Source organism: Dactylosporangium sp. NPDC051541 (genome assembly GCF_044454505.1).
Classification (GTDB): domain Bacteria; phylum Actinomycetota; class Actinomycetes; order Mycobacteriales; family Micromonosporaceae; genus Dactylosporangium.
Window position 1 is genome coordinate 226,686 of record NZ_JBITDU010000001.1, and the last position, 57,093, is coordinate 283,778.

51 protein-coding genes and 1 pseudogene (2 of these 52 running past the window's edge) are annotated in these 57,093 nt (G+C 71.2%); 31 read left to right on the forward strand and 21 right to left on the reverse strand.

What is annotated here, in order from left to right; translation table 11 throughout:
• The 5 genes from ACIA8L_RS01060 to ACIA8L_RS01080 all read right to left on the reverse strand — a co-directional run.
• A protein-coding gene (locus ACIA8L_RS01060; RefSeq protein WP_395899101.1) for a DUF2334 domain-containing protein crosses the window boundary here: on the reverse strand, window positions 1–658 show its beginning. It extends 1,802 nt beyond the left edge of the window; 658 of the gene's 2,460 nt are visible here — the first part of the coding sequence; it begins with the start codon at window positions 656–658; its stop codon lies off the left edge, out of view.
• Between the two features lie 119 nt (window positions 659–777).
• Window positions 778–2,553, reverse strand: a complete 1,776-nt coding sequence (locus ACIA8L_RS01065; protein ID WP_395899103.1) for a spore surface glycoprotein BclB — start codon at window positions 2,551–2,553, stop codon at window positions 778–780.
• A gap of 36 nt (window positions 2,554–2,589) precedes the next feature.
• Window positions 2,590–2,796 carry a hypothetical protein gene (locus ACIA8L_RS01070; protein ID WP_395899105.1) on the reverse strand — a complete coding sequence of 69 codons (207 nt, stop codon included), beginning with the start codon at window positions 2,794–2,796 and terminating at the stop codon, window positions 2,590–2,592.
• 328 nt (window positions 2,797–3,124) lie between these two features.
• On the reverse strand, window positions 3,125–3,484 hold the full coding sequence (locus ACIA8L_RS01075; RefSeq protein WP_395899107.1) for a VOC family protein: 360 nt from the start codon (window positions 3,482–3,484) through the stop codon (window positions 3,125–3,127).
• Window positions 3,485–3,488: 4 nt separating this feature from the next.
• On the reverse strand, window positions 3,489–3,920 hold the full coding sequence (locus ACIA8L_RS01080; RefSeq protein ID WP_395899109.1) for a MarR family winged helix-turn-helix transcriptional regulator: 432 nt from the start codon (window positions 3,918–3,920) through the stop codon (window positions 3,489–3,491).
• 46 nt (window positions 3,921–3,966) lie between these two features.
• Here ACIA8L_RS01080 and ACIA8L_RS01085 point away from each other — a divergent pair, with 46 nt between their 5' ends.
• The 8 genes from ACIA8L_RS01085 to ACIA8L_RS01120 all read left to right on the forward strand — a co-directional run bounded on the left by ACIA8L_RS01085 (window position 3,967) and on the right by ACIA8L_RS01120 (window position 11,008).
• Window positions 3,967–5,067, forward strand: coding sequence for a substrate-binding domain-containing protein (locus tag ACIA8L_RS01085; RefSeq protein ID WP_395899111.1), 1,101 nt, complete (start codon window positions 3,967–3,969; stop codon window positions 5,065–5,067).
• Between the two features lie 119 nt (window positions 5,068–5,186).
• Complete coding sequence (locus ACIA8L_RS01090) at window positions 5,187–5,912, forward strand: rhomboid family intramembrane serine protease (protein ID WP_395899113.1); 726 nt, start codon at window positions 5,187–5,189, stop codon at window positions 5,910–5,912.
• A gap of 45 nt (window positions 5,913–5,957) precedes the next feature.
• On the forward strand, window positions 5,958–7,337 hold the full coding sequence (locus tag ACIA8L_RS01095; protein ID WP_395899115.1) for an APC family permease: 1,380 nt from the start codon (window positions 5,958–5,960) through the stop codon (window positions 7,335–7,337).
• On the forward strand, window positions 7,330–8,331 hold the full coding sequence (locus tag ACIA8L_RS01100) for an acetamidase/formamidase family protein (RefSeq protein WP_395899117.1): 1,002 nt from the start codon (window positions 7,330–7,332) through the stop codon (window positions 8,329–8,331). Before ACIA8L_RS01095 ends, ACIA8L_RS01100 begins: the two co-directional genes overlap by 8 nt.
• Window positions 8,328–9,194 carry an LLM class F420-dependent oxidoreductase gene (locus ACIA8L_RS01105; protein ID WP_395899119.1) on the forward strand — a complete coding sequence of 289 codons (867 nt, stop codon included), beginning with the start codon at window positions 8,328–8,330 and terminating at the stop codon, window positions 9,192–9,194. Before ACIA8L_RS01100 ends, ACIA8L_RS01105 begins: the two co-directional genes overlap by 4 nt.
• Before the next feature lie 21 nt (window positions 9,195–9,215).
• Window positions 9,216–9,689 (forward strand): MarR family winged helix-turn-helix transcriptional regulator, encoded by a 474-nt coding sequence (locus ACIA8L_RS01110; protein ID WP_395899121.1) that lies wholly within the window; start codon window positions 9,216–9,218, stop codon window positions 9,687–9,689.
• A gap of 102 nt (window positions 9,690–9,791) precedes the next feature.
• Window positions 9,792–10,394 (forward strand): malonic semialdehyde reductase, encoded by a 603-nt coding sequence (locus tag ACIA8L_RS01115; protein ID WP_395899123.1) that lies wholly within the window; start codon window positions 9,792–9,794, stop codon window positions 10,392–10,394.
• Complete coding sequence (locus ACIA8L_RS01120) at window positions 10,394–11,008, forward strand: NADPH-dependent F420 reductase (RefSeq protein ID WP_395899125.1); 615 nt, start codon at window positions 10,394–10,396, stop codon at window positions 11,006–11,008. The genes ACIA8L_RS01115 and ACIA8L_RS01120 overlap by 1 nt, the downstream gene beginning before the upstream one ends.
• A gap of 6 nt (window positions 11,009–11,014) precedes the next feature.
• Here the strand turns inward: ACIA8L_RS01120 and ACIA8L_RS01125 are convergent, their stop codons facing one another.
• A complete protein-coding gene (locus ACIA8L_RS01125; protein WP_395899127.1) occupies window positions 11,015–11,917 on the reverse strand; it encodes a helix-turn-helix transcriptional regulator in 903 nt (300 codons plus the stop codon).
• Window positions 11,918–12,018: 101 nt separating this feature from the next.
• Between ACIA8L_RS01125 and ACIA8L_RS01130 the strand changes: the two genes are divergently transcribed.
• Together ACIA8L_RS01130 and ACIA8L_RS01135 are read left to right on the forward strand one after the other, a co-directional pair.
• Window positions 12,019–13,083 carry an NAD(P)-dependent alcohol dehydrogenase gene (locus ACIA8L_RS01130; protein WP_395899129.1) on the forward strand — a complete coding sequence of 355 codons (1,065 nt, stop codon included), beginning with the start codon at window positions 12,019–12,021 and terminating at the stop codon, window positions 13,081–13,083.
• A gap of 72 nt (window positions 13,084–13,155) precedes the next feature.
• Complete coding sequence (locus ACIA8L_RS01135) at window positions 13,156–14,100, forward strand: NAD-dependent epimerase/dehydratase family protein (protein WP_395899131.1); 945 nt, start codon at window positions 13,156–13,158, stop codon at window positions 14,098–14,100.
• Here the strand turns inward: ACIA8L_RS01135 and ACIA8L_RS01140 are convergent.
• Entirely contained in the window at window positions 14,060–15,814 is a 1,755-nt protein-coding gene (locus ACIA8L_RS01140; RefSeq protein ID WP_395899133.1) for a polysaccharide biosynthesis protein, read from the reverse strand. The genes ACIA8L_RS01135 and ACIA8L_RS01140 overlap by 41 nt on opposite strands.
• A gap of 116 nt (window positions 15,815–15,930) precedes the next feature.
• On the opposite strand from ACIA8L_RS01140, the gene ACIA8L_RS01145 reads away from it, so the two are divergent.
• Entirely contained in the window at window positions 15,931–17,367 is a 1,437-nt protein-coding gene (locus ACIA8L_RS01145) for a polysaccharide biosynthesis tyrosine autokinase (RefSeq protein ID WP_395899135.1), read from the forward strand.
• On the opposite strand, the gene ACIA8L_RS01150 is transcribed toward ACIA8L_RS01145, so the two are convergent.
• Window positions 17,342–17,836 (reverse strand): low molecular weight phosphatase family protein, encoded by a 495-nt coding sequence (locus ACIA8L_RS01150; RefSeq protein ID WP_395899137.1) that lies wholly within the window; start codon window positions 17,834–17,836, stop codon window positions 17,342–17,344. The two genes, ACIA8L_RS01145 and ACIA8L_RS01150, sit on opposite strands and share 26 nt — an antisense overlap.
• Window positions 17,837–17,863: 27 nt before the next feature.
• On the opposite strand from ACIA8L_RS01150, the gene ACIA8L_RS01155 reads away from it, so the two are divergent.
• The 13 genes from ACIA8L_RS01155 to ACIA8L_RS01215 all read left to right on the forward strand — a co-directional run bounded on the left by ACIA8L_RS01155 (window position 17,864) and on the right by ACIA8L_RS01215 (window position 32,657).
• Window positions 17,864–18,979 carry a DegT/DnrJ/EryC1/StrS family aminotransferase gene (locus ACIA8L_RS01155; protein ID WP_395899139.1) on the forward strand — a complete coding sequence of 372 codons (1,116 nt, stop codon included), beginning with the start codon at window positions 17,864–17,866 and terminating at the stop codon, window positions 18,977–18,979.
• Window positions 18,976–19,551, forward strand: a complete 576-nt coding sequence (locus ACIA8L_RS01160; RefSeq protein ID WP_395899141.1) for a sugar transferase — start codon at window positions 18,976–18,978, stop codon at window positions 19,549–19,551. Before ACIA8L_RS01155 ends, ACIA8L_RS01160 begins: the two co-directional genes overlap by 4 nt.
• On the forward strand, window positions 19,548–20,171 hold the full coding sequence (locus ACIA8L_RS01165) for an acetyltransferase (protein ID WP_395899143.1): 624 nt from the start codon (window positions 19,548–19,550) through the stop codon (window positions 20,169–20,171). Before ACIA8L_RS01160 ends, ACIA8L_RS01165 begins: the two co-directional genes overlap by 4 nt.
• A complete protein-coding gene (locus ACIA8L_RS01170; RefSeq protein ID WP_395899145.1) occupies window positions 20,168–21,322 on the forward strand; it encodes a glycosyltransferase in 1,155 nt (384 codons plus the stop codon). Before ACIA8L_RS01165 ends, ACIA8L_RS01170 begins: the two co-directional genes overlap by 4 nt.
• On the forward strand, window positions 21,319–22,623 hold the full coding sequence (locus ACIA8L_RS01175; RefSeq protein ID WP_395899147.1) for a lipopolysaccharide biosynthesis protein: 1,305 nt from the start codon (window positions 21,319–21,321) through the stop codon (window positions 22,621–22,623). Before ACIA8L_RS01170 ends, ACIA8L_RS01175 begins: the two co-directional genes overlap by 4 nt.
• Window positions 22,613–23,830, forward strand: a complete 1,218-nt coding sequence (locus ACIA8L_RS01180) for an O-antigen polymerase (RefSeq protein WP_395899149.1) — start codon at window positions 22,613–22,615, stop codon at window positions 23,828–23,830. Before ACIA8L_RS01175 ends, ACIA8L_RS01180 begins: the two co-directional genes overlap by 11 nt.
• Window positions 23,827–25,008, forward strand: coding sequence for a glycosyltransferase (locus tag ACIA8L_RS01185; protein WP_395899151.1), 1,182 nt, complete (start codon window positions 23,827–23,829; stop codon window positions 25,006–25,008). Before ACIA8L_RS01180 ends, ACIA8L_RS01185 begins: the two co-directional genes overlap by 4 nt.
• Window positions 24,998–26,803 (forward strand): DUF4012 domain-containing protein, encoded by a 1,806-nt coding sequence (locus ACIA8L_RS01190; RefSeq protein WP_395899153.1) that lies wholly within the window; start codon window positions 24,998–25,000, stop codon window positions 26,801–26,803. The genes ACIA8L_RS01185 and ACIA8L_RS01190 overlap by 11 nt, the downstream gene beginning before the upstream one ends.
• 67 nt (window positions 26,804–26,870) lie before the next feature.
• A complete protein-coding gene (locus ACIA8L_RS01195) occupies window positions 26,871–27,569 on the forward strand; it encodes a hypothetical protein (RefSeq protein ID WP_395899155.1) in 699 nt (232 codons plus the stop codon).
• 156 nt (window positions 27,570–27,725) lie between these two features.
• Window positions 27,726–28,988 carry a nucleotide sugar dehydrogenase gene (locus ACIA8L_RS01200; protein ID WP_395899157.1) on the forward strand — a complete coding sequence of 421 codons (1,263 nt, stop codon included), beginning with the start codon at window positions 27,726–27,728 and terminating at the stop codon, window positions 28,986–28,988.
• A 261-nt stretch (window positions 28,989–29,249) separates the two neighbouring features.
• Entirely contained in the window at window positions 29,250–31,004 is a 1,755-nt protein-coding gene (locus ACIA8L_RS01205) for an ArnT family glycosyltransferase (RefSeq protein WP_395899159.1), read from the forward strand.
• A 43-nt stretch (window positions 31,005–31,047) separates the two neighbouring features.
• Entirely contained in the window at window positions 31,048–31,566 is a 519-nt protein-coding gene (locus tag ACIA8L_RS01210) for a SigE family RNA polymerase sigma factor (protein WP_395899161.1), read from the forward strand.
• Entirely contained in the window at window positions 31,566–32,657 is a 1,092-nt protein-coding gene (locus ACIA8L_RS01215; RefSeq protein WP_395899163.1) for a hypothetical protein, read from the forward strand. The genes ACIA8L_RS01210 and ACIA8L_RS01215 overlap by 1 nt, the downstream gene beginning before the upstream one ends.
• On the opposite strand, the gene ACIA8L_RS01220 is transcribed toward ACIA8L_RS01215, so the two are convergent.
• The 3 genes from ACIA8L_RS01220 to ACIA8L_RS01230 are packed head-to-tail and all read right to left on the reverse strand — an operon-like array spanning window position 32,654 to window position 37,070.
• On the reverse strand, window positions 32,654–34,105 hold the full coding sequence (locus tag ACIA8L_RS01220; protein ID WP_395899165.1) for a hypothetical protein: 1,452 nt from the start codon (window positions 34,103–34,105) through the stop codon (window positions 32,654–32,656). The genes ACIA8L_RS01215 and ACIA8L_RS01220 overlap by 4 nt on opposite strands.
• Complete coding sequence (locus ACIA8L_RS01225) at window positions 34,102–35,052, reverse strand: glycosyltransferase family 2 protein (protein WP_395899167.1); 951 nt, start codon at window positions 35,050–35,052, stop codon at window positions 34,102–34,104. The genes ACIA8L_RS01220 and ACIA8L_RS01225 overlap by 4 nt, the downstream gene beginning before the upstream one ends.
• A 47-nt stretch (window positions 35,053–35,099) precedes the next feature.
• Complete coding sequence (locus tag ACIA8L_RS01230) at window positions 35,100–37,070, reverse strand: hypothetical protein (protein ID WP_395899169.1); 1,971 nt, start codon at window positions 37,068–37,070, stop codon at window positions 35,100–35,102.
• A gap of 235 nt (window positions 37,071–37,305) precedes the next feature.
• On the opposite strand from ACIA8L_RS01230, the gene ACIA8L_RS01235 reads away from it, so the two are divergent.
• A complete protein-coding gene (locus tag ACIA8L_RS01235; RefSeq protein ID WP_395899171.1) occupies window positions 37,306–38,379 on the forward strand; it encodes an LCP family protein in 1,074 nt (357 codons plus the stop codon).
• Window positions 38,380–38,473: 94 nt separating this feature from the next.
• On the opposite strand, the gene ACIA8L_RS01240 is transcribed toward ACIA8L_RS01235, so the two are convergent.
• Entirely contained in the window at window positions 38,474–39,334 is an 861-nt protein-coding gene (locus ACIA8L_RS01240) for a SigB/SigF/SigG family RNA polymerase sigma factor (protein WP_395899173.1), read from the reverse strand.
• Between the two features lie 502 nt (window positions 39,335–39,836).
• On the opposite strand from ACIA8L_RS01240, the gene ACIA8L_RS01245 reads away from it, so the two are divergent.
• Window positions 39,837–40,040, forward strand: a complete 204-nt coding sequence (locus ACIA8L_RS01245; RefSeq protein ID WP_350609970.1) for a cold-shock protein — start codon at window positions 39,837–39,839, stop codon at window positions 40,038–40,040.
• A gap of 375 nt (window positions 40,041–40,415) precedes the next feature.
• On the opposite strand, the gene ACIA8L_RS01250 is transcribed toward ACIA8L_RS01245, so the two are convergent.
• The 4 genes from ACIA8L_RS01250 to ACIA8L_RS01265 all read right to left on the reverse strand — a co-directional run bounded on the left by ACIA8L_RS01250 (window position 40,416) and on the right by ACIA8L_RS01265 (window position 41,908).
• Window positions 40,416–40,694: a hypothetical protein gene (locus ACIA8L_RS01250; protein ID WP_395899175.1), complete on the reverse strand. Its 279-nt coding sequence runs from the start codon at window positions 40,692–40,694 to the stop codon at window positions 40,416–40,418.
• A 122-nt stretch (window positions 40,695–40,816) separates the two neighbouring features.
• A complete protein-coding gene (locus tag ACIA8L_RS01255) occupies window positions 40,817–41,131 on the reverse strand; it encodes an STAS domain-containing protein (RefSeq protein WP_395899177.1) in 315 nt (104 codons plus the stop codon).
• Entirely contained in the window at window positions 41,128–41,496 is a 369-nt protein-coding gene (locus ACIA8L_RS01260; RefSeq protein WP_395899179.1) for an ATP-binding protein, read from the reverse strand. Before ACIA8L_RS01260 ends, ACIA8L_RS01255 begins: the two co-directional genes overlap by 4 nt.
• 148 nt (window positions 41,497–41,644) lie before the next feature.
• Entirely contained in the window at window positions 41,645–41,908 is a 264-nt protein-coding gene (locus tag ACIA8L_RS01265) for a hypothetical protein (protein WP_395899181.1), read from the reverse strand.
• A 488-nt stretch (window positions 41,909–42,396) separates the two neighbouring features.
• On the opposite strand from ACIA8L_RS01265, the pseudogene rho reads away from it, so the two are divergent.
• Window positions 42,397–43,575: pseudogene (gene rho, locus ACIA8L_RS01270) on the forward strand (transcription termination factor Rho); the annotation flags it as partial.
• Window positions 43,576–44,179: 604 nt separating this feature from the next.
• Here the strand turns inward: rho and ACIA8L_RS01275 are convergent.
• Both ACIA8L_RS01275 and ACIA8L_RS01280 read right to left on the reverse strand, forming a co-directional pair.
• Window positions 44,180–45,040 (reverse strand): DUF2207 family protein, encoded by an 861-nt coding sequence (locus tag ACIA8L_RS01275; protein WP_395899183.1) that lies wholly within the window; start codon window positions 45,038–45,040, stop codon window positions 44,180–44,182.
• Between the two features lie 68 nt (window positions 45,041–45,108).
• Window positions 45,109–46,074, reverse strand: coding sequence for a zinc-binding alcohol dehydrogenase family protein (locus ACIA8L_RS01280; protein ID WP_395899185.1), 966 nt, complete (start codon window positions 46,072–46,074; stop codon window positions 45,109–45,111).
• Window positions 46,075–46,334: 260 nt separating this feature from the next.
• Here ACIA8L_RS01280 and ACIA8L_RS01285 point away from each other — a divergent pair, with 260 nt between their 5' ends.
• The 3 genes from ACIA8L_RS01285 to ACIA8L_RS01295 are packed head-to-tail and all read left to right on the forward strand — an operon-like array spanning window position 46,335 to window position 49,245.
• On the forward strand, window positions 46,335–46,511 hold the full coding sequence (locus ACIA8L_RS01285) for a hypothetical protein (RefSeq protein ID WP_395899187.1): 177 nt from the start codon (window positions 46,335–46,337) through the stop codon (window positions 46,509–46,511).
• An 11-nt stretch (window positions 46,512–46,522) separates the two neighbouring features.
• Entirely contained in the window at window positions 46,523–47,674 is a 1,152-nt protein-coding gene (locus ACIA8L_RS01290; RefSeq protein ID WP_395899189.1) for an FxsB family cyclophane-forming radical SAM/SPASM peptide maturase, read from the forward strand.
• Window positions 47,671–49,245, forward strand: coding sequence for an aKG-HExxH-type peptide beta-hydroxylase (locus ACIA8L_RS01295; protein ID WP_395899191.1), 1,575 nt, complete (start codon window positions 47,671–47,673; stop codon window positions 49,243–49,245). The genes ACIA8L_RS01290 and ACIA8L_RS01295 overlap by 4 nt, the downstream gene beginning before the upstream one ends.
• On the opposite strand, the gene fxsT is transcribed toward ACIA8L_RS01295, so the two are convergent.
• On the reverse strand, window positions 49,214–53,218 hold the full coding sequence (fxsT, locus tag ACIA8L_RS01300) for an FxSxx-COOH system tetratricopeptide repeat protein (protein WP_395899193.1): 4,005 nt from the start codon (window positions 53,216–53,218) through the stop codon (window positions 49,214–49,216). The two genes, ACIA8L_RS01295 and fxsT, sit on opposite strands and share 32 nt — an antisense overlap.
• Before the next feature lie 30 nt (window positions 53,219–53,248).
• The gene (gene fsxC, locus ACIA8L_RS01305; RefSeq protein ID WP_395899195.1) at window positions 53,249–54,553 is read right to left on the reverse strand and encodes an FxsC protein; all 1,305 of its coding nucleotides are present in this window, start codon (window positions 54,551–54,553) and stop codon (window positions 53,249–53,251) included.
• Window positions 54,554–54,727: 174 nt separating this feature from the next.
• Here fsxC and ACIA8L_RS01310 point away from each other — a divergent pair, with 174 nt between their 5' ends.
• Window positions 54,728–55,324: a class I SAM-dependent methyltransferase gene (locus ACIA8L_RS01310; RefSeq protein WP_395899197.1), complete on the forward strand. Its 597-nt coding sequence runs from the start codon at window positions 54,728–54,730 to the stop codon at window positions 55,322–55,324.
• Here ACIA8L_RS01310 and ACIA8L_RS01315 read toward each other — a convergent pair.
• On the reverse strand, window positions 55,293–57,093 hold the 3' portion of the coding sequence (locus ACIA8L_RS01315) for a Tex family protein (RefSeq protein WP_395899199.1). It continues 602 nt past the right edge of the window; 1,801 of the gene's 2,403 nt are visible here — the last part of the coding sequence; the start codon falls outside the window, past its right edge; it ends in the stop codon at window positions 55,293–55,295. The two genes, ACIA8L_RS01310 and ACIA8L_RS01315, sit on opposite strands and share 32 nt — an antisense overlap.

Consider the following 57,093-nt stretch of genomic DNA (forward strand, 5'->3'; position numbering starts at 1 on the left):
TCGTGAACTCGGCGGCCGAGCTGGCGGCCGAGACGTTGCCGGCGGCGTCGACAGCCTTCACGGTGAGCGAATGCGCAGTCGTCGGCGTCAGACCGGACAACGTGGTGGTCGTCGCCGGCGGGGCGCCGGTCAGGGTGGCGATCGGCGTCTGCGCAGTACCGTCGAAAATGCGGTATTCCGAAACGCCGGTGTCGTCGCTGGAAGCGCCCCAGCTCACCGTGGCACCGGTGGTGGTCACGTCGCTCACGTTGAGCGCGGACGGCGCCGACGGGGCGGTGCGGTCGGTGACACCGGTGGTGAAGGCCCAGATGTACTGGTCGCTCAGCACGCCGGAGGCGCCCTTGACCTTGACGGTGATCGTGTACCGCGTCGAGTCGGCCAGCGCCGCCCGCGGGCTGAACGTGAACGTGTGCGTGGGCGCGTCATACGTGTAGTAGGACGGGACGGACGCGCCGCCGGCGGTCTTGACGAACGAGTACCGCAGCGAGGCCGGGTCGGTCGGGTCGTTGAACGTGATCGTCGGACGGGCCGTGGCCGCGACCCCCGTCGCCCCGTTCTTCGGGGTGACCGCGGTGACGGCCGGGGCCGCGGCGTGTGCCACCGTGCCCAGTCCGCTCGCGGCGATGGCGCCGACGACGGCCGACCCCACCAGCTTCACCGAGATGCGCACTCTGGTTCGCCTTTCTGGCTGTGTTGCGCGGGCTTGTTGAAGAGGTTTTTGTTACGAGGGCCCCGGCTCCGAGGTGTCGAGCCGGGGCCCTCGCAAGGGGTGTCGCGTCAGCTGGCGCAGTAGAGGGTCGGGGTGAAGGACGCCGAGCCGACACCGCTGCGGGTGATCGTGAAGACCCAGGCCTTGCCGGCCTCGTCGGTCACGTCCCGGGCCGAGCCGCTCTGCGACAGGCTGCCGGAGTTGATCGCGATGGAGCCGCCCAGGACGACGCCGGTGGCGCAGCTGAACGTGTAGGTCCGCGAGCCGCTGACGTTGCTGGCGATCGTCGTCGCGGTCGCCGCCGTGACCTTCGTGTAGCCCGCGCCGGCCGCACCCGTCGCGCCCGTGGCCCCGGTGGCGCCCGTCGCGCCGGCCGCCCCGGCCGCGCCCTTGATGCTGCCGATGGCGGCCCAGGTGGTGGCGTCGGTCTTCTTGTACATCGAGAAGTCCGTCGTGTTCAGGTACACGTCACCGACCGAGCCGACCGTCCCCGCCGGCACACCGGCACCGGTCAGGATCGACGAGCCGTTGGCCCCGTCCTTGCCGGCCGAGCCGTCCTTGCCGGCGAGCCCGTCGGTGCCCTTCGCGCCGGCGGCACCGGTCGCGCCCACGGCACCCTGCTCACCCTGGGCCCCGGCGGCACCGACAACACCCTTCAGCGACGCCAGCCACGCCTCGGGCGTGCCGGTGAAGAGTCCATAGTCGAGCGCCATCTGATAAGCATCTTTTCCATCGGTACCGTGCCCGACGAGCGACTGCAGCCACTCGTCGACCGTCCCGACCGTCGGGTCCGCGGCCTTCGCGACGTCATACGCGCTCGCGCCCGGCATGCCCGGCAGCCCCTGCGCCCCGGTCGCGCCGGTCTCGCCCTTCTCACCCTGAGCACCGACGGCCCCGGCCGCGCCGGTGTCGCCCTTCTCACCTTGCACACCCTGCGGCCCGGTGGCGCCGTCCTTGCCGTCAGCGCCGGGGATGCCCTGCAGCCCCTGCGCGCCGGTGGCTCCGGTCTCGCCCTTCTCACCCTGGACGCCCTGGGCCCCGGTCGCGCCGGTGTCGCCCTTCTCGCCCTGAGCCCCGGTCGCGCCGGTCGCACCAGCAGCGCCGGTCTCGCCCTGGACGCCCTGGGCGCCGGTGTCGCCCTTGACGCCCTGCTCGCCCTGCGCCCCGGTCGCACCGGTGGCACCGGTCTCGCCCTTTTCGCCCTGAGCGCCAGTAGCACCCTGAGCTCCGGTGGCACCCGTGTCGCCCTTTTCGCCCTGAGCGCCAGTGGCACCCTGAGCGCCGGTCGCGCCGGTGTCGCCCTTCTCGCCCTGAGCACCAGCGGCGCCGGTGGCACCCTGAGCGCCGGTCGCACCCTGAGCGCCCGTGGCACCCTGAGCGCCGGTGTCACCCTTGTCGCCCTTGGCCCCGGCGGCACCGGCGGCGCCGGTTGCACCCGTAGCGCCGGTCGCGCCGGTGGCACCCTTCGCGCCGGCAGCACCCGTGGCGCCGGTCGCGCCCGTCGCGCCAGTGGCACCGGTGGCGCCGGTCGCGCCCTTGGCTCCGGGCGGGCCGACCGGGCCGGCCGGGCCCTGGGCGCCGGTGTTACCCGTCGCGCCGGTGGCGCCGGTGGCACCCTTCACGCCCTGGCTGTTCCACTGGATCTGCTTCTCGCCGGTCTTGCAGCGCGCGCCGCCCTGGTAGTCGATGACCCGCAGCGCGCCGGTGCTGGTGTTGCGGCAGCCGGTGATCATGCCGGTGCCGGAGTCCGGCACGGCACCGTAGGCGGTGGCGCCGACGCCGACGAGGACGGCCGCAGCGGTCGCACCGATCGCGGCGATCTTCTGCTTCTTGGACTGGAACACGAGCTCTCCCGAATCTCAGGTGGCGGTTCTGGTGCGCTACTTGCCGTTGACGACGACCCGCTCGGACGGCCGGAGCTGCTTCGGCGCGGGCGGCGGCGGCATCTCCCCGTCTTTCGCGGGCCGGCTCTCCGCCGTCGGCGCGTGCTGCGCAGCGGTGCCATGGTGTGCCAGGTCGATGCCGATCCCGAGCGCCACCACGCCGGCGGCGACCGCGGTGGCGATGCCGATGACGAGCTTCTGCATGACGACTCCCTCAGGATTTGGGCACGACGCAGCGACCGCGGGACACGCGGCGAGCGAACGCTGGAGCGGATGGAACGGAGAATTCGGAAGCGAACGTCAGAACGAGCGCACCGGATTGCCCCATGGAACACGTAAAACGTTGTCCGGGGCCGGTTTCGCCACTGGCTCCCCGCCGGGCCGATTCGGCGACCAAAATGTCGCCCGGCGGATCACTGCCTTCCCGTCAGCCCGTCGCCGGGCTGGTCCACTTAAGGTAGCCGCCCGGGTGCAGACGCGTTGTCGTCAGCGCGGGATGCACTCCGCCGCCAACCGGATGACAAAGACCTGCTCAGGGCACGTACAGGCAGAACGGGTGGCCGTCCGGGTCGAGGCACACGCGGACGTCGTCCTGGGGCTGCCACTCGGCGACCGTGGCCCCGAGCTCGACGGCCCGGGCGACCGCGGCCGTGAGGTCGTCGCAGGCGATGTCGAGGTGCATCATCATCTGCTGGGTGTGCTCGGCGGCGGGCCAGACGGGCGGGCGGTACAACTCCTCGGTCTGCAACGACAACGCCGCCCCGCCGGCCGGATCGCGCAGGGTGACCCAGCCGTCTTCCTGCTTGTCGATCGGCCACTCGAGCAGCGCGGAGTAGAAGCGGGCGAGCCGCCCCGCGTCGGACGCGTTGAGAACCGTCGCCTTGAGCCGCACGCCGCTACCGCACCGAGTCGATCAGGTCGGTCAGCTCGCGCATGAGGCGCTCGGCCCGTTCGCTGCCGAACACGTTCTCCACGGCGCGGTGGTGCCCGGTGGCGGCGTGGTCGAGGCGGGCGAGGAGGGCGGTGCCGGACTCGGAGAGGTACACGGCGACGCGGCGGCGGTCGTTGGGGTCCTGCCGGCGGTAGACGAGCGCGCCGTCGACGAGCCGGTCGACGGCCTTCGTCAGCGTCGGGTGGGGCATGAGCGCGGCCTCGGCCAGGTCGCCCATCGAATGTCCGCGCCCGTCGGAGAGGGCCTGCAGGATGCGCCACTGCTCGACGGTGACCCCCTCGGACTGCAGCGCCGCCGCCAGCCCGCGGTTGACCGCCCGCTCGGCTTCGCTCAGCACGTATCCGAGGTGTGCGCGCAGCCCGATCGCATCCACCATGGTCGCCCCCTACCCTTCGCCCGCCATTGGAAAGATACTCGGCGACGTGGATGAGGTCCGGTTGGTCTCCGACCCGCTCGAGGCGCGCCTGCTGCCGCCCGAGCCGGGCGGTGCGCTCCGCGTGGCGCTGGCCGTGCCGACGTCGGGCACGCTGGGCATGATGGCACCGGCCGTGCTCAACTGCGCCCGCCTGGCCGTGGCCGAGCTCAACGCGGCCGGCGGCCTCCTGGGCCGCCCGCTGGAGCTGGTGCTCGTGGACGCCGGCCGCCACCCGCGGACGGTCGCCGCCGAGCTGTCGGACCTGACGCAGTCGGGCGCGATAGCCGCGGTGGTGGGCACCCACGCCAGCGACGTCCGCGTGGCCACGGTCAAAGCGCTGCACGGCCGCATCCCGTACGTTTTCACACCCCCGTACGAGGGCGGCGAACACTCCCCGGGCGTCTACCTCCTGGGCGAAACCCCGGCCCGCCAGCTACGCCCGGCCTTGGACTGGCTGGTGAGCAACCGCCGGGCCCGCCGCTGGGCGCTGATCGGCAACGACTACGTATGGCCGAGGATGCTCCACCACGCCGCCGTCGCCTACCTACGAGCCGCGCAGGCCCAGGTGGTGGCGTCCCACTACGTCCCCTTCGGCGAACTCGAACCGTCCCGCGTGCTCGACCTGATCGCGCGACGCCGGGCCGACGCCGTCCTGCTCACCCTGGTCGGCAGCGATCTGGCCGAGTTCAACCGCGCGTACGCCGACTCCCACCTGCGGGCCCCGAGACTGTGCGCCGCGCTGGAAGAGAACGGTCTGCTGGCCACCGGCGGCGACGCCACGGGCGAGCTGTACGCCACGATGGGCTACTTCGGCAACGTGGCAACCGACGCGGGCCTGGCCTTCGTGGAGCGCTACACCCACCGCTACGGCTGGCAGGCCCCGGTTCTCAACGGCCACGCCGAAGCCTGCTACGACGGCGTCCGCCTGCTACACGCGCTGGCCACCAGAGCCGGCACCCTCAACCCAACCGCCATCGACCAAACCGCCGACGGCACCACGATCACCGGCGGCCGCGGCCCGGTCACCGTGCGATCCCGCCACGTGGACCAGCCGGTCTACCTGGCCCGCGCCGACGGCCTCGACTTCGACGTCATCGACGCCTTCTGACACCCACTCAGCCGAGCCACCGGCTCGGCCATGGACGGGTCGTTCGGGGTTGATCTGACCTGCGATTCCAGTGACATTTGTCGGTACCGCGGCGATCTCGGGCTTCCTACGCTGAGCCCATGAGAGATCGCCGGTTTCCGATCGTCACGACCATCGTCTTCGTCGTGACCGGGGTTGCGGAGCTGCTGCAGTGGGCGATACCGGCCTGGGGCGCGGCGCTGGAGCGGGACCCCGGCGGCCTCAGCTGGGGGCACTGGTGGCGGCTGTTCTCGCCGCTGCTCACGCAGATGGCGTCGCCCGGCGTCTCCGGGACCGCGCAGTTCGTCAGCAACATGCTGTTCCTCGCGGTCATCGGCGTCGGCGCCGAGCGCGTGCTCGGCCCGCGGTGGTGGCTGGCCGGCTACGTCGTGGGCGGCGTGGTCGGGCAGGCCACCGGCTACTGGCTGGAGCCGCCCGGCGGTGGCACGTCGGTCGCGGTGCTCGGGGTCGCGGCCCTGCTCGCGGCGGCCGTCGTGCTGGGCGAACAGGCGCCGTCGGTGTCCCTGATGTTCGTCGGCTACTTCCTGCTCGCGATCACCCTGACCAGCCTCACGAACTGGATCGCGGCCATGGCGGTCATCGTGGTCGGCGCCTGGTGCTACCAGTTCGCCCGGCCCCGCTGGCCGCGCCGGGCCGACCTCGCGGTGGTCGGCATCGCGGTGCTCGCCGCGGCGGTCCTGATCGCGGCCGGCGACCACCACGGCTGGGCATTCACGGCCGGCCTGGCCCTCACCCCGCTGTACCGCCGGTCCCGCCAACACCGCACCACGTCGCCGAACGAAGGGGCCACCGCGCCCGCCACCTGAACGAGATCTTTCCGTTTTCAAGTATTAGGTCTACCGTTGGCCAGCATGGCGGGACCTCCGGAGATCGAGCGGTTCGGATACACGCAGGAGCTGCAGCGCTCCCTCTCGTTCACTGATCTGCTGGTGTACGGGCTGATTTTCATGGTGCCCATCGCGCCGTTCGGGATCTTCGGGGGTGTGTTTCAAGGGTCCGGCGGGATGGTGGCCCTGGCCTATGCGATCGGCATGGTGGCCATGGTGTTCACGGCGCTCTCGTATGCGCAGATGGTCAAGGCGTTCCCCATGGCCGGATCGGTCTACAGCTACGCCGGGCGGGGGATCGCGGCGCCCGTCGGGTTCCTGGCCGGGTGGGTGATTCTGCTCGACTACGTGCTGGTGCCGAGCCTGCTGTACCTCGTCGCCAGTGTCGCCATGAACTCGGTCGTCAGCGCGGTGCCGATCTGGGCCTGGCTGGTCGCGTTCGTGGTGCTCAACACCGTGGTCAACCTGCTCGGCATTCAGCTCACCGCGATCGTCAACAAGTTCATGCTGATCGGCGAGCTCGTCGTGCTCCTCATCTTCCTCGTGATCGGCGTCGTCGCCCTCGCGCAAGGCAAGGGGCGGGGATTCGACACCTCACCGCTGTACAACAGCGAGACCTTTTCTTGGCCCTTGGTCTTCGGCGCGGTCTCGATCGCGGTCCTGTCGTTCCTCGGGTTCGACGGTATCTCGATGCTGGCCGAGGAGCACCGGGGCGAGGCCCGGCAGATCGGGCGGTCGATGGTGGCCGCGCTCGCGCTCGCCGGGGTGCTGTTCATCGTGCAGACGTGGGTCGCCGCGCTGCTCGTGCCCGACCCGCAGAAGCTGCTCGACGAGGGCGATCCGGGCGGGACCGCGTTCTACGACGCCGCGCGGGTCGGTGGCGGGGCCTGGCTGGCCACGCTGACGGCCGTCGCCACCGCGGTCGCCTGGGGGTTCGCCAACGCCCTGGTCGCGCAGGTGGCCACGTCCCGGCTGCTGTACGCGATGGCCCGCGACCGGCAGCTGCCGTCGTTCCTGGCCCGCATCTCGCGGCGGCACCGGGTGCCGGTCAACGCCACCTTCGTGGTCGCCGTGGTGTCGCTCGGGCTGGGGCTGTACATGTGGTCCCGCGACGACGGGATCACGCTGCTGTCGACGCTTGTCAACTTCGGCGCGATGACCGCGTTCCTGGCCCTGCACGTGTCGGTGTTCTGGCACCATGTGGTGCGCCGGGGGAGCCGGGACTGGCTGCGGCACCTGGTGTTCCCGCTGATCGGGTTCGCGATCCTGCTGTACGTCGTGATCAACGCCAAGGTCGCGGCCCAGATGCTCGGCTTCACCTGGCTGGGCATCGGCGTGATCATCCTCGCGGTGCTCTACGCCACCGGCCGCCGCCCTCAACTCTCGGGACAGGCGAATGACTGAACTGCACGTCTACGAACCGTCGGCCGACGAACTGGCGTACACGTTCGGCGGCCGCGCGCCGGTGCGCCGCGTGCGGCCGGGCGACGCCCTGCGGGTGTACACGGAGGACTGCTTCGGCGCCCGCGTGACCGGCCCGGACACGCTGCCCACCGACGTCGTGCGGTTTCCGTTCCTGAACCCGGTGAGCGGACCGTTCCACGTCGAGGGCGCGGAGCCGGGCGACACGCTGGCATTGCACTTCGTGCGGTTGCAGCCCGCGCGGGACTGGGCCGTCTCGAGCACGTTCCCGCACTTCGGCGCGCTCACATCGACATCACACACCGCCACGCTGCAGCCGCCGTTGGAGGAACGTGTCTGGGTGTACGAGCTGTCCGACGACATCGCTCGCTTCAGCGCGCGCAACAGCGACTTCGTGGTGGACCTGCCGCTCGATCCGATGCACGGAACGGTCGGCGTGGCACCCGCGGCGTTCGAAGCGCGCATGACGATCACACCGGACGCGCACGGCGGCAACATGGACACACCCGAACTGCGCGCCGGCGTGACCGCCTACTTCGGCGTGAACGTCGACGGTGCACTGTTCGCGCTCGGCGACGGACATGCGCGCCAGGGACACGGCGAGGTGAGCGGGGTGGCCGTCGAGTGCGCGATGCGGACAACGCTCATCGTCGAGCTGCTCAAGGGCGTGCCGACACCGTGGCCGCGCCTCGAGTCCGACGAGTGCATCATGAGCACCGGCTCGGCCCGGCCGCTCGAGGACGCCTACCGGATCAGCCAGCACGACCTCGTCACCTGGGTCAGCGGCCTCACCGGCCTCGACGAGCTCGACTCCCTGCAGCTCGTCAGCCAGGCCGGCGAGGCGCCGGTCGGCAACGTGTGCGACACCAACTACACGATGGTCGCCAAGGTGGCCAAGCGCTACCTGCGCGGCGCCCGCGCGTACGACGGTGTTCACGCGCGGCTGCGGGAGAGCGCGGCAACAATGGGGCTATGAAGCTAGGTCTGCACTACTGGAACTTCTCCAACCCCGCCGAGCCCACCGCGATCGGCCCCACGCTGCGCGAGACCGTGACCATCGCCGAGCAGGCGGGCGTCGACTCGTTCACGGTCATGGACCACTACTTCCAGATGGATCAGATGGCCCCGGCCGAGGAGCCGATGCTGGAGGGCTACACGACGCTGGGCTACGTGGCCGGGTTGACGCAGAAGATGACGCTGGGGCTGCTGGTCACCGGTGTGATGTACCGCCACCCGGGTCTCCTGGCGAAGATCGTCACCACGCTCGACGTCCTCTCCGGCGGCCGCGCCCGCCTGGGCATCGGGGCCAGCTGGTACGAGCGCGAGCAGCGTGGCCTGGGCGTGCCCGTGGTGCCGATGGCCGAGCGCTTCGAGCGCCTGGAGGAGACGCTGCAGATCGCCCTGCAGATGTGGAGCGGCCAGGGCGGCGAGTTCAACGGCAAGCACTACCAGCTGGCCGAGATCATCAACTCGCCGGCCGCGATCAGCACCCCCCACCCGATGATCATGATCGGTGGCGGCGGCGAGAAGAAGACGCTGCGCCTGGTCGCCAAGTACGCCGACGCCTGCAACCTCTTCGGCACCTCCGCCGACGACCTGGCCCACAAGCTCGACGTCCTGCGCGAACACTGCCGGGCCGAAGGCCGCGACTACGACTCGATCGTGAAGACCGCCCTGGTCACCCGGCCGGCCCTGGTCGACCCGGACGCCTGGCTGGCCGACGTGGAAGCGTTCAAGGCCCTCGGCATCACCGAGGTCATGACCATGCCCGACCGCAACCCGGTCGAGTTCGCCAACGGCCTGGCCGAAAAGATCCTGCCGCGGGTGGCCTCCATCTGAGGTCGCCCTACTGTGGGCGGTGTGACGGAGCCGCGGTGGTTGAACGAGCAGGAGGAGCGCGCCTGGCGCGGCCTCATGGCGATGGGGGACGGCCTGTCGGCCTTCATCGACCGCCGGCTCCGCACCCGCTGCGGCCTGTCACACGCCGACTATCAGGTGCTGGCCCACCTGTCGGAGGCGGTCGGCGGGCGGCTGCGCTCGTTCGAGCTCGGTGACCGGCTGCAGTGGGAGAAGAGCCGGCTCTCCCAGCACCTGACCCGCATGCAGGGCCGCGGCCTGGTGACCCGCGAACGGTCCCAGGCCGACCAGCGGGGCGCGGTCGTCACCGTCACCGCCGCGGGCCGGGAGCTGATCTCCGCCGCGGCCCGCCGGCACGTCGCCGACGCCCGCGAGGCGGTGATCGACCAGCTCACCGCGGCCGAGCTGCGGACCCTGGCCACGATCGCCGACAAGGTCCGCCGGCGCCTGGCCGCCCTCGACGCCGCCGACGACTGAGCGACGCCGCCGGCGTTTGAGCGACGCCGCTCACACTTTGGTTGATGCATTAACCAAATCGGCCTAGGCTTTGGTTAACACATCAACCAAAGGGAGGCAGTCATGACCTGTGCGCTGCAGCGCTTGGACGACACCGCCAAGGACCTGCTCTTCACCGGCGCCCGCACGGCCAACACCTTCACCGCCACTCCGGTGACCGACGCCGAGCTGACGCAGATCTGGGAGCTGACCCGGTGGGCGCCGACCTCGGCCAACTCGCAGCCCCTGCGCGTGCTCTACGTGCGCCCGGGCGCCGGCCGCGACCGGCTCGTCACGCACATGAACGAGGGCAACCGGGCCAAGACGGCGGCCGCCCCCGCGGTCGCCGTGCTGGCCATGGACACCGATTTTCACGAGCACATCCCGGCGGTACTGCCTTTCCGCCCCCAACTGCGCGACGTCTACGCCGGCGACGACACCCTGCGCGCGCGGACGGCCTCGTTCAACGCGACCCTGCAGGCGGGCTACTTCATCCTCGCCGTGCGCGCCCAGGGCCTGGCCGCCGGCCCGATGGGCGGCTTCGACACCGCCGGCGTGGATGCCGAGTTCTTCCCGGACGGCCGGCTGCGCTCGATCCTGGTCGTCAACATCGGCCACCCCGGCCCGGACGCCTGGCTCCCCCGCCTGCCGCGCCTGGCCCACGACGACGTGGTGCGGTGGGCCTGATGGACGCGACTGACACTGACCGCTACGCCATCGTCGGCAGCGGCAAGATTGGAGCCGCCCTGGCCGAACTGTTCACGCGGGCCGGCATCGAGGTCGGCATCGCCAATACGCGCGGCCCGGACTCCCTGCGCGAGCTGGCGGCCTCGCGTGGGCCCGCCCTCCGGCCCTTGTCGCTGACCGAGGCGCTGGAGCGCGAGATCATCTTCCTGGCCGTCCCGTTCCCGGCGATCCCTCAGGTTGGTGCCGCCCGGCCGGACTGGACCGGCAAGCTCGTCGTCGACACCACCAACGCCCACTACAGTCCCGGCTCCGAGGATGTCCTCCAGGGCCGGGCGTCCGCCCACTACACGGCCGGCATGCTGCCCGGCGCGACCGTCGTCAAAGCCTTCAACCAGCTCCCCGCGGCCACCCTGACCGCCGAGCTCGACGCCGGGGCCGGCCGGCGCGTGGTCTTCATCGCGGCCGACGAGCCGGCGGCCGGCGACCGCATCGCCGCCCTCGCCGGTGCGCTCGGGCTGGCCGCTGTGCAGCTGGGCCGCATCGACGAGGGCGGCCGCCTGATCCAGGTGCCCGGCCCGCTCGTCCTGCGCCACCTCGTCGAACGACCACTCTGACGGGTGTCAGCGGCGGGTCGAGTGGTCCTCGGGCTGTTCGGAGGCGGCCCAGCTGGACAGCAGCCGGAGGGCGTCGGCGCTTGGGGTGTCCGGCTCGGCGGTGTACATGAGCAGGGTCTGGCCCGGGTCGGCGGCCAGCGGGGTGGCCTCGTAGGGCAGCTCGAGGTCGCCGACGACCGGGTGGTGGATGCGCTTCACGCCGGTGGTGTGGAGGTGGACGTCGTGGCGGGCCCAGCGGGTGCGGAAGTCTTCGCTGCGGGTGGACAGGTCGCCGATCAGGGCGGTCAGGTCGGTGTCGCACTCGCACGGGTTGCGGCCGACCTCGACGCGCAGCGCGTTGGCGTTGTCGTCGGCGATGGTGGGCCAGTCGCGCCAGAAGGTGCGGGCGGCCGGGTCGAGGAAGGCGAACCGCGCCATGTTGACCGGGCGGAGCGGGTCGGCGTAGAGCGGGGCGAACAGGGCCCGGCCCAACGCGTTGGCGCCCAGGATGTCGAGGCGGCCGCTGTAGACCAGCGCCGGTGTCGTGGTCATCGAGTCGAGGATGCGCTGGATCGGCGGGCGCAGGCCGGGGCGGGTGGCGACGACGCGGAGCGGGCGGGTGCCGCCGCTGGCGCGGACCAGGTCGAGCAGGTGGGCGCGTTCGACCTCGTCGAGCTGCAGGGCGTGGTTGATGCCGTCCAGGACCGACTCGGAGACGCCGGCCGCCTCGCCGCGTTCCAGGCGGATGTAGTACTCCACGCTGATGCCGGCCAGCGTGGCGACCTCCTCCCGGCGCAGGCCCTTGACCCGGCGGTTGCCGCCGTACACGGGCAGGCCGGCCTGCTCCGGTGTCAGCCGCGCGCGGCGGGTGGCCAGGAACTCACGGATCTGCCGGCGCGCGGCCGCGGCCGTCTCCTTCGGTTCTCCCACGTCATCAACCGTACGAGGCCGGTACCGAACGAAGGAGCCACTGGCAGTACCCCCTTCGCAGAATCTGCCCGGAGCCCGGGAAGCGGCCAACCATGGAGCACATGTCCAACACTGTCGCCGCCTACGCCGCGCTGTCCGCCGGCGAGCCGCTCGTCCCGCACACCATCGAGCTGCGTGAGGTCGGGCCGCATGATGTGCGGATCGACATCAAGTTCGCCGGGATCTGCCACTCCGACATCCACACCGTGCGCGACGAGTGGGGGCCGGCCAACTATCCGGTCGTGCCCGGCCACGAGATCGCCGGGATCGTCACCGCGGTCGGGTCCGCCGTGACCAAATTCGCGGTCGGGGACCGGGTCGGGGTCGGGTGCCTCGTCGACTCGTGCGGTGAGTGCGTCAACTGCCGGCGCGGTGAGGAGCAATACTGCGTCAACGGCAACGTCCAGACCTACAACGCCGTCGGTCGGGACGGCAAGATAACCCAGGGTGGGTACGCCCAGTCGGTGGTCGTCACGGAGCGGTTCGTCTGCCGCATCCCGGACGGCCTCGCCCTCGACGTCGCCGCGCCGCTGCTCTGCGCCGGGATCACCACCTACGCGCCGCTGCGCCGGTGGGGGGCCGGGCCCGGCAAGCGGGTCGCGGTCGTCGGCCTCGGTGGGCTCGGCCACATGGCGGTCAAGCTCGCACACGCGATGGGCGCCGACGTGACGGTATTGTCGCAAAGCCTGAAAAAGCGCGAGGACGGCCTGGCTCTGGGCGCCACCGCCTACTACGCCACCGAGGACCCGGACACGTTCACGGCCCTGGCGGGCTCGTTCGACCTGATCCTCAACACGGTCAGCGCCCCGCTCGACCTCGACGCCTACCTGGGGCTCCTGGCCGTCGACGGCGTCCTGTCGACCGTCGGCGCCCCGGCCGAGCCGATGTCGGTGCACGCCGGCTCCCTGCTGTTCCAGCGCCGCGTCCTGGCCGGTTCGATCATCGGCGGGCTGCGCGAAACCCAGGAGATGCTCGACTTCTGCGCGGAGCACAACCTCGGCGCGCAGATCGAGGTCATCGGCGTCGAGCGGATCAACGAGGCCTACGAGCGGGTCCTCGCCTCCGATGTGCGCTACCGGTTCGTGATAGACACGTCCGGTCTGAGCCAGGGTCGGTCTAACGGCTAAACAAAAAACCGATTGGTCCGATTTGGGGGAAAAGCGGTATCTGCTGGGAAAAAATGCCGTTGGACTTGAACGATGAGAGTCTTGGTCACCGGCGGGGCCGGGTTCATCGGGGGCAACCTGTGCCGGGAGCTCGCCGCGCACCCACGGGTGTCGGAGGTCGTCGCGTTCGACGACCTGAGCACCGGCAGTGAACACAACCTCGACGGCGTCGGCGCGCGGCTGGTCGTGGGCAGCATCCTCGACCGGCCCGCGATCGACGCGGCCGTCGGGGAGGCCGACGTCGTCATCCACCTGGCCGCCCGGCCCAGCGTGCCGCGCTCGGTGGCCGACCCGATGCGCAGCCACCTGGTCAACGCCAACGGGACCATGCACGTGCTCGAGGCCTGCCGGGTCGGCAATACGCCGATCATCGCGGCGTCCTCGTCGTCGGTGTACGGGCCGACCAAGACCCTGCCCAAACACGAGGAGCTGCCGACCCGGCCGCAGAGCCCGTATGCGGCCAGCAAGCTCGCGGCCGAGTCGGCGATCCTGGCCCACGGGGCGACCTACGGGCTGCCGGTGCTCGCGCTGCGGTTCTTCAACGTCTACGGGCCGCTGCAGTCGGTCGGGCACGCCTACGCGGCCGTCATCCCGACGTTCACCGACGCCGCCCTGCGCGGGCAGCCGGTCCACGTGCACGGCGACGGGCGGCAGACCCGCGACTTCACGTTCGTCGGGTCGGTGGCGAAGCTGCTCGCCGATGCCGCGGTGCGCCGGGTCACCAGCCCGACGCCGGTGAACCTGGCCTTCGGCACCCGGACCTCGCTGCTGGAGCTGGTCGACAAGATCCGGGTGCTGGTGGACCGGCCGGTCGAGGTGGTCTTCGACCCGGCCCGCCCCGGCGACGTGCGTGACTCCCAGGCCGAGTCGAGCCGGCTGCAGGAGCTGTTCCCCGGCCACGGCCCGGTGCCCCTCGACGAGGGGCTGGCCGAGACCGTCAGCTGGTACGCGCGGCAGACAGCGTCGGCACGTCAATGACGACGGCGGGCACCACGCACAGGTCGGCCATCGCACCGACGAGCGCGGTGGCGTCGTGAGACGAAGCGACGAGGGCCCGGGCCAGCACCGGGGCCAGCGGTGGCACCTGGACGTGTGAGATCAGCGGGTGCAGCGGCCGGACGTCGGCCTCGCCCCGGCCGAGGAGCTCCTCGTGCAGCTTCTCGCCGGGGCGCAGGCCGGTGTACACGATCTCGACCCGCGAGTCACCGATGAGCTGGCGGGCCAGGTCGGCGATCCGCACCGGCGTGCCCATGTCGAGCACCAGGGCCTCGCCGCCGGAGCCGATCGCGGCGGCCTGGATGACCAGCTGCACGGCCTCGGGGATGGTCATGAAGTAGCGCGTGACGTCCGGGTCGGTCACCGTCACCGGCCCGCCCTCGGCGATCTGCGCCTTGAACGCCATCACCACCGAGCCGCGGCTGCCCAGCACGTTGCCGAAGCGGACGTTGAGGAAGCCGTGGTGGGCGGTGAGCCGCTCGGTGATCCGCTTCGTGTAGCCCAGCACGCTGGTCGGGTCGGCCGCCTTGTCGGTGGAGATGTTGACCAGCCGCTGCACGCCGGTGGCGAGCGCCGACTCCAGGACGTTCAGCGTGCCCAGCACGTTGGTCTGCAGTGCCTCGGCCGGGTGCCGCTCCAGCAGCGTGAGGTGCTTGAGCGCGGCCGCGTGGAAGACCACCTCGGGCCGGCGGTCGGTGAAGATCTGCCGGATGGTGGCGGCGTCGCGCAGGTCGGCCAGGATCAGCGACGGGTCGTCGAGCAGGGCCCGGCCGTGGATGGAGAGCTGGACCGCGTGCAGGGCCGACTCGTCGCGGTCGAGCATCATGAGCTCGGCCGGGGCGAACAGGTGCAGCTGGCGGCACAGCTCCGAGCCGATCGACCCGCCGGCCCCGGTGACCAGGACCCGCTTGCCGGTCAGGTAGTCGCCGATCGCGGTCAGGTCGGTGTCGATCTGGCGCCGCCCGAGCAGGTCGGCCAGCTCCACATCCCGCACCTGCCCGACGTCGAGCGAGTCGTCGAGCGACGGCAAGACTTTCAAGAAATATCCTGAAATTTCGGACATCTCGGTCCGCAGGCTCCCCAGCAGCGCCCCGTCCTCGTTGCGCACCGCGAAGATCACGCCGCACGCGGCGGACGACGTCAACGCCCGCCGCAGCGAGGGCCGCCCGCCCAGGACCGGCACGCCGGAGATCCGCAGCCGATGCTTGCGCGGATCGTCGTCCAGGAAGCCCACCGCGCGATAGCGGCAGTGCCGGTCCTGCTGCATGGCCCGCAGCAGCCGATGCCCGGCCGCACCCGCCCCGTAGATCAGGACGGGCGCCTTCGCGGTCGAGTGGGCCCGCCGGGCCAGCCGCGTCCAGCGGATCGCGACCATCCCCACCAGCCCGGCCCCGCTGCCGAGCAGCACGATCAGCCCGGACGCCGGGGCCAGCACCAGCAGCAGCCCGCAGACGACGACCACGGTGCCCGCGAGGGCGCGGAAGAAGGCCATCGAGGCGTACTCGTAGCGCCGCCGGTACAGCTGCACCGGCCACGCCACCGCCGAGTGCAGCGCCGCGGCCAGCAGGATGGTGCCCGCGGCGGCGGCCAGCGGCGGCCGCGACGGTGCGATGGCGACGGCGAGCGCGAGCCCGCCGGTCCAGGCGTAGAGGTCGGCCGGCCAGTCCCCGGGCCCCGCGGGTCGGTGATCGTCCACGCGACGATTCTTCACGAACGAGAGTCCCATTTCGGCGTAAAAGCCCGTATCGCTCCCGAACCTGCGGTCGAGATGTCACGCTGGGTGGAGCAAGCGGCTACGGGAGGTCATGGCGCATGGAGCTGCGCGACTACGTCAGCGCGGTCCGCAAACGCTGGTGGCTGGTGGCCACGACGGCGTGCCTGGCGCTGGTCGCCGCGGTGGTGGTGACCGCACAGACGGCGCCCACCTATGCCGCGAGCGTCACCTTCTTCGTCAGCACCCCGAGCAGCGGTGTCACCGACGCCTATCAGGGCGGCCTGTTCTCGCAGCAGCGCGCCCGCTCATACGTCAACCTCGTCGGCAGCGACCGGCTGGCCCGCGCGGTCGCGGCCGACCCGGCCGTCGGGCTCGACGCGCCCGGGGTGCGCAAGCGGATCAGCGCCCGCACGGTGCCCGACACCGTGCTGCTCGAGGTCACCGTCATCGACACCGACAGCGACCGCGCCCTGCGGGTCACCCAGGCCGTGGCGACGAAGTTCGCCGAGCTGGTCGCGACCCTGGAGACCCCGCCGGGCGGCACCAGCCCGACCGTGCGCGTGGACGTCGTCACCGGGCCGTCGGTCAGCACCGACCCGATCAGCCCGCAGCCGGCCCGCAATTTCGCGATCGCGATCCTGCTCGGCCTGGTCGCCGGGGCCGCCGCCGCGGTGCTGCGGGAGCTGCTGGACAACAGCATCCGGTCGGTCGCGGCGCTGCGTCAGGCGACCAAAAAGGCGATCCTGGCGGCGGTACCGCACGACACGCACGCGATCGAATCCCCGCTGCTCGTGGAGGACGCGGCCTGGTCGCCGCGCGGCGAGGCCATGCGGCACCTGCGCACCAACCTGCAGTTCGTCGACCCGGACCGGCGGGCCCGCTGCGTCGTGGTGACCAGCGCGCTGCCCGACGAGGGCAAGTCCACGATCGCCTGCAACCTGGCGATCGTGCTCGCCGAGGCCGGGCACCGGGTGCTGCTGGTCGACGCCGACGTGCGCCGCCCGAAGCTGGCCGAGTACCTGGACCTGGAGGGCGCGGTCGGCCTGACCAACGTGCTCGTCGGGCAGGTCGACGTGGCCACGGCCGTGCAGCGCTGGGGCGAGCAGGAGCTGTTCGTGCTGTGCAGCGGCACGATCCCGCCCAACCCGAGCGAGCTGCTCGGCTCGCAGCAGATGACCCGCCTGCTGGCCGAGGTGAGCGAGGACTATGAGTACGTCGTCGTCGACACCTCGCCGCTGCTGGTCGTCACCGACGCGGCCGTGGTCGCCAGCCGGGCCGACGGGGCCGTGCTGGTGACCCGGGCCGGCCGGACGACGGTCACCCAGGCCCAGGCCGCGGTCGAGGCGATCGAGGCGGTCTCGGCCCGGCTGTTCGGCTGCGTGCTCAACGGGGCCAAGGGCGGCAACGGCGACGGCTACACCTACGCCTACTACGGCCCGGCCGAGGCCGACCGCCCCCAGCGCGCCTTACCGGCCGCGCCCGCGCAGCCCAAGGACGAGCCGGCGCCGATCAAAGCCGGGACGCGAGGGGCCTGAGGATGTCCGCGATCGTGTCAGCACAGACGCGGAAGCCCTCGATCGGGCCGCCGAAGGGGTCCTCGAGGTCGTCGTCGGCCGGCTTGCCGGGCTGCAGCCGGCCCCGCACGGCGCCGATCTCCCGCAGCGTCAGCGGGCCGTCGGGCACGGCGGCGGCGTATCGGGCGTACTGGCGCAGCGTGAACGTCCGTGCCGCCGTCACCGGGGCCAGGGTCACGCAGTGCGCCCGCTCGGCCCGGGTCGCGGTCAGGATCAGCGACGCGCCCAGCAGCAGCGACGGCACCACCCGGCGGCTGGTGAAGCCCTCCGGGTCGGCGCCGTGCTCGAGCAGGACGGTCCGGGCGTGCTCCGGCAGCTCGAGCCCGGGCACGGCGTGCGTGCCGGCGCTCGCGGCGTCCAGGCCGAGGGTGCGGGCCAGCCGCTCGGCCATGGCGGACCGGCACCGGTTGGCCCGGCAGACGAACAGCATCAGGGCCGACTCCAGCGGGGGTATGAGGTGAACACGCGGATCTTCCTTTCGGCACCCGACGTTTCCGGTGTCGAGGAGCGCTATCTGGTCAACGCGCTGAGGTCCGGGTGGGTCGCGCCCGTCGGGCCGGATCTCGACGCGTTCGAGGCCGAGATCGCCCGGCGGTGCGGCGCCGCGCACGCCGTCGGGCTCAGCTCCGGCACCGCGGCCCTGCACCTGGGGCTCATCGCGCTCGGCGTGCGGCCGGGCGACGCGGTGATCGTGCCGACGCTGACGTTCGCGGCGACGGCGAACGCGGTGGTGTACACCGGCGCCGAACCGGTCTTCGTCGACAGCCTCCCCGGCGACGGCAACCTCGACCCCGACCTGACCGCGGCCACGGTCGCCGAGCTGCGCCGGGAGGGCCGCACCGTCGCCGCGATCGTCCCGGTCGACCTGTTCGGGGCGGTCGCGGAGTACGCCTCGCTGGAGGATCTCGGCGTGCCCGTGCTCGAGGACGCCGCCGAGGCGCTCGGCTCGACCCGCGGCGGCCGTCCGGCCGGCTCGTTCGGCCGGGCCGCGGCGCTGTCGTTCAACGGCAACAAGATCCTCACCACGTCCGGCGGCGGCATGCTCGTCACCGACGACAAGGACCTGGCCGCCCGCTGCCGGCACCTCGCCACCCAGGCCCGCGAGCCGGTCGCGCACTACGAGCACCGCGACGTCGGCTACAACTACCGCCTCAGCAACCTCCTCGCGGCGGTCGGCCGGGCCCAGCTGACCCGGCTCGACGAGATGATCGCCCGGCGCCGGCAGCTGCGGGAGCGCTACCTGAAGCTCTTCGCCGCCACCGACGGCACCCGGCTGCTCGGCGACGACCCGGGCGCCAACGCGTGGCTGACCACGCTGATCGTGGAGCCGGAGCGGGCCGGCTGGGCCGCCGCCGACCTCGGCGCCTGGCTCGCCCGCCACGACATCGAGACCCGCCCGGTGTGGAAGCCGATGCACGCCCAGCCGGTCTTCCGCGGCCACCGGGCCGCGGTCACGGGCGTCGCCGACCGGCTCTTCGCCACCGGCCTCAACCTGCCGAGCGGCTCCAGCCTGCGCGAGGACGCCCAGCGCCGCATCTTCGACGCCATCGGCGAGTTCCTCGATGCCCGATGAGACGGCCGCTCGACCTGCTGGCCGCCTCCGCCGCCGCGGTCGTGCTGGCGCCCGTCATCGCGGCCACCGCGGTCTTCGTCCGGTTCGCGCTCGGCGGGCCGGTGCTGTTCCGCCAGGAGCGGGCCGGCCGCCACGGCAAACCGTTCACGCTCGTCAAGTTCCGTTCGATGCGCGAAGGCCCGGGCAGCGACGCCGAGCGGCTCACCCCGGCCGGGAAGTTCCTGCGCGCATCGAGCCTCGATGAGCTCCCGGCGCTCTGGAACGTGCTACGGGGAGACATGAGCCTCATCGGACCGCGGCCGCTGCCGCTGACCTACCTCGAGCGCTACACCGCCGAGCAGCGCCGCCGCCACGACGTGCGCCCCGGCATCACCGGCCTGGCCCAGGTGCGCGGGCGCAACGCGCTGAGCTGGGAGCAGAAGTTCGCCTACGACCTGGAGTACGTGCGCAACCGGTCGCTGGGGCTGGACCTGCGCATCCTGGCCGAGACGGTCCGCATCGTGCTGCGCCGCGACGGCATCAGTGCCGAAGGCTCGGCAACCGCCCACGAGTTCGAGGGTGTACCGCGATGAAGAACGGCTTGGTCATCGTCGGCTGCGGGGGCCACGGCCGGGAGCTGCTCATGATCGCGCGGGCGGCCGGGCTGCCGGTCCGGGGCTTCGTCGACGACGGCCCGAGCCAGCGCAACCTGGACCGGATCGCCGCGCTCGGCGTGCCGTTCCTGGGCCCCAGCGCGCGGCTGAGCGACGAGCGGCCCTCCATCGGCTACGTCATCGGCATCGGCGACCCCCGCATCCGCGCCCGCATCGACGACGACCTGCGCCTGCACGGCCTGGCCGCGGCGACCCTGGTGCACCCGGCGGCCACCATCGGCCCGGACGTGGTCACCGGCGAGGGGTTCGTGGCGTTCCCCGGGGCCCGGGTCACCACCAACGTCACCATCGGCCGGCACGTGCACCTCAACCAGAACTGCACCGTCGGGCACGACACCGTGCTCGCCGACTTCGTCCAGGTCAACCCGCTCGCCGCGATCTCCGGCGACTGCCACATCGGCCCCGGCGTGCTCATCGGCACCACCGCCTGCGTGCTGCAGGGCCTGCGGGTCGGCGCCGACGCGACTGTCGGGGCCGGCGCGTGCGTGACCCGCGACGTCGAGGCCAAGACGACCGTGAAGGGGGTCCCGGCGAAATGAGAGTCGCGCTGGTGCTGAAGACCGACGAGGGCGGGCGCTGGACCCTGCCGCACGTCGACGAGCTGCGCGAGCGCGGCCACGAGGTGGTCGCGGTCCTACCACCCGGGAGCGAAGGGCGGCTGCGCAAGGCCCTGCACGACCGGGGCGTCGACGTCGTCCAGTCGGCGTTCGACTTCCGCTTCGGGCCGTCGCCGAAGACCCTGACCGGCCTGCTGGGGCTGCGCCGGCAGCTGCGGGCCATCGCCCCGGACGTGCTGCACTACCACCTGTACGCGTCCGCGCTGGCCTGCCGGCTGGCCGGGCTCGGCCTCGGCGCGGCCAAGGTGCACATGGTGCCGGGGCCGCTGTTCCTGGAGTCGCCGCTGATCCGGTCGGCCGAGCGGCTCCTGTGCCGGCTCGACGACGTCACCATCGGCGGCAGCGAGCACATCGCGAAGCTCTACCGCGCGATCGGCCTCAGCGAAGCGCGGACCCCGGCGATCCCCTACGGCGTCGACACCGACGACTTCACCCCGCCGTCGGAGGCCCATCGGGCCGCGGCCCGCGACGCCCTCTGCGCCGGGGACGACACGTTCGTCGTGTGCATGGTCGCCTACGTCTACGCCCCCAAGCGCCTGATCCGCCCGGGCCGCGGCGTGAAGGGCCACGACGTGCTCCTGCAGGCCTGGAAGGCGTTCGCGAAGGACCGCCCGGACGCGAAGCTGGTCCTGCTCGGCGGCGGCTTCGACGCGGCCGGCGCCGCACACAAGCGCGAGCTGCTGGAGCGCTTCGACGTCGCCGGCGACCCGAGCATCGAGTGGCACGAGTCGGTCCTCGACGTGCGCGACTGCTACGCGGCGGCCGACCTCAGCGTCAGCCCGTCGCTGTCGGAGAACCACGGCGCCGCGGTCGAGGCCGCGGCCATGGGCGTGCCCAGCATCGTCTCCGACGCCGGGGCCCTGCCCGAGGTCGTCGACCCGGCGTCGGGCTGGGTGGTGCCGGCCGACGATCCACCGGCCCTGCTGGGGGCGCTGCGCCGGGCCTACGCCGACTTCCTGACCGGTGCCCTCAGACGCCGGGGCGAGCTGGCCCGCGACCGGGCCGAGCGCCTCTTCGCCCAGCGCCCGGCCGCCCGCGCCGTGGCCGACGTACTCGAAAAGGCCGCCCGATGACCACCACCCGGCAGTCAGGCGACACAGGCCTTCGTCGGCGAGACCGAGTCGGCCGGCGGCGGCATCGTCCGAGCGCCCTGCCGAGCTTCACCGGCAACCTCAGCTGGAGCGTGGCCGGCAACGGCGGCTACGCCCTGTGCCAGTGGTTCGTCCTCGTCGTCGTCGCCCGGCTGGGCGACCCGGCGATGGTCGGCGCCTACGCGCTCGGCCTGGCCGTCGGCGCGCCCGTCGTGCTGCTGGCCAACCTGTCGCTGCGCACGGTCCTGGTCACCGACCCCAACGGCGAGCACCCGTTCAAGCGCTACCTGTCCATCCGGCTGGCCGGCATGGGGCTGGCCATGGGCGTCATCGCCGCCGCCGTGCTGCTGTTCGACCTGCCGGCCGCGGTGGTCCTGCTCATCGGCGCGGCCAAGGCCTTCGACGGCGTCGGCGACATCTACCTCGGCCTCCTGCAGCGCCACCACGACCAGCGCAGCATCGCCATCGCCCAGCTCGTCAACGGCGGCCTGACCGTGGTGATGGTCGCCGCCCTGCTCTACGGGACCAGCAGCATCGCCTGGGCCGCGGCCGGCTCCGCCGGGGCGTCGCTGCTGACCTGGGTGGTGTGCTGCGCCCCGTTCGCCGGCCGCTTCCACAACCGGCCCGACCCGCGGGCCAAGCAGCACACGCACCGGGCCGGCGGCGGTGTCCTGGAGCTGCTGTGGATCGCGGCGCCGCTGGGGCTGGCCTCCGGGCTGTCGTCGCTGACGATCAACGTGCCGCGGTATGTCCTGCAGGACCGCCAGGGCGCGATCGCGCTCGGCGTGTTCGCCGCCGCCGGCTATCTGGTGCTCACCGGGAACGTGTTCTTCTCGGCCATCGCACAGACCCTGCTGCCGCGGCTGACCGAGCTGCGTCGCAACGGTACCCCCCAAGGCTTCCGCGGTTTGCTCGTGCAGTCCCTGCTCGGTGTCGGCGTCGCCGGCGGTCTCGGCGTGTGGGCGGCCGCGCTGTTCGGCTCCAGCCTCCTGTACCGGCTCTACGGCTGGCAGTACTCGGGTCCGCAGGCCGGTCGCGTCCTGACGGTGCTGACCCTGGCCACCGCGCTCGGCGGGCTGTGCTTCGTGCTCGACGCCGGCCTGTCCGCGGCCCGCCGCTTCACCGGCCAGCTCGCCGTGAACGCGGTCGTGCTCGTCGCCGCCGCCCTGGCCGCGCTGGTCCTGGTGCCCCGCTACGGGGTGCTCGGCGCCGCCTGGGCCACCGCGGCCGCCGCCGCCGTCCACTGCGGACTCAAGTGGGAGGTGCTGCGGCGTGCCCTTTGACCTCGCGAACCAGCCCTGGTGGTCGGCCGGCCTGGCCGCGCTGGCCGTGCCGCTGCTGCTGGTCGTGGGGGGACGCCGGGACATGCTGGCCTACCTGGCCGCATACTTCCTGCTCTTCGGGTTCGGCCCGGTGGTGAGCTACCAGCTGGGCGGCACCATCTACTTCGGCACCAACACGCTGCTGATCGGCCGGGCCGCGCTGGGCCTGCTGCTCGCGTTCGCCGGCGTCGCCGCCGTCGGCGTCCTGCTGCGGCAGCGCAAGGACATCGCCGATCCGTTGCAGGGCCTGGAAAAGCAACGACGGATGCCACTGGTACCGGCTGTGCTCGCCCTGCTGACCCTCTACGCGCTCGGCGTGCTCGCCTGGGGCGGCCCCGCGTTCCTGGCCGGCACGAAGCTGGACCGGATCGCCGTCGCGGGCCCGTTCCACTACGACTACCTGCTGCTCGAAATGTGCGCGTGCGCGCTGTACTTCATCGCCCAGGAGACCTCGACCGGCCGGTTCGTCTACCGGGTCAACCTCGGCGTGTACATCGCCTACTGCCTGGCCACCGGCGAGCGCGACTTCGTCTTCGTCCTGTTCGCGCTGGTCCTGCACCACGAACTGATCCGCCGCGAGCGACGGGTCCCGCGTTCGGTGCTGTGGGGGGCCGGGCTGGCCGTCGGGGCCACCGCGCTGTTCGCCCTGCGCGGCGGCGGCACCCCCGGCGACACCGACGCCTCGCAGATCCTCAACCAGGGCTCGGTGCTCTTCGTCGACACGTGGGTGATGGGCCACGTGCCCTCGACCGAGCCCTACCAGCACGGCCTCAGCTACCTGCACGCGGTCGTGAACCTCATCCCCGGCCAGCACCGGACCCCCCTGGCCCAGTGGCTCGTCGACCGCTACGCGCCCGGCAGCTCGTCCGGCTACGGGTTCTCGCTCACCGGGGAGGCCTACGCCAACTTCGGCCTGGCCGGCATCCCGGTCCTCTTCGCGCTGCTGACCGCCGCGCACCGGTGGCTGGTCAACCGCATCGACCGGGCCCCCGTCTACGCCTACGCCAGCATCCTGTTCACCGTCGCCTGGATGTACGGCTTCCGCGGCGAGAGCCAGTCGCTGCTCAAGACCGTCGTCTACGGTGCCGTCTTCTTCGGCGTGATCCGCGCCGTCTCGGCCAAGGTCGTCACCGCGGACGAGGAGGCGCGCGAATGCGCCTCTGTGTGACGACGGAACAGCGATACCTGCGCACGCCCGACGGCCGCGTCTGGTCGACGAGCGATGCCGGAAACGCGTTTTGGCAGCGGTACCGTCCGGTCTTCGACGAAGTCCGCGTCGTGGCCCGCTGCGCTGACGCCGCGAGCCCTCCGCCCAGAGCGCTGCGAGTCGACGGCAACGGCGTCGAGGTGTATCCGCTGCCGCATTATGTCGGACCGATCGGATTCCTCCGCCGGATCGGGCGGCTCCGGAAGGCGTTGAAGGCCGCGATCGAGCCGGCGGACGCCGTGCTGCTCCGCGTGCCGTCCGCGATCGCGACGACGCTGCCGCAACCGTTCGGCCTCGAGGTCGTCGGGGACCCGTACGACGTGTTCGCCCCGGGCGTCACCCGGCACCCGCTGCGGCCGCTGCTGCGCTGGTGGTTCACCCGCCGGCTGCGCGCGCAGTGCCGGGCCGCCTCCGCCGTCGCCTACGTCACCGAACGGGCGCTGCAGGCCCGCTACCCGGCCGCGCCCGGGGCCGTCACCGCCGCCTACTCGAGCATCCAGCTGGACGGGGCCGCGTTCGCCGAGCGGCCGCGCCAGGACACCGGAACCGCGCGGGTGCGGCTGCGGCTGGTGAGCGTCGGCTCGCTCGAACAGCGGTACAAGGGCATCGACACCCTCATCGAGGCCCTGCCCCGGCTGGCCCGCGCCGGCCTGGAGGCGAGCCTCGTCCACGTCGGCGACGGCCGGTGCCGGGCCGAGCTGGAGCGGCTGGTCCGCGAGCGCCGGCTCGGCGGCCGGGTCTCCTTCGCGGGGGCCGTCCCGCCCGGCGCGCCCGTGCGGCTGTTCCTCGACGACGCCGACCTGTTCGTGCTCCCCTCCCGCACGGAGGGCCTGCCCCGGGCCCTGATCGAGGCGATGGCCCGCGGCCTGCCGGCCGTGGCCAGCCGGGTCGGCGGCGTGCCGGAGCTGCTCGGCCCGGCCCGCACGGTGCCGCCCGACGACCCTGCGGCCCTGGCCCGGGCGATCACGGCGCTGGCGGCCGACCCCGCCGCCATGGCCGCCGCGTCCGCGTTGAACCTGGCCCGGGCCCGCACGTACTCCGCCGAGACCCTCACCCGCCGGCGCGCGGACTTTTACCGCGCGCTGCGGGTCCTCACCGCCCCCGATCGAGTCGAGGAGGTGGTCGGCGGTGCCGATTGAAAGTCTGAAACGCCTGTTGCGGACCCGCAGGCGGCGGCTGGTGGCCGTCGCGGTCGTGTTGGTGGTGATCCTGGCCGGCTTCGGGCTGCGGCTGGCGACCGTCGGCGCGGACGCGGCCGGGCACCTGCAGCGCGCCGCCACACTGGTCAGCCAGCTGGAGGCGCAGCTGGGCGCCGGCGACCTGGCGGCGGCCCGGGTCACCGCGGCCGACCTGCGCCAGCAGACGGGTGCGGCCAAGCGGAGCGCGCACGGCCCGAGCTGGTGGCTGGGTAGCCGGGTGCCGGTGGCCGGCGACGACCTGGCCGCGGTCGGGGCCGTCGCCGACGCCGTGGACGCCCTCGCCGCGCAGGTCGTGCCGCCGCTGCTGGACGCGGCCGACGGCATGACCGACGCCATGGGCGGCGCCGCCGACGCCAAGCCGGCCGACCTGCAGTCGGTGGCCAGGGCGGCGCCGCGGATCGCCGCCGCCGCGGCCGTGGCGCGGGCCGCCCAGCAGCGCCTGGCCAAGCTCGACCGCAGCGGGCTCACCGGCCGCGTGCGGACCGCGCTCAACCAGGTCGACGCGGGCCTCGACCGGGTCGTGCCGATGCTCGACCCGGCGGCCCAGGCGGCCAAGCTGCTGCCGGCCCTGCTCGGCTCCGGCGGGCCGCGGACCTACCTGGTGCTGTTCCAGAACCTCGCCGAGGTCCGCGCCACCGGCGGCATGCCCGGCGCGTTCGCCGTCGTCCAGGCCGACCACGGGAAGATCTCCCTGGTCGAGCAGGGCACCGCGGCCAAGACGCTGCGCGACTTCGACACCCCGGTGCTGCCGCTGGACGAGGACCAGGAGGACCTGTTCACCAACCGGCTGGGCACCTACCCGGCCGACGTGAACCTGACCCCGGACTTCCCGACCGCGGCCGCGCTGATCCGGCAGATGTACCAGCAGCGCTCGGGCCGGGCCGTCGACGGCGTCCTGGCCACCGACCCGGTCGCCCTGGCCTACCTGCTCAGCGCCACCGGCCCGGTGAGCCTGCCGGCCGGTAGCCCGCTCGGGGGCCAGCTGACCGGGGCGACGGCCGTGCGGCAGCTGCTGTCCGAGGTGTACCTCAAGATCGCCGCCGAGCCCGACCAGGACGCCTACTTCGCCGGCGCGGCCAAGGCGGTGCTCGACAAGCTCATGGGCGGCGTACCGGTCAGCCGGAGCCTCGTGCAGGCCCTGGCCCGGGCGACCGACGAGCGGCGGCTCCTGGCCTGGAGCGCGCACCCCGACGAGCAGGCCGAGATCGCCCGGACGCCGTTCGCGGGCACGCTGCCGGAGCGCGACGGCGACCGGCCGACCGTGGGCGTGTTCCTCAACGACGGCACCGGCGCGAAGCTCGGCTACTACCTGACCCGCTCGGTGCGGCTGGACACCGGCCGCTGCCTCGACAACGGCGCCCGCCCGCTGCGGCTGACCGTCACGCTCGGCTCCAACGCGCCCAAGTCCGGCCTGCCCCGCAGCGTGCTCGGGCTCAGCCTGGCCGGCGAGGGCGTCATCCGCACGAACGTGCTCGTCTACGCCCCGACCGGCGGCTCACCGATCGCGGCCCGGCAGGACGGCGCCGACGTCGACTTCGGCACCGGCTACGAGAAGGGCCGCGAGGTCGCGGTCTTCCCCGTCGACCTGGCCCCGGGCGCCACCAGCACCATCGTCGTCGACCTGGAGACGGCCCCGCTGGACACCAAGGGCGCGGTCGAGCCGCGACTTATCACGACCCCCGGGATCGCACCGTGGACGACTCGGTTGCAACCTGGCAGGAGTTGCGAGAAATAGTCCGGTTCACCCTTATCGAGGGGATTTGCCGGGCTACGGTAATTCCGGGGAGAGGAAAGGGAGAGCAATGCGAGCCCGAACAAGAACGTCGCTGTCAACACTGGCCGGCCTCGCCGGTGCCGTCGTCGCGGCGGCCGTGCTCGGCGCGCCGACCGCCGCCCAGGCCGCCCCGGAAGCGGCCTACCCGGCGCCCGCGCCGCAGATCCGGGTGAGCGCCGCGTCCATCCAGGCCGGAGATGCGGTCCGCCTCACCGGGCGTGGCTTCATGGACGGCGAACCGCTGGACATCGCGGTCAGGTACAAGAACTCCGACACCTACGGTGTGCGCATCACCGGTGACCGCCGCGCCGACGACAACGGCCGGTTCTCGGCCCGCGTCCGGCTCAAGGCCGCCGGCTACGCCATCATCCGGGTCATCGGCAAGGACTCACACAAGACGCTGAAGGTCGCCGTCCGGGTCAAGGACGGGCACCTGCAGTACAACTGGGGCAACGGCTGGGGCGGCTGGCCGGACGACATCTTCGACGGCACGCCGCTGGCCTCCAACCGCCACCACGGCCACTGGGACGGCCGGGACCGCCCGGTCGGCTTCTACGGCCCGTTCCGCGCCGGCTGGTCCCCGTTCCGCCTCCAGGCGAACGAGACCACCACCACGGCCGCCGCGGAGCACAAGACCTACGGCGCCGACCTGATCCCGGGCATCCTGGGCCTCACGGCGCTCGTGGGCAGCGGCTGGATCTCCTTCCGCCGCCGCCGTACCAGCTGACGCTGTTTCACGGGGTCAGCTGACCACCGTTCAACGAAAAATCCCGACCGCTGCGCGCTCCGGATTTTTCGGACTTATCACGATTTTTGAGTATCCTCCTCGGCCCGTCGGGTGTTGCTTGCCCGGCGGGCCGAGTGCTTCCCGAAAAGGATGATCATGGGCAAAGTCGTCATCATCGGGCAGGGGTACGTCGGCCTGCCGCTGGCCATCCGGGCCGTCGAGGCGGGCGACGACGTCGTCGGGCTCGACGTCGACACGGACCGCATCAAGGCGCTCGGCGCCGGGCTCTCGTTCGTCGAGGACATCTCCGACGAGCGCCTCGGGCGGGCGCTGGAGACCGGGCGGTACCGTCCGACCGACGACTACGCGGACGCCGCCGGCTTCGACACCTGCGCCATCACCGTGCCCACCCCGCTCACCGACGGGGTGCCGGACATCAGCCACATCGAGCACGCCGCCATCGCCATCGCGCCGTACCTGCGGCCCGGCTGCACGGTGATCCTGGAGTCGACCACCTACCCTGGCACCACCGAGCAGGTCCTGCGGCCGCTGCTGGAGCACGCCAGCGGGCTGCGCACCCCCGACGACTTCCACCTCGGCTACAGCCCGGAGCGGATCGACCCGGGCAACCCGACGTGGCACCTGGAGAACACGCCGAAGCTGGTCTCCGGCATCGACGAGAGCTCCCTGGCCGCGACCCGCGCCTTCTACGAGCGGTTCGTCGAGCGGACCGTGTCCGTCTCGGCCCCGCGCACCGCCGAGCTCACGAAGCTCTTCGAGAACACGTTCCGGCACATCAACATCGCGCTGGTCAACGAGCTCGCGATCGTCGCCAACCAGCTCGGCGTCGACGTGCGCGAGGCGATCGGCGCGGCCGCGACCAAGCCGTTCGGCTTCATGGCCTTCGACCCCGGCCCGGGTGTCGGCGGGCACTGCCTGCCGATCGACCCGTCCTACCTGTCGTGGCAGGTCAAGCGCGAGGTCGGGCAGCGGTTCCGGTTCATCGAGCTGGCCAACGACGTCAACGAGGGCATGCCCCGCTACGTCGTGCAGCGCATCACGGCCGGGCTCAACACCCGGTTCAAGCCGGTCAACGGCAGCCGCATCCTGCTGCTCGGCCTTGCCTACAAGAGCAACGTCGGTGACCTGCGCGAGTCGCCGGCCCGGGCCGTCGCCGAGCTGCTGGTCGACCTGGGCGCCGACGTGCGCGCGGTGGAGCCGCACGCGCTGCCCCGCGACGTCGGCAACCTCGGCGGGGTCACGCTGGTGGACCTCACCGCGGTCGAGCTCATGGCCGCCGACGCGGTCATCCTGCTCACCGACCACGACGACTTCGACTATGCGCTCGTCGAGGAGCACGCACAGTACATCTTCGACACCCGCAACCGCTGCCAGGGCCGCGTGGTCGAGCGTTTGTAAGAGGTTCCCAGCCAAGTCCGATAACCTGCCGCGGTGGGAGGGTCTGTATCGAGGTGGATGACCGGGCTGCGGCGGACTCAGGCGCCGCCTGGAACCACGCCGGGCACACCCCGATACAACCCCGGTATCGAGGCGCACCCGGCGCGGCCCCAGCCGACACCTGAGCCTCGCCTCGCTCCGGCCCCCACCTCGATACAGACCCTCGCGCCGACTCGCCTCACCCTGATCCGTGCCGGGCTCCTCTTCGGCACCGCGGCGGTCGTGCTGGTCGAGCTGCTCTCGGCCGTCCACCTGCTCAACCGGGCCGCCATCACGGTGGTCTGGTTCGCGGCGGCCCTCGCGCTCGGGTACTTCGGGCTGCCGTTCTTCCGTCAGGTAGTACCAAAACTGCGGCATTTCTGGTCTGACGCCGGACGGGCCGAGCGCATCATCGCGGTGCTGCTCGGCGGGCTGTTCCTGACCGATCTGGTCATCGCGCTGGTGGCGCCGCCCAACAACTTCGACTCGCAGACCTACCACCTGCCGAAGATCGAACATTGGGCGGCGCAGGGCGGCGTCGAGTTCTATCCGACGGTCATCGACCGGCAGCTGGCGATGGCACCGGGCGCGGAGTACATCCTCCTGAACCTGCGCCTGCTGACCGGCGGGGACGCCTTCTACAACCTCGTCCAGCTCGCGGCCGGCGTCGGCGGCGTCATCATCGCGTCGCGGATCGCCGCGCAGCTCGGCGGGGGCCGGCGCGCCCAGCTCGTCGCCGCGCTCATCTTCGCCACCACGCCGATCGTGCTGCTGGAGGCGACGAGCACCCAGACCGACCTGGTCGTCGCGTTCTGGGTCGGCACCGTCGCCACCCTCGTCCTGGACGAGCGCGGCCGCCGCACCCCGTGGCCGGCGATGCTCCTGCTCGGTGCGGCCGCCGGGCTGACCCTGCTGACCAAGGCCACCGGCCTGGTCGCGGCCGGCCCGCTGCTGGTGTGGTGGTTCTTCGGCCAGCTCCGAGCCCGGCACCTGGCCCGGGCGTTCGCCGGCACCGCGATCGTCGTCGGCCTGATGGCGGTCATCGCCGGGCCCTACCTCTGGCGCGTCCAGACCACCTACGCCAACCCGCTCGGCCCCGACCACCTGCGCGACTCGATCACCATGCAGCGCCACGACCCGGCGTCGGTGCTGATCAACGCGCTGCGCATCGCCGAGACGACCCTGCAGCCCCCGCAGCCCGGTGACCGGCCCGTCGCCGCCGCCCCGATCCGCGCCCTGGCCCACGCGCTCGGCGTCGACCCCGACGCGCGCGAGATCACCTACTGGGGCGCCACCTACCCGTACGAGTCCTGGCCGCCCGACGAGGACCGGGTGTCGCTGCCGGTGCAGGGCGCCCTGATCCTGATCGGCGCGGCCGTCCTGGTCCGGCGCCGCTCACCCGCGCGCCTCTACGCGGCCCTGTTCTGGGTCGCGATGCTGGCCTACGCCGTGACGGTCAAGTGGCAGCCCTGGGGCAACCGGCTCATCGTGTTCCTGATCCTGCTGGGCACGCCCCTCGCCGCCCTCTGGATCGAACCGCTGCTGAGGTACCGCCGCCGTCTGGTCGTCCGATCCATGTCCGCCGTCCTCGCGATCGGTGCCCTGGCCGGGGTCGCCGCCGTCAGCGTCGGCTGGCCGCGCCGGCTGGTCGGGCCCGGCTCGGTGTTCACGACCAGCCACATGGACGAGCGGTTCATCCGGCGGCCGGAGTGGGGCCGCGACTATCAATGGGCGGCCGCCGCGGTCAACGCCTCCGGCGCGAAGCGGGTCGGGCTCATCCAGGGGTACAACACGTGGGAGTACCCCTGGTGGATCCTGCTCAAGGGCGACGACCTGGTGTCGCTGCAGTCGCTGCAGCCCGACCTCCCGGCGCCGAAGATCGACACCGTGGACGCGGTCGTCTGCGTCGACCCGCCGATCGGCTGCCACTTCTATATCCCGCAGGAGTGGCACCCGCAGACGCAGGGGTCGGTGACCTACGCCATCCGTCCCCGTTGATGCAAAACTTTTGACCCCCTGGCGCGTGTAGGTCGCGAGGGAGGTGCCGGACTTGCAGGAGACCGAGTTCGCGGCGTTCGTCGCCGAACGCGCCCACGCGCTGCTCAAGACCGCCTACGCGCTGACCGGGGACCGGCACGCCGCCGAGGACCTCGTCCAGACGGCCCTGGCCAAGGCGTTCGCGCGCTGGCGGCGCATCGACGAGCCGGAGCCGTATCTCCGCCGCGTCATCTACAACGACTTCGTCTCCGCCTGGCGCAGCCCGCGCCGCCGGGCCGAGGTCAGCGTGGCCGAGCCGCCCGAGCCCGGCCCGCCCGTCTTCGTCGAGTCCGACACCGCGCTGCGGCTGCTCCTGCGCGACGCCCTGAAGCAGCTCCCGCCCCGGCAGCGGGCGGTGCTGATCCTGCGGTACTTCGAGGACCTCACGGTCGAGGAGACCGCCGCGGTGCTGTCCTGCCGCCCCGGGACCGTGGCCAGCCAGGCCTCCCGGGCCCTGACCAAGCTGCGCAAGCTCGTCCCGCAGCTCGACTGGTCCGCCGACCTCGTGGAAGGCAGGAACTGATGCGCTTCGACGAACTGCTCCGCGACACCATCGACGAGCCCGGCTCCGACCTGCACGTCCCGCCCGGCCTGGCCGCCGCGGCGATCGCCCAGGGCCGCCGGATCCGCACCCGCCGGCGCGTCGCCGTGACCGCCGGCGTCGTGGCCGCCGTGGTCGCGATCCTGCTGCCGGCCGCGGTCCTCAGCGGCGCCGGCGACCGCGCGCAGCTGCCCGCGGTCCCGGTGCCGAGCGACTCAGGCGGGCCGCCCATGACGGGGGACCCGCTCGACAATTCACCGGCGCCGTCGGCCGCCCAGGGCCGGCTCTACGGCGGCTGGCGCGTCATGGCCGCCGGCGATGTGGCCCTGAGCGCGGCCGGCACCTACAGCCAGGTCCAGCCGGCGGCCCGCCGCACGGTGCTGATCGCTCCGGCCGGTCACCGGGCCCTGGTCCAGGTCCGACCGGACGACCCGATGATCATCGCGGACGTCAGCGGCGGGCACCAGGTCACGTTCGCGCCCCAGCCGTTCAACGGCTCCTACCACTGGTCCCCGACCGGCGACCGCCTGGTCTCGGGCTACCTGATGAAGGATAACGGCGAGTCCGGCTTCGGGATCATCGACGCCCGCACCGGCGCCGTGACCAAACACCCGGTCGACCGCACCCTCTACGACTGCAGCCGCTGCTCCTACGCCTTCACCCGCGACGGCCGGGAGGTGCTGATGCCGCTGGCCGACCGCTCCGGCGGCGAGGCCGTGGAGCGCGTCCGCGGGCTGCAGTTCTTCAACGCCGACACTGGCGCCCCGACCCGCACGGTCCTGGTGAACACCTGGATTCCGGACAGCCCGTTCGCGTTCTCACCGGACGGCCGCTTCATGATCACCACGGCCGACGTATCCGAAGCACAGGTCGGCCGGGCCCTGAAGGTGGACCTCGTGCAGCAGAAGGTCGAGAACTTCCCATGGCCCGCCGTGTGGGTGACCGACACCCAGCTCATCGGCGTCGACGGCATGGAGTTGGTGAACATGAACCCGAACGGGACCTGGAACGACCGGTTCGCCGTGGGAGTCCCCGACGCCGGCTGGCCGATCGTCCTGGGGCCGCCGGCCTAGGAGACGGCGGGTTCGGGTTCTTTCGTGGTGGTCAGGTCGGCGGGCTCGTCGCGCTGGAGCAGCGTGCGGGCCTCGCCGGCGGCCAGGAGGAGCCAGATGGCGCCGTTGGTGCCGCCGATGAGCCAGTCCTCGGTGGCGATGGTCGGGACGACGGCCAGGGCGCCGATCGTGAACCAGGCGGCCGGCATCGCGCCGTTGGGCCGTCTGCGGATGGCGTGCCACAGCAGCAGGGCCAGGCCGAGCAGGAACGCGACCGCGCCGAGGACGCCGCCGCGGCGGAAGGCGCCGACCGCGGCGTTGTCGGTGTTGAGCTCGCGGCGCGGGCCCTCGACCGGGTTGCCGTCGTCGACGCGGTGGACCACGGCCCGGGAGGTCTCGGCGTTGCCGAACGTCTTCTCGGCCCAGCCGTCACCCTTCCAGTCGACCCAGACCTGGCGCCAGGTGGCGGTGCGGCCGCTGGTCACGTCGCCCGGGTTGTCGGCGAAGCGGTCCTTGAGGACCCACTGGTAGCCGCCGCCCAGCGTCATCACGATGGCGATCACCACGAACGGCGTCGCGAGGGCGGGCCAGCGGCGGTCGACGTCCTGATGGCGGTTCCACAGGGCGGTGCCGAGGTAGACGACGGCGGCCGCGGCGGCGAAGACGAAACCGGTGCGGGACTGGCAGATCGACAGTACCAATGCCGCCAGAGCAGCCACGCCCAAGCGCTGCCACCAGAACATCGCGCGGTCGAGGCCGATCCGGATGGCCGCGATGGCCATGAAGCCGGCCAGGGAGTTGGGGTGGTAGTAGAGGCCCGGCCCGCCCCAGAAGCGGTCCGTCATCATCCGCGCGGAGGCGTTGTCGGGGATCGCGCGGACGCTGTCGAAGAGGCTGCCGGAGCCGGCCAGGAGCAGCGCCGCGATGCCGAGCAGGACCGCGGCCGCCATGCCGATCGAGAGGTCCTTGCCGCCGCGCTTCTTGTTCAGGGCGATGATCGCGAGCACGGCCAGGGTGAAGACGCCCGCGTAGGCGACCCGCTGGCCGGCCACCTTCCACTGCGCGATGAAGACCGCGCCGAGGATGCCGAAGAACCAGTACGCCAGGCCGAGCCAGGCGGTGCCGAGCCGGGACAGGTCGCGCAGCGAGCGCAGCCACGGCCACGCCCACACCGCGAAGACGACCACCTCGACGGCGAGGACGGCCCAGATGAACCCCGCGTGCTCGGCCCCCGCGGTCCAGGTGAGGATGCCGGCCAGCACGAACAGGCCGCCGAGGACCAGGCCGCGCAGGCTGATCCCGGGCAGGCTCAGCGCGATGCCGGCCACCGCCATGGCGATCAGGCCGGCCGCGAACGCCGCCGCCGACTGCCCCGGACTATTGGTCCGGGTGTACTCCAAGATGCCCGCGAACAGCGCGACGACCACGGCGGCCACGGCGAACGCCGCACGGCCCTTGGGAACATTCATCCGGCGTTTGTCCTAGCTCGGCGGCGGCTGAGGAAGAAGTCGCGGACCACCCGGCGGGGGCCGGCCGGGACCAGCCAGACCTGCAGGAAGGTCACGTAGTCGGTGAAGCTGGGCTGGCCGTGCGTGCGGGCCTCGCGGAGCAGGCCGAAGAACACCTTGGGGCTGCGGCTGGCGGCGGCCATCGAGCCCACGACGCTCATCGCCAGGGCCGCGTAGGCGCGGGGCGTCACCCGGGGCCGGGTCTGCTGCAGCCACTCCAGCGACTGCTTCCACGGCGCGTCGAAGCTGATCCGGGGCCGGTTCTCGTCGGCGTACCAGATGACGAGCGGCTCCTCGGCGTAGATCAGGTCCACGCCCTCCTCCTGGAGGCTGCGCAGCGTCCAGTCCAGCTCCTGCAGCCGGCGCAGGCCGTCGGCGAACGGGACCTTCTTCAGCAGCGCGGTCGGCGCCATGATCGTCGAGGTCTGGATGAAACCGTCGCCGTGGAACAGCCCGTGCCGGACCGCCAGGTATTCGCTGATCGGCTCGCCCGGCGCCGGAATCCGGCGGGGCATGATCAGCTCGGCCCGGGGCGTGCGCATGTAGAGCCGGCTGCCGACGATCGGCTGGGGCACGCCCGCGGCCCGGGCCCGCTCCAGCTGCGTCGTGAGCTTCTCCGGCAGCCACTCGTCGTCGTCGTCGAGGAACGCCACCCAGTCGGCGCGGGCATTGTCGACGCCACGGTTGCGGGCGTTCGGCGCGCCCCCGGACTCGGGCAGCTCGACCGGGCGGACCCGCTCGTCACCGATGGCCGTCAGCGCGGCCACCGTCGCCGGGTCGGGGCCGTCGATCACGACCACGACCTCGATGTCCGTCAGGGTCTGGGCCAGCGCACTGCGAACGGCCCGTACTACCAGCTCCGGCCGGTTACGCGTAGGAATGACGACGCTGACCTGCGGTTTTTGCACGATGACCAATCCGTCTCGGTTGCGGTGCTGCGCCACCACACTGAGTCCTATGGGTTCGCTGGCCGAGCGTACACGACCTGCACTTTCGCCGGATATTTCGCAGCCAGCGCCTGGACCGCCGCGATGTTGGTCGGTGCGGCGGGGTCGCCGAACGCCACCGGGAGCGGCTGACCAGGCTTGACGTTCGGCCGGTAGGGGCGCTCTCCATCGACAACGAGCAGGCTCGCCTCGGGGTCGTGCACGAAGAACCGGACCGGCACCGGGCTCTCGCGGACCAGCCGGTCCAGGTCGTCCATCGTGCTGCCCTTGCCCGCCGACCCCGGGTACAGCAGCCCCGACCAGGCCGGGAAGTGGCGGTACTGGTGCTGCAGGGCGGCCGCGCCGAGGGTGCCCGACCAGTTGCGCCACGGGCTGCCCATGAGGTCGACGTTCACGGCCCCGCCGCCGTCCGGGAACATCCGGGCCATGAGCAGCGCGTCGCGGGCCGCCTCCGGTGAGCCGCGGTCCTTGCCGAGGGCGAGCTTCACGCCCGGCGCGACCGGGGTGGCGTGCCACTCGCCGCCGGCGATCGCCAGGGCCGCGACGACCGGGATGGCCACACCGACCCGGGCCGCCACGCCGAGGCCGGGCAGGAACCGGGCCAGGCCGCCGAGGGCGCACAGGGCCGCCACGATCAGCAGGTGCAGGAGCTTGTCGAAGTAGTACACGGGGCGGCCGATGGTGGCGATCTGGTAGAGCCCGAGCCCGGCGGCCAGGACGAACGCGGTGGCGACGGTGAACAGTGCGGCCCGGTGGCTCGGCGCGCGCAGGCCGCGGCGCAGGAGTACCGCGAAGATCGCCAACGCCACGAGGGCCGCGGTGGCCGGCCGGTCCACGACCCTGGCGGTGCCGTTGAGCAGCAGTTGGGTGCCGCTGGAGGCGGTCATCGCGGTCAGCGGCCCAATCGCGGTGACGACGGCGACCAGCGCTGCGGCCAGCCAGCCCCACCAGAACCGCCACAGCCGGGCCTGGCGAATCCACCACAGCGCGGCCAGCCCGCCGAACGGCAGGAACAGCGGGTAGCTGAACGACAACCCGACCAGGAGCAGGGCCACGGTCACGGTCTGCTCGCCGAGACTGTGCAGCGGCCGGATGACGATGCCGGCCAGGACCGCGGCGCAGGCCAGGCCGGCCAGTTCGTTGGGGTAGCCACGGGACAGCACGGTCACCGGGTCGCCCAGCACCAGCCAGGCGGCCGCGACGAGCAGCACCGGCAGCAGCCGGCCGGGGGAGACGCCAGGCCCGGCCAGGCGGCGCACCGCCCACAGCACGGCCAGCGCCAGGAGCAGGAACGTGCCGACCATCAGCCACACCATCGCGTCGACGGCGGCCGCGGCGCTCGTCCGGCCCGTGGTCGAGGCGATGAAGCGGTCGAGCACGGCGTAGGTGAAGTGCAGACCCTGCGGATAGTTGGCGATGCCGGTGAGCTCCTCGTCCGGCACGAACGGGCGCAGGGCCTCCGGCCGCAGGAACAGGTAGCCGCCGGTCCGGCCGATGACGTCGTAGATCAGGTAGTGGCGGGCGATGTCCTCGCCGGCCAGCGGCAGACCCAGGCGGCCGCCGAGGTCCCGGGCGGCATACGGGATCAACGTGACGACGGTGACGCCGGCAAAGGCCAACGCTGTCATGTGTACTTTTTGTTTTCCTCGGTATTTCCGAGGTCTTTCGAGGCGGCCGGTGGCGGCCGCGATGAGCACCAGCACCGTGAAGGCGATACCGGCGACCAGGGTGGGGTGCAGGTGCCCCGGCCACACGGTCAGGGCCAGGCCGAAGACGCAAGCGGCCCCGAACAGCTGGGCGCAGGCGAGCACGAACCGGTCGATCAGGCCGGTGGCGCCGCGCTGGATCGCCATGGTGCCCGCGAGCACCAGCAGCGGCAGCAGGGCGTCGAGGCGCAGCGGGTGGGCGGCCAGCGGGACGACCCAGGCCAGGACGAGGGCGAGCGCGAGCGTTACGGGGCGGGGCCGTGCCGTCACCATGCACTCTCCGTAACTGGCCTTGTTCCATTTACTGGGAGGTGACGATATCGCGTCGCCCGGGTACCTTCGGGGCGGGCGTCATCGCAGTGACAGAAGGTGATGGAGCGGCAGGGAGAGGGCCTTGACACAGGGCAAGACCCAGGTTCCTTCTTCACGGGTTTCTTCGGCACGAAAGAAGAAACGCCGGAAGGATCCGGTTTGGGCGAGCGCGCTGGTGGTCGTCGGCGCATTGTTGATGATCGTCGCCGGGGGCGCGTTCGTCATCAAGGACACGGTGTTCGGGTTCGCGACACGCAGCGTGCACACCGAGGACCTGCTGCCGCAGGAGAACCAGGGCCGGCACGCGTCCATCAACGGCGCGAAGAACATCCTGCTCATCGGCATCGACCCGCGGCCCAATCAGAATCCGAACGACGCGATCCGCGCGGACTCGATCCTGCTCCTGCACATTCCGGAAACGCACGACATGGCGTTCCTGATCTCGATTCCGCGCGACACCTGGGTGTCGATCCCGAAGTACGACAACGGCAACCGCACCTACAAGGGCGGCAAAGACAAGATCAATGGTGCGTTCGCCGAGGGCGGCTACGGGCTGACCGGCAAGGAACAGCGAAAACACGGCACCACGCTGCTGGCCGCGACCATCAAGCAGAACTGGGGCCTCACCTTCGACGCGGCCGCGATCGTCGACTTCGTCGGATTCCAGGACGTGGTGAAGGTGCTCGGCGGCGTCGACATGTACATCGACGTGCGTACGGTCTCGGTGCATATCGGCCACGACGCGCAGGGCAACACCAAGACGCCGTTCGAGCAGCGCGACGCGCCCGGCGGCGGCACCCAGCTGATCCCGATCAAGGGCGTCACGCCGGTCGTCTACGACGTGGGGTACCGCCACCTCGAGGCCTGGGAGGCGCTGGACTTCGTGCGCCAGCGCGAGACGCTGCCCAACAGCGACTACGACCGCCAGCGCCACCAGCAGCAGTTCATCAAGGCGCTGCTGAAGAAGATCGCCAGCAAGGAGGTGCTCGGCAGCCCGGGCACCCTCAACAAGGTGCTCGACGTCGTGGGGCGGGCGATGACGATCGACACCGGGCCGTTCGGGCTCGACGACTGGATCTTCGCGATGCGCGGGATCGACGGCGACCGGCTGCTGACGCTCAAGACGAACAACGGCGGCTTCCACGCCTCGGAGGAGAACGCCGGGGCGGAGGCGCTGGATCAGACCACGCTCGACCTGCTGGCGGCGGTCCGGTCGAAGACCGTGGCCGAGTTCGTGCAGAACCACGCCGGGATCGTGGGCTCTTCCTGACCCGGCCTTTCTCCTGACACAGCTTTACAGCGGGCGCCCGTCGTTCCCCCCGACGGACGCCCGCTCCATTCCCCCACGCAGGTGGTGGCCCTCGTTACTCGGCGACCGCGCTCAGCTCGCTGCGCAGGGTGCGCAGCGCGGCGGCCAGCAGCCGGGACACGTGCATCTGGGAGATGCCGAGCTCGGCCGCGATCTGCGACTGGGTCAGGTTGCCGTGGAAGCGCATCGCGATGATCTTCTGCTCGCGCTCCGACAGCTTGGCCAGCAGCGGGCGCAGCGCCTCCCGGTTCTCCACGTTCTGCATGTCCGGGTCCAGGTCGCCCAGCAGATCGCCGAGGCCGGCCGCGCCCGGGTCGCTGCCCTCGCCGGCCGGAGCGTCGAGGGACAGCGCGCGGTAGGCCTGCCCGCAGTCGAGACCCTCGATGATCTCTTCCTCGCTGACGCTCAGCCGCGCGGCGAGGTCGGCGACGGTCGGGGAGCGGCCCAGGTCCTGCGCCAGGTCACCGGAGACCTTGGAGATCTCCAGGCGCAGCTCCTGCAGCCGCCGCGGGACGCGGACGTCCCAGCCCTTGTCCCGGAAGTGGCGCTTGAGCTCACCAACGATCATCGGGATCGCGTAACTGGTGAACGCGGCCCCACGCGACGGGTCGTAGCCGTCGACGGACTTGATGAGCCCGAGGTTGGCGACCTGCACGAGGTCGTCGAAGTGCTCGCCGCGGTTGCGGAAGCGGCGGGCCAGGTACTCCGCGAGCGGGATGTACAGCTCGATGAGCCGGGCCCGGACCCGGGCGCGGTCGGCACCCGCGGGGAGGTCGGCCATCAGCGACAGCAGCGCGCGGGCCTGTGCGTCGGTCGCCCGGGTGCTGGTGCTGGTGCTTTCGCTGGTCCCGGCGTTGGCCGGGGCGGCGTCGGCGAGGGCGCGGTCGATGGCACGGTCGACAGAGATGGTGGTCATGGGGTTGTGGCCCTTCTGGTGCTTTGACCGGGCGTGTGTGGTCGGCCGCCAATACGCAGACTCGTGCTGCGTCCGGGAAGGAAGGGAAGGCATGCGCCGCCACGCCGGTCGGGAATCGCTACTCGGCACCCGTTTCTTGAGTGCCGGTGCAAGACCTGCGGTGGCTCGTCGGGGCCTGTGTCGCCGCTGCTGGACGACGCCCCGCAACCGAACTGCCCGTTCGGCTGAAGTGAGCTGAGCCGACTGTACTAGATCTTCGCGTCGTTGGCGAGAACCAGGTGTTGAAGTCGATCGCTATATCACCGACTGTCCAGTAGGGCAATACGCTGAGTATCCACAAGCTCCGGGTGTGCATTTCAGTTTGGTCGTCGATCCGGTCCGCACGCCAAACACGGGGCTGCGTTTTCGCAGCGCGGAGGCTACCGTCTTTCACCGTGGCGTGCGCCTGTTTCACATTGATCCGTGAGGTGCGGATCGGGGCGTCGTCGCTAAGGAGTTACACGTGGCATCAGGCACGGTGAAGTGGTTCAACTCGGAGAAGGGCTACGGCTTCATCTCGCAGGACAACGGTGGACCCGATGTGTTCGCGCACTACTCGGCGATCCAGGCCACCGGCTACCGCGAGCTGGCCGAGGGTCAGAAGGTCGAGTTCGAGATCACGCAGGGCCAGAAGGGGCCGCAGGCCGACAACATCCGGGCGGTCTGAACAACACCCCAAGTCGTAGGCCGAGACCCGCTTCACGGCCGAAGGAGTAGCAAGCCCCCGTCCGAAGGCTTTCGGCGGGGGCTTCGCAGTTTCTGGTGCGCGTCTCCGGCTCGAGGCCTTCACGACCGCACTTGTGGAATTTTCAGATTGTGCGGGATTTGCCGGGGTTGCTCGGGCACTAGTGCGCCTTTGCGCAGAGCCGCTACTGGGCCTTTGTTCCGTCGCCGCTCATGCGCCTTTCCGCAAGTGCCGCGCTCGCGGCTTTGCCGGTGCGGCGTTCGCGGCTTTGCGCGGTGCCGGTCTTGCGGCTTTGCGCGGTGCCGGTTTGGCGGCTTTGCGGCTTTGCGGCTTTGCGCAGTGCCGCTCTTGCGGCTTTTATGCCATTGCCGCGGGGCGGCGGCGGAAGACCTCCGGGGTGCACGAGCCGGCGTAGGCGTGCCGGATCATGCGCAGGGCCCAGCCCATACGGTTGGACGCACACTCCGGGTGCTCGCCGAACTCGGTGGCGACCCGGGCCACGCAGCCCTGGACACCGATGCGGCGCAGCGTGCTGGTCACGGCCGCGCGGACGTCAGCGTCGACCGGACGCTGGGACATCTGCAGCTGGGATGCGAAGAGCGCTTCGGCGCGGACCGCTTCGAACGTTGACTCCATCACTGACCTCCTGCCGAACTTCCCTGCTGTGGTCCAGCTAACTCCTGTCCGGGTGCCGGTGTGGGAACTGTTCGGTTGCCAATTGGTTTGTTTGCCGTGGGGGGTTCCTACGAGGGGCCTCTCTATGTGGGGGAGAGGCCGAACTCCTGCAGCACGCCGGTGAGCTGGAGCAGCCGGTGCACCGCGGGGCTGGTGCCGGTGATGCGCAGGCCGCCGCCGACGTCCGTGTTGGCGGCCACCAGGACCTGCAGGCCGGTCGAGTCCATGAAGGTCACGCCGGTCAGGTCGAGGTCGACCCGGGACGGGCCGTGCGCGTGGATCGCGTCGCGGAGCACGTTGATCAGCTGGGGGGCGCTGGTCATGTCGAGCTCGCCGGAGGCGGTCACGGTGACCGTGCCGTCCGGGGCGGGGGTGGCCACAGCGGAGAACTCGTTCATAGCAGCTTCGTGACCTTCATCAGGAGCCCGTCGCTGTCGACGGACACGTCGTCGGCGAGGCTCCGCACGACCTTCAGGGAGTGTCCGGACGACATCACGTTGTAGAGCGTCTCGGTGATCGGCTCGCCCGGGTTGGTGACTTCAATCACACACTGCATCTCGTCCACCGTCGCGCGGACCTGAAATGCCACACCGACCCGAACATGAGTGATCACGTTCGCCCACGTCTCGGTCACGATCAAGCCGATATCTGTTCGAGTCTGTTCGGCTACGCCGAGCCCGGTCAGCGCCCCGTCCAGCACGTGCCGAAGCGTGCTCATGCGATCGACGTCGTGCGGCAGGTCGACGGTGAGGCGAAGGTCCACGACTCAACTCATACCGCACCGGTTCAACGGGGAAACGTCGGTCCGGTCCCAATTGGATCAAGGGGAATGGCGGACGTGAAGTTTCTGTTACAACGTCTGATTCAGTACCAGAGCGGCTTCGGCTCCTGAGCTTTGGTTTTTGCCCGGCTCAGCCGGCGAACGCGAACTCCCGGGCGGCCAGCGCCGCATAGGCCGAGCGGACCATCTCCAGGGCCCAGGACATGCGGCGGGCCGCGCTCTCCGGGTATTCGCCGAACTCGCCGGCAACACGGGCGGTGCAACCGTCGACACCGTACCGGCGCAGGGACGCGGTGACCGCCGCGCGCACCTGCAGCGACGTCGGCTCCTGCGAGGCCTGCAGCGAGGAGGCGAACAGGGCCTCGGCCCGGACCGTGTCAAACGTGCTGTTCATGTCAACCCCCCGGTTGGTGTGCTCCCTGACACCACCCAGAGAACCGTCCGACCGGTGCCGCACCAGGACCCGTTCGGTTGCCGGACGGTAGCGCGGGCCCTGATCAAGCGGGCGGACCCCGCGACCGTTCGGGTGCGAACCGGTTGGCCGCCCTCGTTTTGCCTGGTCTTCGCCCCGTCCAGCGGGTCGGATGGCCGACGTGAAGCGCGCCACGCCCACGCCGGGGCTTGCCGAGCGTTGACGTTCGGGTTACGGTCGAGCAAGTCCCGCGGAAGTCGGCGATCGCCGCCCGGGGACGCCCTATCGCCACCGCGTGTCACGCTCTCGCGTAGGAAGCCAGGCGGCCACCGCACACGCAGCGCAGCCCGATCCGCGAGCTCACGCGTATCCGCAAGATCTTTCTCACTCGCGGCCGCACAGTCCTTAGGAGGACGCATATGGCCCCAACTGAAGTGTTGGAACGCACCACCCAGAAACAGCATCCCGCAGGTCAGAGCCAGGAACGCCGGCGCACCCGCACCTCACAGCGAGGCCGCGACCGCAGCCGCCCGGCCAACCAGCCCCAGCCGCCCACCCCGGGCGAGGCCCGCGACGTGGCCGGCATCGCCGACGTCCACCGCGACAAGATGATCCTCCGGGTCGACAGCTACCTGCCGGGCCCCGACGACGTCGCCATCCCCGCGGCCATGGTCCGCAAATACGGCCTCCGCCAGGGCGACGCCATCACCGGCAGCGCCAACGGCGGCACCCTCACCCGCCTGGACACCGTCCACGGCAACGAGCCCGAATGGGCCCGCAACCGCCCCGAGTTCAGCAAGCTCACCGCCCTGTTCCCGCAGGAGCGGCTGCGCCTGGAGACCGGCCCGCGCCAGCTCACCGCCCGCCTCATCGACCTGGTCATGCCCATCGGCAAGGGCCAGCGGGCGCTCATCGTGTCGCCCCCGAAGGCCGGCAAGACGATGGTGCTGCAGGCGATCGCCAACGCCGTCGCCCAGAACAACCCCGAATGCCACCTCATGGTCCTGCTCGTCGACGAGCGGCCCGAAGAGGTCACCGAAATGCAGCGGTCCATCCAGGGCGAAGTCATCGCCTCGACCTTCGACCGCCCCGCCAACGAGCACACCGGCATCGCCGAGCTCGCCATCGAGCGGGCCAAGCGCCTCGTCGAGCTCGGCCACGACGTGGTCTTCCTGCTCGACTCCATCACCCGGCTCGGCCGCGCCTACAACAACTCCGCGCCCGCCTCCGGCCGCATCCTCACCGGCGGCATCGACTCGAACGCGCTGTACCCGCCGAAGCGGCTCCTCGGCGCGGCCCGCAACATCGAGAACGGCGGCTCGCTCACCATCATCGCCACCGCCCTGGTCGAAACCGGCTCCGGCGGCGACACGGTCATCTTCGAAGAGTTCAAAGGCACCGGCAACGCCGAGCTCAAACTCGACCGCAAGCTCGCCGATCGCCGCGTCTTCCCCGCGATCGACATCGACGCCTCCGGCACCCGCCGCGACGACGTCATCCTGCACCCGGACGAGCTCCAGGCCATTTCCCGCCTGCGTAAGGCGCTGGGCGCCTCCAACCAGCAGCCGACCGAGCAACTGTTGGAGCGGCTGGCCAAGACCCAGTCCAACGCCGAGTTCCTGACCCTCCTCCTGCGCGGCCAGGCCTGACCGCCGCCGCGAGGCTGGCCTGAACGTCAGCGTGATGGTCCGGTTACGATGGGTTCGGCGATTTTTTGGGGCATGTTAGCGTAGGGATATCGGAACGCCCGCCGACGCATGGCCGCGATTTGTCGCCCAATCTGCACGGTCCGCGATGTGTGCCGGGGTCCGCAATAGCGGCGGGGCAGTGCTGCCAGAGGGCGACATCGCGAGCAGAGGGCGACATCGCGAGCAGAGGGCGACCCGCGAGCGCTCGAGACGCGAGCGCACGAGGTTGTCAGAGGGCCGCACAGGTTGTCGCCGCGCAGGGTTGTCGCCGCGCGGGGTTGTCACACGGCCGCGCGAGGTTGTCAGAGGGCGACGCGCGAGCGCACGAGATGCGAGCGCACGAAGTTGTCAGAGGGCCACCCGCGAGCGCTCGAGGTTGTCGCCAGGCGCGTGCAGAGGGCGACCCGCGAGCGCACGAGACGCGAGCGCGCGAAGTTGTCGGAGGGCCGCGCGAGGTTGTCGGCGCGCGAGGTTGTCAGAGGGCCGCACGAGGCTGTCGCGAGGACAACGCGCGAAGGCACGACGTTGTCAGACGGCCGCACGAGGTTCTCGCCGCACGAGGTTGTCAGAGGGCGACGCGCGAGCGCATGAGGGCCTCTTCCGTCGGGAGGACGCCCAGCGCGGAGGCGAAGGCCATCTCGCGGCCCCAGGACGCGACATCGGCCGGTGCGAGGTCATTGACGCCCTCGACGGCGACCAGGTGGGCGCGGTAGGCCAGCCAGGCGCCGGCGACCCGGGTGCCCTCCGCGGTGTTCTGGTCGCTCCAGCGCAGCTCGACCACGAAGTACATGACGAGGTAGATGGCGGCCGCGGCCATCAGTGAGCCGGTGATCTGGTCGGCCAGGTTGGCGTGGAGCTTGAACGCCGCCCACATCCAGGTGGCGAACATGAAGCCGGCCGGGACGAACGCGCCGCCCAGGAGCGTGCGGCGGGTCGGGCGGGACAGGCGGCGCTGCGACAGGCCGCGGGTGCGGGCCTCCTCGATGACCGCGCGGTAGAAGGCGCCGCGCCAGCGGCGGGCCTCCGTCCAGCTGCGGAACGCCAGGCTGGTCAGCGACGCCTCGCCGTTGACCGAGAGCTGGCTGACCCGGTCCAGAACCTGCTGCTCGTACGACGTCAGGCTGCGCCCGTCGCCCTTGCGGAGGCGGACCGTCGTCTCCTGCGGCTCCTCGCCCGGCTGGCGGAGCTCCAGGAAGCCGCGGGCGGCCAGGTCGAGCAGCGTGCTGTCGATCGCGTCCTCGTCCGGCCGCCACTTGTTGATCATCAGGCTGACCACGGCCGGCGGCTCTTCACCCGGGGGAGTGCTCAGCGGCGCGCCGGGCTCGGGCAGCCGCGGCCGCGAGCGCCAGAGCGCGACGGCCGTCAGCAGCACCCACACCGCGAGCGTGACCGGCACGCTGAGCTGCAGGAACGGTGGCCAGTCCACGGGAACCTCCGGGGCGCAACGGATGCTGGGTCGGCAAGCAGGAGCCCAACCACCTTAAACCGTCCAGACTAGAAGCCGCCGAGGACGACCTTGCCGGTCATGTGGCCGTCCTCGACCAGTTCGTGGGCCTTGCGGAGGTTCGTGGCGTCGATCGGGCCGAGGTTCGCCGTCATCGTGTGCCGCACACGGCCGGCGTCGATCAGCTCGGATACGCGGTTGAGCAGCTCGTGCTGTACCACCATGTCGGGCGTCTGCAACAGCGGCCGCGTGAACATCAGCTCCCAGTGGAAGGTGATGCTCTTCGTCTTCAGCGGCAGGAGGTCCAGGCCGGGCGGCTCGTCGATGGCCGTGATGGCGCCGCCGGGGCGGAGGATGCGGGCGTACCGCTCGATCTGGCCCGCGGTGAACGGCGAGAAGATCCAGTCGACGTCCGCCGGCTCCTCGTCGTGGCCGATGACCTCGTGCGCGCCGAGGTCGAGGGCCCATTGGCGGGAGTCGGTGCGACTGGCGGTACCCACGACGCGGATCTTTGTCAGTGCCCTCGCCAGCTGAACGACCATTGAACCCACCCCGCCCGCGGCCCCGACGACCAGCAGGGTGCCCGTGCTGTCGGCATCGAGGCGGAAGCGGTCGAACAGCGTCTCCCAGGCCGTGATCGTGGTCAGCGGCAGCGCGGCCGCCTCCGCGAAGCTCAACGACACCGGCTTGCGCCCGGCGATCCGCTCGTCGACCAGGTGCAGCTGCTGGTTGGTGCCGGGCCGGTCGATGGTGCCGGCGTAGTACACCTCGTCGCCGGGCGCGAACAGCGTCACCTCGGCGCCGACGGCCTCCACAATCCCGGCCGCGTCGAAGCCCAGCACCCGCGGCTCGGCACCCGGATCACCGCCGGCCCGCACCTTGACGTCGACGGGGTTGACCGACACCGCCGCGACCCGCACCAGCAGATCGCGCGGCCCGGGCGCCGGCGCGGGCAGCTCCAGGTCCTCGAGAACGCCCGGCCCGCCCGCCGTCCGGTATCCGACAGCTCGCATCATGTGCTCCACGATCTGATAGTCCACGAGATCGCTGCCAACGTATGGCTTGAGCTGAACCTTAGTTGTCTCCGAAAGGCTGAATCTCGTAAGTGGGCCGCGCGCGGCGGTTCCGCGCGGAAGCATGGCCCTTGAGCTGTTGTTTTCAGTGAATCCGGGGTACGGGGAGGCGCGTGATCATGCTTAGGGCGCGAGTCGGAGCGGACAAAACTTTACAACGACCTCTCCGGAACGCTGGAAATCTGAACCGTACTATGCGCCCGGTGAGCGTCACCTCAGAGACCGGAGTGGTCACCAGCACTCCGGCCATGCACGATTTATCCCTTCAGGACGTTTTGCGGCTCGACCGTTCCGTGCTGTCCGAGTCGCTGCAACGCGTCCTCGAGCACCTGAGTCGGGACGAATCCGAGCATGTCTCACGTTTCAACGCAGCCCTCTGAGGCGGAGCACAATGCCTGGCAGCGCGGTTCCCATCAGCCAGGTGATCCTCAAACTCAACGGTCGTTGTAATCTTAAATGTAGCTATTGCTACATATATGAGCATATCGACCAAAGCTGGCAACGAAAACCGGCCGCCATGTCCGATGCCGTCATCGCCCAGGCTGCTCAAAGGCTGGCCGACCACGCCGGCGAGCACCGGCTCGACGGCGTGGAGGTCGTGCTCCACGGCGGGGAGCCGCTCCTTGCCGGGCCCGCCGGTGTCGACCGGGCGGCGACGATACTGCGCGACACCGTGTCCGTGCCGGTCTCGTTCACGGTCCAGACCAACGGGACGCTCATCAACGATGCGTTCCTCGAGGTGTTCCGCCGGCACGCCATGCGGGTCGGTGTCTCGCTCGATGGCGGAGAGCAGGCCACCGACCGGCATCGTCGCTACGCCGACGGACGGGGGAGCTTCAGCCTCGTTGCGCGTGGGCTGAACCGGCTGCGGGCCGAGAGCGGCGTCTACGCGGGTGTGCTCGCCACGATCGACACGGACAACGAGCCCGTGCAGGTGTATGAGGACCTGCTCCAGTTCGCGCCGCCGCGGATAGACCTGCTGCTGCCCCATGGGACCTGGGACCGGCCGCCACCCGGGCGTGATGCTGAAGCCAGTGATAAGCCGTACGCCCGATGGCTGATCGCCGTGTTCGACCGTTGGTATGACGCGCCCGTGCGAAAGACGTCCATCCGGCTCTTCGAGTCGATCTGTGACCTGCTGCTCGGAGGGCCGGGTGAGAGCGAAGCAGTCGGCCTCGGGCGTGACATGACGGTGACGATCGAGCCTGACGGGTCGATCGGGCACAACGACTTCTTCAAAATTACGTCGGACGGCGGGGCGGAGACGGGCCTCAACGTCTTCGACCACGACTTCGCAGACGTGCTCGCCCACCCCGCCTGGAACGTGCCGTCGGGGCTGGAGAGCCTCTGTGCGACCTGCAAGAAGTGCTCGGTGGTCGCGGCCTGCGGCGGTGGGCTGCGCGCTCATCGGTTCCGCGCCGGCAGTCTCGACAACCCGTCGGTGTACTGCCCCGACCTGCTCGCGCTCATCAAGCACATCCAGCGCCGCCTCACCGCGGATCTGGAGCGGCTGCGCGCGACGATGGCGGGGGCGGAGGCGTGATCCAGACCTACGCGCTGTCGACCGAGGCCCTCGACGCTCTCGGCGCCGGGTACGGCACCGTCGAGGTGCACCACCTTCTGGCCGCATCGCAGAAGTCCCGGCGGATGTTGCTCGTGCGAGCGCTGTACGACACCGCCCGGGACGCGGGTCTCCGCCGGGTCGAGGGGTTCGACGACGCGCTCGAACTGTTCAGCCGCGCCCAGGCGGCGATGCCCGCGGCGGCGGACGAGGTGCTGCACGATCCCTTCTTCGGGGTGTGGGCCGGCGACGCGATCCGCGAGCCGGTTGGGCGCCTGCGCATGTTCGGGGCCTACGCCGCGGCGGCCGCGGTCCGGGCCGGTGTGCCGTTCCGGATTGCGGTGCCGGCTCCCGGCGGCCGGGCCACCCTGCCCGGGCTCGGGACCATTTCCGGCCTCGACGGTGCCTCCGCGGTGCTCGAGGGCGGCCCGGACGGGCTGCGGGCGGGGGCGGTCCACGTCACGGCGCCGCTGACCGTTTCCCAGCCGGGCTGGGAACCCCTGCGCCGGCTCCGGTCCGGCATTGCCGTGGACGACGCCGACCTGCACCGCGACTGCTTCGAATGGCCACCCGAGGCCCGCCTCGACGATGCTGCCGCCGCGGAGTTCGGTGAAAGCCTCGAAGCAGCGTTGCACCTGCTCGACGAGCACCATCCCGAGCACGCGGCGGGGATCCGGGCCACGCTGCGTTCGCTGGTGCCGGTCACCGCGCCCGGCGGCGGCAACGTCAGCGCCGCGTCCCGCCGGGCGTACGGCGCGATCGCGCTCCAGGCCCGGGGCACCGCCGCCGAACTGGCGCTGTCCCTGATGCACGAGTGCCGGCACATGACGCTCGGTGCGGTACTCGACCTGGTCGACCTCTATGAGCCCGTGGGCTCGGCTCGGCACTTCGCGCCGTGGCGGGCCGATCCGCGGACCGTCTCGGCGCTGTTGCAGGGCACCTACGCCCACGCAGGGGTGACCGATTTCTGGCGGGTCGAGCGGCGGCGCACGGGCGCGGCGGCGGCCGAGTTCGAGTTTGCGTACTGGCTCGCCCAGACCTCCGCCGGCGCGCGCAGCCTGCTCACGTCGGGCGAGCTGACGCCGCGCGGCGAGCGGTTCGTGACCCGGCTGGCCGAAAGGCTGCGCCGCTGGGAGGGCGAGGCCGTGGGCAGCGACGTGCGGGCCGCCGCGTCGGCATCCGTACTGGCCGTCAGCGTGCAGTGGCGGCTGGACAATGCGCGCCCGGACCCCGGCGGGGTTGCCCGCCTGGCCGCCGCCTGGCGCGGCGGCGCGGACTGTCCGGCCGCACCGGCGACCGAGATTCGGCCGAGCCGGGCCCGCCCGGCCCGCGTCCCGGCCCTTGCCGATCAGCAGCGGCAGCGGATCGTCGGTGAGACCGCCATCGTCCGGGGTGACACCGACGACGTGTGGATCCGGCTCGCGCTGGAGGCCGGCCGCGGCCCGCTCGTGGAGTGTCCCGAGGTCGTCCGGGCGGTATGTGGTGCAACAGGTGCCGACCCATCCCACCTGGCCGGCTGGATTACGTCGGCGGCGGCTCGATATCGCAGTTGAACCGAGTCTGCAAAGCCGCCGGTACCGCCTCCTCGATCCTGATCTGCAGCACGTTCGGGTGCCCCGGCTCCAGCGCCGCGATCATCCGGGTCAGGGTCGGCTGGAGCAGTGCCGCCGCCCCGTCGTCATCGCCCGCCCGGGCCCGGCTGATGCTCAGATTGACGCTCGCGGCCAGGGTATCCGGGTGGTCCTGGCCGAGTGACCGGGTGAAGTTGTTGACCGTGCGCTGGTCGAGCTCCAGGGCGGCTTCGATCTCGCCCAGCGCGAACAGGTCGTTGGCCAGGTTGAGCTCGGCTGCGAAGACATACGGGTGCTCCCGCCCGAGCGTTGCGTGGAGGCCGGCCACCACCGCTCTGGACCGGGCGTGGGCTGAGGCGTGGTTGCGCTGGCGCCGCAGGAAGATGCCGAGGTTGTTCAGGCACGCGAGCGTGAACGCGTGGGCCGGGCCGAGGAGGCCGTTGTACCGTTCCAGCACCTTCTCGGCGTAGCGCTGGGCGAGGGCGTCGTCGTCCTGCGCCGAGACGTCGCAGGCGAGGTTGAGCTGGCAGGCCAGGAAGTCGAGGTCGTCGGCCTGAACGGTGAGCCGATAGGTCTCCCAGGCCCAGGTCGTCAGCTCCCGGGCCTCGGCCAGCTTGCCCAGCTTCCGCAGCGTCACCGCGAGATTCTTGGCCGTTCGCAGCGTTTCGGCGTGCTCGCCGCCGAGCACGCGGCGGCAGTCGATCAACGCGTTGTTCAACACCACCCGGGACTCATCGAACTTGCCGACCTCGCGGAGATCACGTCCGTAGTTGTTTGCCGAGAACAGCGTGTAGGTGTCATTCGGCAGTGTTGTGCGGCGTCGCTCCCAGATCTGTTTGTCGAGCTGCTCGGCCTTGTGGAACTCGCCGACGAGCCGGAGGCTGACCGCCAGGTTGTTCATCGCCATCAGGGTGAGGCGGTGGCCTTCGCCGAGCTTCTGCCGGGCCAGCGTCACGGTGAGCTCGTCAAGCGCCCGGGCCTCGTTGTAATGCCCGAAGGTCCGGTGATGGCTGCCCAGTCCGTTGGCGGCCACGAGCGTGTGCGTGTGGTTCGGGCCGGCCACGACCTTGAGGCGCTCGTAGACCTCGCGGTTCTCGTCGTACGCCTCGAGGTGGGCACCGCGGGCCCGCAGGGCGATCGAGCGCTGATAACGCATGAGCAGCACGAGTCGGTGATCGGGGCCGGAGGCGCGGGTCCACTGCTCGATGGCCAGGTCCGCCAGCTGGATCGAGCTGTCGAAGTCGCCCCGCCGGCGGTGATACACGACGGCATCGATCACCAGCAGGCGGACCTCGGCAACGTTCGAGAACAGTGCCTTCGACGGCCCGAGGTGGGGGACGATTCCCCGGTACCGGTCCCACGAATGACTGTCAGCCGGGTCCTCAGGCCGTCCGTGGGCGAGGATCAAATGGACCTGGGCGCGGTTGGTCTCCCACGCATCGGGCCCGAGACTGTCCCGGATGACGGCCTGCACGAGGCGATGCACGGAGACGACGCCGGGGCCGCCGGAGTCGCTCGCGTCCTCCTGGAGCAGGGCATACTTTGTCAGCTCCCGCACCTTCGGCTCCACCAGCGTCCGATCGCGGAACTGCGCGATCTCGTCGTCGAACTCGGCCAGGATGCCGAGGCAGACGTCGCCGTAGAGCAGTGACAGGGGGATCCGATCCGGGCCGAAGAACGAGCACAGCTCGATCAGCTTGGCCGCCGCCGCATCGCGAGCCCGAATCCGTTGCAGCGACACCGTCCAGATGGCCGCCGCACGCTCCGGGTAATCACCTTCGCGGCGCGTCGGCAGGGCGGTCTGCGGCTCGGCGTCGAGCAGGCGAAGATATTCCTCCACAGTCTGCGGCGATCCCGGCGACCCGCTGGCCGACTCGGCGACGAGGTAGGCGGCCGCCTGCTCGACGGCCAGTGGAAGGTCGCCAAGTTTGACCGCAATGCGGTTGGCGTCCTCGACGGCCAGGCCCTCCACCATGAGACGCAGCAGCGTCACGCTCTCCGGGCGCGAGAAGACGCTCACCCGGACCGGGCGGCCCAGGTCGGACCAGGCCGGGCTGCGCGAGGTCACCAGGATGTGGCCGGTGCCCCGCGGGATGTACGGCAGGATGTGGTCGGGGTCCTCTACGTTGTCAAAGATCAACAACCATCGTCCCGTCGGACGGCCCTCTCCCAGCGCGCGGATCACCTCGGCCGCGGTGTCCTGAACGTTCGACGCAATAGGGATGCCGATCGCGCGGGCCAGCTGGTCCAGGTGGCCGGGGATGTCCGACGGGTCTTCGGCCGGAATCCACCAGACGATGTCGTAGTCGGCGCTGAATCGGTTGGCGTATTCGTGGGCCACGACGGTCTTGCCGACCCCGCCAAGGCCGTGCAGTGCCTGCAGCACACCCGACCCGGTCCGGTGCGCCAGCTCGTCGCGGAGGTTCTCCAGCAGCTGGGCGCGTCCGACGAACCGGGTGCTGCGCACCGGAACGTTCCACACGGACGGCTTGTCGCCCGGGAACCGCGGGGCGAGCGAGGGCTCGGCGGTGATCGCGGCGACCGGCGGCTGGTCGGTGATGTGCAGCGCCTCGAACAGCGCGAGGCGCACGTCCTGCCAGCTGCGGCCGGCGACCTCGATCGGCGGTCGGTCGGCGAATGGGCCGGCGAGCTGGGCCTGGCCGGTGCGGATCGGCAGCACGAACCGCCGGCGGCCGCCCCACTCCCGGTCCACGCCGGACTTCCAGGCCTCGACGCCACTCGTGGAGCGCATCAGGTCATCGGAGAGCAGGAGCAGCAGCCGGCTGGACCGGCTGATGCCGTCGGCGAAGTCGGCGACCCGCTGTGGACTGAGGTGGTCGCCGATCTCGCGGTATGACGCCTGGACTCCGGCGAGCGCCAGGATGGCCTGGAGCCACTCGGCCCACATCCGGTCGACCGCGGCATAGCCGATGAACACCTCGGACGGGGCCCTGGACGTGCCGACCTCGAAGGCGGCCAGCACCCGCCGCCTTTCGGTCTCCGCGATCGGCGCGACCCGGTCGGCCAGGCCGCCGCTCAGGACGGCCGCGAGGTGTTCGTAGGCGCGCAGCACCACGTGCTCACCGCCGCCGGGGTCACCGAACACCGCGAGGGTCTCCTCGGCGGCGTAACGGGGGTTGTACGGCACCTCCACGTCGGCCCAGTAGGCCTCGGCCCGCAGGTCGTCCATGCCGTCGGGGTAGTTCTCGAACCGGAATCGGGCCAGATTGCGCAGCGGCTGCACGCGATCCTGGGCGGCCGGGTCGACGCACATGGGCACGGGCAGCATCCGGATCGGCCCGCTCCGCACGATCGACTCGGCCGCGGCCGCCGAGCCCTCGATGCCCTGGATATTGAGGCGGAAACAGTTGACGACCTCGTCGGCCAGCGACAGGGTGCACACGCTCGGCACCGGGCCGAGACCGGCCGGGCTGTCGATCAGCACGAAGTCGTATTTGGCTCGCATGTCTTCGGTGAGCGCCAGCAGCAGCGCCGTGCCCTGCATCTGCCGGAAGAATGTCCACCAATCGAAGGAGCGAATCCGCTCCGCGTAGACGCCGTCCTGCCGCCCGGCCGACATGATCTCGAGGCTGCCGTCGCCGAAGTCCCACTCCAGCCGGGTCGCGTAATCCTCGATCCGCGTGTAGTCAAGGTACCAGTCCGGGCCTTCCCCCTCGGCCGGCTCGTCGAGCACCGCGTTGCTGTACCGGCGGATCAGGTCGATGACGCCCTCGGTCTCGCGAATGTAGTCGTCGGGCAGAAACGGCCGGAAATATCGAGGCAGCGCCGGCGCCTCCAGGTCCCAGTCGACGGCCAGCACGCGGTATCCGCGCCCGGCGAGAATCCACGCGATGTTCGCGAGCGCCATCGTCCGGCCGGTGCCGCCCTTGTACGAGTAGAAGGTGACGATCCGGCCGGTGCCCACGCCCGCCGCCGGTTCTGTGCCGGTGTTCATGCCCACCCCTTCGCGTCGGCCCCTGCCGTGTTATCTGGTCGGCGCCGACAGGGACGGCGGTTCGTTGCCGTCCCCACCGGGCAGCTGGCGGCGTATTTTGCCGTCGCGGAAGAGGTCGTTATTCGCCGCGACGAGGGCCTCGTGCAACATCCGCGGCAGCGCGACGACATCCTGAACGGGCAGCGGCAGCGGCCGGTGGCTGCCGACCTTCGTGAAATACGGCTCCAGCAGCTCCAGCACCTCGGCCTTGAGGATGCGCCATTCCTCGTAGGTCTCGGGATCGTCCTCGTTCAGTGGCACCAGGACGATGTCGCGCCGCTTGACCTCGTCGTTGAACCGCTCCACGGCGTCACGTTTGACCGAACGGGTCACCCACGCGTCCATCAGTAAGACGACGAGCTCGTTGTACTCGCGGATGCCGGCCCGCAGCCCGGGTAACTCCTCGATCGTGCTGATCCGGGCGCCGAAGTCGTTATCGAGGGCCACGCTCGCCGCCATTTTGGCGAGAGCGGGCGGTACGGCCGCCGGATACGGCTCCCAGTCGCGGTCGCGGTCCTTGTAGAACTCGGTCTGGCGGCGGACGCCGCGCATCTCGGAGCGGGTGCCGGCGGCGATCACGAAGTGGACTGTCCGCGCCTTCTGCTCCGGGCGGTTGGCTCCACCGGTCGCGGCCCGTCCGTCACCCGCCGCGGGAGCGGCCGGCAGCGCGGCGGCGCCGACGATCGGGTGGTCAGGCACCGCGGGCGTGCTCACCGCGGCGTCGGCCGATCCGAAGGCGCTGATCGCGGACTCGAACCGCTCGGTCGGCGGCAGGGGCGGCAGGGCGTAGCGCTCCCGAGCCTGGATGATGTGCTCGGCCAACGCCTCCACGAGCTGGGCCCGCCGCTGATAGAGCCCGCGCCGGACCCAGTTGAGCAGGCCCTCGTTCGAGTAGCGGGCGCCCAACTGGTCGGTCGCATACTGCACCTGCTGCGCCACCGCCGGCAGTTGGGTGTTGCGGACCCATAGCAGCGGCAGCATGACCGGTGGCCGTTTGCCGGCCGGGAAACCGGACAGGCGCTCGGCGAACAGTGACCACTCGCGCCCGCATTGCACGCTCTTGAAATACGTCGGCGTGCACAAAGCGACAAAGGTGGCGCTGTCCGACAGTGCCCCCATGAGGGTGCTCTCCCACGCGCTGCCGAGCGGGATGTTCACGTTATCGCGAAAGCCGATGTCGACTTCGTCGCCGACACCGGCGTGGCTGCGGATTTCGGCCGTAAGCTCGGTGAAGAACCGCTGGACGTGTCTATTCCAGTCGAGTCGCGCGTAGCTGAAGAAAAAGTAGTGGCCCACGGTCAAACCCCCCTGGCCGCGCGCGGCTCGTCTTGCTCGACCTTGAGCCGTACTTCAGTCTAACTGTGATCACATTGATGAATAATGATCAAAGAAAGATTGGCACAACCGCGTTCCGAACGCTATTCACGATAGCGTGATCGCGTGATTGACAAACGTAGGTAGGGTGGATCTGTGCGTGTGCCGCTGCTGCCAGAGATCGAACTGGAACTGGCCGCGGACGGGGTCGGGCTGTTCGATGCCACCGGTGGCTACCGCAGCGACGTCCCGCCGCCCTTCTGGGCGTTTGCGTGGCCCGGTGGAGTGGCGCTGGCCCGCTATCTGCTCGACCATCCCGACGTTGTGCAGGGCCGGGAGGTCGTCGATCTCGGGTCCGGGTCGGGGGTCGTCGCGATCGCGGCCGCACTGGCCGGAGCTACCCATGTCACCGCGGTCGACACCGATCCCGAGGCGTGCACGGCGGCCGCTCGGAACGCCGCCGCGAACGGTGTGACACTCGCGACCGCGGAGGAGATGCCCGCGGCGGACGTGGTCGTGGCCGGAGACGTGTTCTACTCGTCGGCCGTCGTGCCGTCGGTGCTGCAGACGCTGCGGGCGATCGACGGCGCGGTGCTCGTCGGGGACCCGGGGCGCGGGTTTCTGCCGGAGCGGCTGTTCGTTGCGGTGGCCGCGTATGACGTCCCCGTCCGCCGGGCTCTGGAGGACGAGGACGTCATGCGCACGACCGTGTGGCGGCTGGCTACTTCTTCTTCCGCTTCTGGTCCTTGCTGACGTTGTCCAGGCCCTTGTCCAGACCGGCCCGGCGCAGGGCGTCGGCCAAGGCGCCGCCGCCGGTGAAGGGAGCCGACTCCCGGGGACGTCCACCTCCACCTCCGCCGCCGGTGCGCTGGGGACGTCCGCCGCCGCCACCGCCACCGCCACCGCCGCGGGGGCGGTCCTCGCGGGGGCCTGACTGCTTGGGCGCGGCCTCGTCCTCCAGGCGCAGGGTCAGCGAGATGCGCTTGCGCGGGATGTCTACGTCCAGGACCTTCACCTTGACGATGTCGCCGGGCTTCACGACCTCGCGCGGGTCCTTCACGAACGTGCGGGACAGGGCGGAGACGTGGACCAGGCCGTCCTGGTGGACGCCGACGTCGACGAAGGCGCCGAACGCGGCCACGTTGGTGACCACGCCCTCCAGCAGCATGCCCGGCGTCAGGTCGGAGATCTTCTCGACGCCGTCGGCGAACTCGGCGGTCTTGAAGGCCGGGCGCGGGTCGCGGCCGGGCTTCTCCAACTCCTTGAGGATGTCGGTGACGGTCGGGAGGCCGAAGGTGTCGTCGACGTAGTCGGCCGGCTTCAGCTTCGCCAAGGCGGTGCCGTTGCCGATCAGGGTCTTCACGTCGCCGCCGGTGGTGCTCAGCATGCGGCGGACGACCGGGTAGGCCTCCGGGTGGACGGAGGACGAGTCGAGCGGGTCCTCGCCGTCGCGGATGCGCAGGAAGCCGGCGCACTGCTCGAACGCCTTCGGGCCGAGGCGGGCGACCTCCTTGAGGGCGCGGCGGCTGCGGAACGGGCCGTTGGCGTCGCGGTGCGCGACGATCGCGGTGGCCAGGGTCGAGCCGATGCCGGAGACCCGGGTCAGCAGCGGGGCGGAGGCGGTGTTGACGTCGACGCCGACGCCGTTGACGCAGTCCTCGACGACGGCGTCGAGGGAGCGGCTGAGCTTCGTCTCCGACAGGTCGTGCTGATACTGCCCCACGCCGATCGACTTCGGGTCGATCTTGACCAGCTCGGCCAGGGGGTCCTGCAGGCGGCGGGCGATGGAGACCGCGCCGCGGATCGACACGTCGAGCTCGGGGAGCTCCTGGGAGGCGTAGGCGGAGGCGGAGTAGACCGAGGCGCCCGCCTCGGACACCATCACCTTCACCACCGACAGCTGCGGGAACTGCTTGACCAGGTCGGCCGCGAGCTTGTCGGTCTCGCGGGAGGCGGTGCCGTTGCCGATCGCGATGAGCTCGACCTTGTGCTTCTGGCACAGCGCGGCCAGGATCGCGATCGACTCGTTCCACTTGTTCTGCGGCACGTGCGGGTAGATCGTGGCGTGGTCGACGACCTTGCCGGTGGCGTCGACGACGGCGACCTTCACGCCGGTGCGGAAGCCCGGGTCGAGGCCCAGCGTGGCGCGGGTGCCGGCCGGTGCGGCCAGGAGCAGGTCGCGCAGGTTGGCCGCGAAGACCCGCACGGCCTCCTCCTCGGCCGCCTGCCACAGCCGCATCCGCAGGTCGATGCCGAGGTGCACGAGGATGCGGGTGCGCCAGGCCCAGCGGACGGTGTCGTTGAGCCACTTGTCGGCGGCCCGGCCCTCGTCGCGGATGCCGAACTTCGACGCGATCGCCGGCTCGTAGAGCGACGGCGCGTCCGGGTCCTGGGTCGGCTCCATGACCAGGTCGAGCATCTCCTCCTTCTCGCCGCGGAACATGGCGAGGATGCGGTGGGAGGGCAGCTTCGTGTAGGGCTCGCTGAAGTCGAAGTAGTCGGAGAACTTGGCCCCGTCGGCC

Coding starts and splice junctions, on each gene's coding strand:
- ACIA8L_RS01280 (WP_395899185.1), bottom strand. CDS start 46,074: ATGATGCGAGCTGTCGGATACCGGACGGCGGGCGGGCCGGGCGTTCTC.
- ACIA8L_RS01120 (WP_395899125.1), top strand. CDS start 10,394: ATGGACGCGACTGACACTGACCGCTACGCCATCGTCGGCAGCGGCAAG.
- ACIA8L_RS01130 (WP_395899129.1), top strand. CDS start 12,019: ATGTCCAACACTGTCGCCGCCTACGCCGCGCTGTCCGCCGGCGAGCCG.
- ACIA8L_RS01080 (WP_395899109.1), bottom strand. CDS start 3,920: ATGGTGGATGCGATCGGGCTGCGCGCACACCTCGGATACGTGCTGAGC.
- ACIA8L_RS01160 (WP_395899141.1), top strand. CDS start 18,976: ATGAGACGGCCGCTCGACCTGCTGGCCGCCTCCGCCGCCGCGGTCGTG.
- ACIA8L_RS01255 (WP_395899177.1), bottom strand. CDS start 41,131: ATGAACGAGTTCTCCGCTGTGGCCACCCCCGCCCCGGACGGCACGGTC.
- ACIA8L_RS01165 (WP_395899143.1), top strand. CDS start 19,548: ATGAAGAACGGCTTGGTCATCGTCGGCTGCGGGGGCCACGGCCGGGAG.
- ACIA8L_RS01230 (WP_395899169.1), bottom strand. CDS start 37,070: ATGGTGACGGCACGGCCCCGCCCCGTAACGCTCGCGCTCGCCCTCGTC.
- ACIA8L_RS01070 (WP_395899105.1), bottom strand. CDS start 2,796: ATGCAGAAGCTCGTCATCGGCATCGCCACCGCGGTCGCCGCCGGCGTG.
- ACIA8L_RS01115 (WP_395899123.1), top strand. CDS start 9,792: ATGACCTGTGCGCTGCAGCGCTTGGACGACACCGCCAAGGACCTGCTC.
- ACIA8L_RS01090 (WP_395899113.1), top strand. CDS start 5,187: ATGAGAGATCGCCGGTTTCCGATCGTCACGACCATCGTCTTCGTCGTG.
- ACIA8L_RS01220 (WP_395899165.1), bottom strand. CDS start 34,105: ATGAATGTTCCCAAGGGCCGTGCGGCGTTCGCCGTGGCCGCCGTGGTC.
- ACIA8L_RS01200 (WP_395899157.1), top strand. CDS start 27,726: ATGGGCAAAGTCGTCATCATCGGGCAGGGGTACGTCGGCCTGCCGCTG.
- ACIA8L_RS01095 (WP_395899115.1), top strand. CDS start 5,958: ATGGCGGGACCTCCGGAGATCGAGCGGTTCGGATACACGCAGGAGCTG.
- ACIA8L_RS01135 (WP_395899131.1), top strand. CDS start 13,156: ATGAGAGTCTTGGTCACCGGCGGGGCCGGGTTCATCGGGGGCAACCTG.
- ACIA8L_RS01170 (WP_395899145.1), top strand. CDS start 20,168: ATGAGAGTCGCGCTGGTGCTGAAGACCGACGAGGGCGGGCGCTGGACC.
- ACIA8L_RS01100 (WP_395899117.1), top strand. CDS start 7,330: ATGACTGAACTGCACGTCTACGAACCGTCGGCCGACGAACTGGCGTAC.
- ACIA8L_RS01250 (WP_395899175.1), bottom strand. CDS start 40,694: ATGGAGTCAACGTTCGAAGCGGTCCGCGCCGAAGCGCTCTTCGCATCC.
- ACIA8L_RS01105 (WP_395899119.1), top strand. CDS start 8,328: ATGAAGCTAGGTCTGCACTACTGGAACTTCTCCAACCCCGCCGAGCCC.
- ACIA8L_RS01175 (WP_395899147.1), top strand. CDS start 21,319: ATGACCACCACCCGGCAGTCAGGCGACACAGGCCTTCGTCGGCGAGAC.
- ACIA8L_RS01195 (WP_395899155.1), top strand. CDS start 26,871: ATGCGAGCCCGAACAAGAACGTCGCTGTCAACACTGGCCGGCCTCGCC.
- ACIA8L_RS01265 (WP_395899181.1), bottom strand. CDS start 41,908: ATGAACAGCACGTTTGACACGGTCCGGGCCGAGGCCCTGTTCGCCTCC.
- ACIA8L_RS01240 (WP_395899173.1), bottom strand. CDS start 39,334: ATGACCACCATCTCTGTCGACCGTGCCATCGACCGCGCCCTCGCCGAC.
- ACIA8L_RS01290 (WP_395899189.1), top strand. CDS start 46,523: ATGCCTGGCAGCGCGGTTCCCATCAGCCAGGTGATCCTCAAACTCAAC.
- ACIA8L_RS01150 (WP_395899137.1), bottom strand. CDS start 17,836: ATGCTGTTCGTCTGCCGGGCCAACCGGTGCCGGTCCGCCATGGCCGAG.
- fxsT (WP_395899193.1), bottom strand. CDS start 53,218: ATGAACACCGGCACAGAACCGGCGGCGGGCGTGGGCACCGGCCGGATC.
- ACIA8L_RS01235 (WP_395899171.1), top strand. CDS start 37,306: ATGATCGTCGCCGGGGGCGCGTTCGTCATCAAGGACACGGTGTTCGGG.
- ACIA8L_RS01215 (WP_395899163.1), top strand. CDS start 31,566: ATGCGCTTCGACGAACTGCTCCGCGACACCATCGACGAGCCCGGCTCC.
- ACIA8L_RS01145 (WP_395899135.1), top strand. CDS start 15,931: ATGGAGCTGCGCGACTACGTCAGCGCGGTCCGCAAACGCTGGTGGCTG.